The 53,709-nt window shown below is 67.8% G+C and carries 59 protein-coding genes, 1 tRNA gene and 2 pseudogenes (2 of these 62 running past the window's edge); 25 read left to right on the top strand and 37 right to left on the bottom strand.

Translation table 11 applies throughout. The annotated features are described in order from the left end of the window. The 3 genes and pseudogenes from J7500_RS00740 to J7500_RS00725 all read left to right on the top strand — a co-directional run. Positions 1-959: pseudogene (locus tag J7500_RS00740) on the top strand (N(4)-(beta-N-acetylglucosaminyl)-L-asparaginase) (it extends 45 nt beyond the left edge of the window). A 461-nt stretch (positions 960-1,420) separates the two neighbouring features. Next, on the top strand, positions 1,421-2,599 hold the full coding sequence (locus J7500_RS00730; protein WP_294059110.1) for an MFS transporter: 1,179 nt from the start codon (positions 1,421-1,423) through the stop codon (positions 2,597-2,599). Between the two features lie 29 nt (positions 2,600-2,628). Continuing rightward, positions 2,629-3,492 (top strand): alpha/beta hydrolase, encoded by an 864-nt coding sequence (locus J7500_RS00725; protein WP_294059108.1) that lies wholly within the window; start codon positions 2,629-2,631, stop codon positions 3,490-3,492. A gap of 3 nt (positions 3,493-3,495) precedes the next feature. Here the strand turns inward: J7500_RS00725 and J7500_RS00720 are convergent, their stop codons facing one another. From J7500_RS00720 to J7500_RS00675, 10 genes and pseudogenes are all read right to left on the bottom strand, one after another. After that, on the bottom strand, positions 3,496-4,185 hold the full coding sequence (locus J7500_RS00720) for a YoaK family protein (RefSeq protein ID WP_294059107.1): 690 nt from the start codon (positions 4,183-4,185) through the stop codon (positions 3,496-3,498). A gap of 13 nt (positions 4,186-4,198) precedes the next feature. Further along, positions 4,199-5,503, bottom strand: coding sequence for an alginate export family protein (locus J7500_RS00715; RefSeq protein WP_294060647.1), 1,305 nt, complete (start codon positions 5,501-5,503; stop codon positions 4,199-4,201). A gap of 7 nt (positions 5,504-5,510) precedes the next feature. After that, entirely contained in the window at positions 5,511-5,921 is a 411-nt protein-coding gene (locus J7500_RS00710) for a DoxX family protein (RefSeq protein WP_294059105.1), read from the bottom strand. Beyond that, positions 5,921-7,771 carry an amidohydrolase gene (locus J7500_RS00705; RefSeq protein WP_294060646.1) on the bottom strand — a complete coding sequence of 617 codons (1,851 nt, stop codon included), beginning with the start codon at positions 7,769-7,771 and terminating at the stop codon, positions 5,921-5,923. Before J7500_RS00705 ends, J7500_RS00710 begins: the two co-directional genes overlap by 1 nt. Before the next feature lie 116 nt (positions 7,772-7,887). Further along, positions 7,888-8,055 (bottom strand): annotated as a pseudogene (locus J7500_RS00700) (DUF1427 family protein); the annotation flags it as partial. 68 nt (positions 8,056-8,123) lie between these two features. Further along, on the bottom strand, positions 8,124-8,786 hold the full coding sequence (locus J7500_RS00695; RefSeq protein ID WP_294059104.1) for a hydrolase: 663 nt from the start codon (positions 8,784-8,786) through the stop codon (positions 8,124-8,126). 99 nt (positions 8,787-8,885) lie between these two features. Then, a complete protein-coding gene (locus J7500_RS00690; RefSeq protein WP_294059102.1) occupies positions 8,886-10,064 on the bottom strand; it encodes an ATP-binding protein in 1,179 nt (392 codons plus the stop codon). Beyond that, complete coding sequence (locus J7500_RS00685) at positions 10,057-10,878, bottom strand: alpha/beta hydrolase (RefSeq protein WP_294059100.1); 822 nt, start codon at positions 10,876-10,878, stop codon at positions 10,057-10,059. The genes J7500_RS00690 and J7500_RS00685 overlap by 8 nt, the downstream gene beginning before the upstream one ends. Positions 10,879-10,964: 86 nt before the next feature. Then, positions 10,965-11,552 (bottom strand): helix-turn-helix domain-containing protein, encoded by a 588-nt coding sequence (locus J7500_RS00680; protein ID WP_294059098.1) that lies wholly within the window; start codon positions 11,550-11,552, stop codon positions 10,965-10,967. 143 nt (positions 11,553-11,695) lie between these two features. Then, the gene (locus J7500_RS00675; protein WP_294059096.1) at positions 11,696-12,517 is read right to left on the bottom strand and encodes an alpha/beta hydrolase; all 822 of its coding nucleotides are present in this window, start codon (positions 12,515-12,517) and stop codon (positions 11,696-11,698) included. 112 nt (positions 12,518-12,629) lie between these two features. Between J7500_RS00675 and J7500_RS00670 the strand changes: the two genes are divergently transcribed. The 6 genes from J7500_RS00670 to J7500_RS00645 all read left to right on the top strand — a co-directional run bounded on the left by J7500_RS00670 (position 12,630) and on the right by J7500_RS00645 (position 20,557). After that, a complete protein-coding gene (locus tag J7500_RS00670; protein WP_294059094.1) occupies positions 12,630-13,286 on the top strand; it encodes a response regulator in 657 nt (218 codons plus the stop codon). 90 nt (positions 13,287-13,376) lie between these two features. Continuing rightward, the gene (locus J7500_RS00665) at positions 13,377-13,742 is read left to right on the top strand and encodes a response regulator (protein ID WP_294059093.1); all 366 of its coding nucleotides are present in this window, start codon (positions 13,377-13,379) and stop codon (positions 13,740-13,742) included. A gap of 396 nt (positions 13,743-14,138) precedes the next feature. After that, positions 14,139-14,732, top strand: coding sequence for a sigma-70 family RNA polymerase sigma factor (locus J7500_RS00660; RefSeq protein ID WP_294059091.1), 594 nt, complete (start codon positions 14,139-14,141; stop codon positions 14,730-14,732). Then, positions 14,710-15,738 carry a FecR domain-containing protein gene (locus J7500_RS00655; RefSeq protein WP_294059090.1) on the top strand — a complete coding sequence of 343 codons (1,029 nt, stop codon included), beginning with the start codon at positions 14,710-14,712 and terminating at the stop codon, positions 15,736-15,738. Before J7500_RS00660 ends, J7500_RS00655 begins: the two co-directional genes overlap by 23 nt. Positions 15,739-15,864: 126 nt before the next feature. Next, complete coding sequence (locus J7500_RS00650; protein ID WP_294059088.1) at positions 15,865-18,372, top strand: TonB-dependent receptor; 2,508 nt, start codon at positions 15,865-15,867, stop codon at positions 18,370-18,372. Between the two features lie 70 nt (positions 18,373-18,442). Next, positions 18,443-20,557, top strand: coding sequence for a phosphocholine-specific phospholipase C (locus J7500_RS00645; protein ID WP_294059086.1), 2,115 nt, complete (start codon positions 18,443-18,445; stop codon positions 20,555-20,557). Positions 20,558-21,152: 595 nt separating this feature from the next. Here the strand turns inward: J7500_RS00645 and J7500_RS00640 are convergent. Together J7500_RS00640 and folK are read right to left on the bottom strand one after the other, a co-directional pair. After that, positions 21,153-21,228 (bottom strand) — tRNA-Lys (locus tag J7500_RS00640). Then, complete coding sequence (gene folK / locus J7500_RS00635) at positions 21,219-21,728, bottom strand: 2-amino-4-hydroxy-6-hydroxymethyldihydropteridine diphosphokinase (RefSeq protein ID WP_294059085.1); 510 nt, start codon at positions 21,726-21,728, stop codon at positions 21,219-21,221. Before folK ends, J7500_RS00640 begins: the two co-directional genes overlap by 10 nt. A gap of 23 nt (positions 21,729-21,751) precedes the next feature. On the opposite strand from folK, the gene J7500_RS00630 reads away from it, so the two are divergent. Together J7500_RS00630 and J7500_RS00625 are read left to right on the top strand one after the other, a co-directional pair. Next, the gene (locus tag J7500_RS00630) at positions 21,752-22,360 is read left to right on the top strand and encodes a uracil-DNA glycosylase (protein ID WP_294059083.1); all 609 of its coding nucleotides are present in this window, start codon (positions 21,752-21,754) and stop codon (positions 22,358-22,360) included. Between the two features lie 47 nt (positions 22,361-22,407). Further along, on the top strand, positions 22,408-22,686 hold the full coding sequence (locus J7500_RS00625) for a hypothetical protein (RefSeq protein WP_294059081.1): 279 nt from the start codon (positions 22,408-22,410) through the stop codon (positions 22,684-22,686). Between the two features lie 4 nt (positions 22,687-22,690). Here the strand turns inward: J7500_RS00625 and J7500_RS00620 are convergent, their stop codons facing one another. From J7500_RS00620 to J7500_RS00600, 5 genes are all read right to left on the bottom strand, one after another. Next, a complete protein-coding gene (locus J7500_RS00620) occupies positions 22,691-23,542 on the bottom strand; it encodes a hypothetical protein (RefSeq protein WP_294059080.1) in 852 nt (283 codons plus the stop codon). Positions 23,543-23,665: 123 nt separating this feature from the next. Beyond that, complete coding sequence (locus J7500_RS00615) at positions 23,666-24,721, bottom strand: ribonucleotide-diphosphate reductase subunit beta (RefSeq protein ID WP_294059078.1); 1,056 nt, start codon at positions 24,719-24,721, stop codon at positions 23,666-23,668. A gap of 4 nt (positions 24,722-24,725) precedes the next feature. Further along, the gene (locus tag J7500_RS00610; protein WP_294059076.1) at positions 24,726-24,956 is read right to left on the bottom strand and encodes a hypothetical protein; all 231 of its coding nucleotides are present in this window, start codon (positions 24,954-24,956) and stop codon (positions 24,726-24,728) included. Next, positions 24,953-25,171, bottom strand: a complete 219-nt coding sequence (locus J7500_RS00605; protein ID WP_294059075.1) for a hypothetical protein — start codon at positions 25,169-25,171, stop codon at positions 24,953-24,955. The genes J7500_RS00610 and J7500_RS00605 overlap by 4 nt, the downstream gene beginning before the upstream one ends. Continuing rightward, positions 25,168-25,506, bottom strand: a complete 339-nt coding sequence (locus J7500_RS00600) for a hypothetical protein (RefSeq protein ID WP_294059073.1) — start codon at positions 25,504-25,506, stop codon at positions 25,168-25,170. The genes J7500_RS00605 and J7500_RS00600 overlap by 4 nt, the downstream gene beginning before the upstream one ends. 71 nt (positions 25,507-25,577) lie before the next feature. On the opposite strand from J7500_RS00600, the gene J7500_RS00595 reads away from it, so the two are divergent. After that, complete coding sequence (locus J7500_RS00595) at positions 25,578-25,850, top strand: DUF2171 domain-containing protein (protein WP_294059072.1); 273 nt, start codon at positions 25,578-25,580, stop codon at positions 25,848-25,850. Positions 25,851-25,960: 110 nt separating this feature from the next. Here the strand turns inward: J7500_RS00595 and J7500_RS00590 are convergent, their stop codons facing one another. Then, the gene (locus J7500_RS00590) at positions 25,961-26,356 is read right to left on the bottom strand and encodes an endonuclease domain-containing protein (protein ID WP_294059071.1); all 396 of its coding nucleotides are present in this window, start codon (positions 26,354-26,356) and stop codon (positions 25,961-25,963) included. A gap of 82 nt (positions 26,357-26,438) precedes the next feature. Further along, entirely contained in the window at positions 26,439-28,358 is a 1,920-nt protein-coding gene (locus J7500_RS00585) for a ribonucleoside-diphosphate reductase subunit alpha (RefSeq protein ID WP_294059069.1), read from the bottom strand. 468 nt (positions 28,359-28,826) lie between these two features. Between J7500_RS00585 and J7500_RS00580 the strand changes: the two genes are divergently transcribed. Further along, the gene (locus tag J7500_RS00580; RefSeq protein WP_294059068.1) at positions 28,827-30,401 is read left to right on the top strand and encodes an amidase; all 1,575 of its coding nucleotides are present in this window, start codon (positions 28,827-28,829) and stop codon (positions 30,399-30,401) included. Here J7500_RS00580 and J7500_RS00575 read toward each other — a convergent pair. Beyond that, the gene (locus J7500_RS00575) at positions 30,398-30,889 is read right to left on the bottom strand and encodes a DUF2721 domain-containing protein (RefSeq protein ID WP_294059066.1); all 492 of its coding nucleotides are present in this window, start codon (positions 30,887-30,889) and stop codon (positions 30,398-30,400) included. The genes J7500_RS00580 and J7500_RS00575 overlap by 4 nt on opposite strands. A gap of 72 nt (positions 30,890-30,961) precedes the next feature. On the opposite strand from J7500_RS00575, the gene J7500_RS00570 reads away from it, so the two are divergent. Together J7500_RS00570 and xth are read left to right on the top strand one after the other, a co-directional pair. Then, positions 30,962-32,107, top strand: a complete 1,146-nt coding sequence (locus J7500_RS00570; protein WP_294059064.1) for a GNAT family N-acetyltransferase — start codon at positions 30,962-30,964, stop codon at positions 32,105-32,107. Further along, positions 32,088-32,957, top strand: coding sequence for an exodeoxyribonuclease III (gene xth, locus J7500_RS00565; protein WP_294059062.1), 870 nt, complete (start codon positions 32,088-32,090; stop codon positions 32,955-32,957). The genes J7500_RS00570 and xth overlap by 20 nt, the downstream gene beginning before the upstream one ends. Here the strand turns inward: xth and J7500_RS00560 are convergent. Further along, entirely contained in the window at positions 32,863-33,543 is a 681-nt protein-coding gene (locus J7500_RS00560; protein WP_294059061.1) for a tRNA (guanosine(46)-N(7))-methyltransferase TrmB, read from the bottom strand. The genes xth and J7500_RS00560 overlap by 95 nt on opposite strands. Before the next feature lie 38 nt (positions 33,544-33,581). Then, a complete protein-coding gene (locus J7500_RS00555; RefSeq protein WP_294059059.1) occupies positions 33,582-34,412 on the bottom strand; it encodes an EAL domain-containing protein in 831 nt (276 codons plus the stop codon). Positions 34,413-34,584: 172 nt separating this feature from the next. Here J7500_RS00555 and J7500_RS00550 point away from each other — a divergent pair, with 172 nt between their 5' ends. Continuing rightward, entirely contained in the window at positions 34,585-35,199 is a 615-nt protein-coding gene (locus J7500_RS00550) for a phosphatase PAP2 family protein (protein ID WP_294059058.1), read from the top strand. Between the two features lie 81 nt (positions 35,200-35,280). Here J7500_RS00550 and metK read toward each other — a convergent pair whose 3' ends face one another. Next, entirely contained in the window at positions 35,281-36,495 is a 1,215-nt protein-coding gene (gene metK / locus J7500_RS00545) for a methionine adenosyltransferase (protein WP_294059057.1), read from the bottom strand. Between the two features lie 73 nt (positions 36,496-36,568). Beyond that, on the bottom strand, positions 36,569-38,149 hold the full coding sequence (gene lnt, locus J7500_RS00540) for an apolipoprotein N-acyltransferase (RefSeq protein ID WP_294059055.1): 1,581 nt from the start codon (positions 38,147-38,149) through the stop codon (positions 36,569-36,571). A gap of 166 nt (positions 38,150-38,315) precedes the next feature. Here lnt and J7500_RS00535 point away from each other — a divergent pair, with 166 nt between their 5' ends. Both J7500_RS00535 and J7500_RS00530 read left to right on the top strand, forming a co-directional pair. Then, positions 38,316-38,735: a VOC family protein gene (locus J7500_RS00535; RefSeq protein WP_294060644.1), complete on the top strand. Its 420-nt coding sequence runs from the start codon at positions 38,316-38,318 to the stop codon at positions 38,733-38,735. Next, positions 38,735-39,037 (top strand): polyhydroxyalkanoic acid system family protein, encoded by a 303-nt coding sequence (locus J7500_RS00530; protein ID WP_294059054.1) that lies wholly within the window; start codon positions 38,735-38,737, stop codon positions 39,035-39,037. Before J7500_RS00535 ends, J7500_RS00530 begins: the two co-directional genes overlap by 1 nt. Before the next feature lie 5 nt (positions 39,038-39,042). On the opposite strand, the gene J7500_RS00525 is transcribed toward J7500_RS00530, so the two are convergent. The 6 genes from J7500_RS00525 to J7500_RS00500 all read right to left on the bottom strand — a co-directional run bounded on the left by J7500_RS00525 (position 39,043) and on the right by J7500_RS00500 (position 42,865). Further along, positions 39,043-39,723 carry an ATP12 family chaperone protein gene (locus tag J7500_RS00525; protein ID WP_294059052.1) on the bottom strand — a complete coding sequence of 227 codons (681 nt, stop codon included), beginning with the start codon at positions 39,721-39,723 and terminating at the stop codon, positions 39,043-39,045. Further along, on the bottom strand, positions 39,720-39,941 hold the full coding sequence (locus J7500_RS00520; protein ID WP_294059050.1) for a hypothetical protein: 222 nt from the start codon (positions 39,939-39,941) through the stop codon (positions 39,720-39,722). Before J7500_RS00520 ends, J7500_RS00525 begins: the two co-directional genes overlap by 4 nt. Continuing rightward, positions 39,938-40,597, bottom strand: a complete 660-nt coding sequence (locus J7500_RS00515) for an HAD-IA family hydrolase (protein WP_294059049.1) — start codon at positions 40,595-40,597, stop codon at positions 39,938-39,940. The genes J7500_RS00520 and J7500_RS00515 overlap by 4 nt, the downstream gene beginning before the upstream one ends. Continuing rightward, entirely contained in the window at positions 40,594-41,691 is a 1,098-nt protein-coding gene (locus tag J7500_RS00510; protein WP_294059047.1) for an RluA family pseudouridine synthase, read from the bottom strand. The genes J7500_RS00515 and J7500_RS00510 overlap by 4 nt, the downstream gene beginning before the upstream one ends. Continuing rightward, a complete protein-coding gene (gene crcB / locus J7500_RS00505) occupies positions 41,688-42,077 on the bottom strand; it encodes a fluoride efflux transporter CrcB (protein ID WP_294059046.1) in 390 nt (129 codons plus the stop codon). The genes J7500_RS00510 and crcB overlap by 4 nt, the downstream gene beginning before the upstream one ends. Before the next feature lie 68 nt (positions 42,078-42,145). Beyond that, entirely contained in the window at positions 42,146-42,865 is a 720-nt protein-coding gene (locus J7500_RS00500) for a hypothetical protein (RefSeq protein ID WP_294059044.1), read from the bottom strand. A 122-nt stretch (positions 42,866-42,987) separates the two neighbouring features. On the opposite strand from J7500_RS00500, the gene J7500_RS00495 reads away from it, so the two are divergent. Beyond that, on the top strand, positions 42,988-43,215 hold the full coding sequence (locus J7500_RS00495; RefSeq protein ID WP_294059043.1) for a hypothetical protein: 228 nt from the start codon (positions 42,988-42,990) through the stop codon (positions 43,213-43,215). Between the two features lie 58 nt (positions 43,216-43,273). On the opposite strand, the gene J7500_RS00490 is transcribed toward J7500_RS00495, so the two are convergent. Continuing rightward, entirely contained in the window at positions 43,274-43,732 is a 459-nt protein-coding gene (locus tag J7500_RS00490; protein WP_294059041.1) for a glycine zipper 2TM domain-containing protein, read from the bottom strand. A gap of 113 nt (positions 43,733-43,845) precedes the next feature. Continuing rightward, on the bottom strand, positions 43,846-44,670 hold the full coding sequence (locus J7500_RS00485) for a class I mannose-6-phosphate isomerase (protein ID WP_294059040.1): 825 nt from the start codon (positions 44,668-44,670) through the stop codon (positions 43,846-43,848). A 121-nt stretch (positions 44,671-44,791) separates the two neighbouring features. Between J7500_RS00485 and J7500_RS00480 the strand changes: the two genes are divergently transcribed. The 3 genes from J7500_RS00480 (at position 44,792) to J7500_RS00470 (ending at position 47,800) form a co-directional block, all read left to right on the top strand. Then, on the top strand, positions 44,792-45,598 hold the full coding sequence (locus J7500_RS00480) for an outer membrane protein assembly factor BamD (RefSeq protein ID WP_294059038.1): 807 nt from the start codon (positions 44,792-44,794) through the stop codon (positions 45,596-45,598). A gap of 58 nt (positions 45,599-45,656) precedes the next feature. Further along, positions 45,657-47,318 (top strand): DNA repair protein RecN, encoded by a 1,662-nt coding sequence (recN, locus tag J7500_RS00475; RefSeq protein WP_294059036.1) that lies wholly within the window; start codon positions 45,657-45,659, stop codon positions 47,316-47,318. Positions 47,319-47,455: 137 nt separating this feature from the next. After that, complete coding sequence (locus J7500_RS00470) at positions 47,456-47,800, top strand: hypothetical protein (protein ID WP_294059034.1); 345 nt, start codon at positions 47,456-47,458, stop codon at positions 47,798-47,800. Positions 47,801-47,862: 62 nt separating this feature from the next. On the opposite strand, the gene J7500_RS00465 is transcribed toward J7500_RS00470, so the two are convergent. After that, on the bottom strand, positions 47,863-48,810 hold the full coding sequence (locus J7500_RS00465; protein WP_294059032.1) for a cell wall hydrolase: 948 nt from the start codon (positions 48,808-48,810) through the stop codon (positions 47,863-47,865). Positions 48,811-48,937: 127 nt separating this feature from the next. Beyond that, positions 48,938-50,077 carry a tRNA guanosine(34) transglycosylase Tgt gene (gene tgt, locus J7500_RS00460; protein ID WP_294059031.1) on the bottom strand — a complete coding sequence of 380 codons (1,140 nt, stop codon included), beginning with the start codon at positions 50,075-50,077 and terminating at the stop codon, positions 48,938-48,940. A gap of 41 nt (positions 50,078-50,118) precedes the next feature. Between tgt and J7500_RS00455 the strand changes: the two genes are divergently transcribed. Next, positions 50,119-50,739, top strand: coding sequence for a cupin domain-containing protein (locus J7500_RS00455; RefSeq protein WP_294059029.1), 621 nt, complete (start codon positions 50,119-50,121; stop codon positions 50,737-50,739). A gap of 11 nt (positions 50,740-50,750) precedes the next feature. Further along, positions 50,751-50,915: a hypothetical protein gene (locus J7500_RS00450; RefSeq protein WP_294059028.1), complete on the top strand. Its 165-nt coding sequence runs from the start codon at positions 50,751-50,753 to the stop codon at positions 50,913-50,915. Positions 50,916-50,926: 11 nt separating this feature from the next. On the opposite strand, the gene J7500_RS00445 is transcribed toward J7500_RS00450, so the two are convergent. Genes J7500_RS00445 through J7500_RS00435 form a run of 3 tightly spaced genes read right to left on the bottom strand, consistent with a single transcriptional unit; the run spans position 50,927 to position 53,281 of the window. Beyond that, complete coding sequence (locus J7500_RS00445; protein ID WP_294059026.1) at positions 50,927-51,151, bottom strand: hypothetical protein; 225 nt, start codon at positions 51,149-51,151, stop codon at positions 50,927-50,929. Next, positions 51,148-52,593, bottom strand: coding sequence for a radical SAM protein (locus tag J7500_RS00440; protein ID WP_294059025.1), 1,446 nt, complete (start codon positions 52,591-52,593; stop codon positions 51,148-51,150). The genes J7500_RS00445 and J7500_RS00440 overlap by 4 nt, the downstream gene beginning before the upstream one ends. After that, positions 52,538-53,281, bottom strand: a complete 744-nt coding sequence (locus J7500_RS00435) for a prolipoprotein diacylglyceryl transferase family protein (RefSeq protein ID WP_294059023.1) — start codon at positions 53,279-53,281, stop codon at positions 52,538-52,540. The genes J7500_RS00440 and J7500_RS00435 overlap by 56 nt, the downstream gene beginning before the upstream one ends. Positions 53,282-53,382: 101 nt before the next feature. Between J7500_RS00435 and J7500_RS00430 the strand changes: the two genes are divergently transcribed. Then, on the top strand, positions 53,383-53,709 hold the 5' portion of the coding sequence (locus J7500_RS00430; RefSeq protein ID WP_294059022.1) for a DUF808 domain-containing protein. Its footprint extends 609 nt past the window's final position; only the first 327 of its 936 coding nucleotides appear in the window; its start codon is at positions 53,383-53,385; its stop codon lies off the right edge, out of view.

Here is a 53,709-nt window from a genome sequence, read left to right as displayed (position 1 = left end):
TCGGCGGCTCTGGCCGGGCCGGCGCGCGCGCTAGCGCAGGAGGCGGATCCGGTCGCGGTGGTCTCCACCTGGGATTTTGGCGCTGCGGCCAATGCGGCGGCGCTGGCGCGGCTCAATGCCGGAGGCTCGCTGCTCGACGCGGTGGAGGCCGGCGGCTGGGTGCCCGAGGCGGACCCCGCCAACCATTCGGTGGGCTTCGGCGGCTATCCCGATCGCGATGGCCATGTGACGCTCGATGCGATCATCATGGACGACATTGGGCACATGGGTGCGGTCGCCGCGCTCGAGGATATAACCCATGCCGTGTCGGTCGCGCGGCTGGTGATGGAGAAGACGCCGCACACCATGCTCGTCGGCGAGGGCGCGCGCCGCTTCGCGCTCGACCAGGGGCTGAAACGCGAGAAGCTGCTCACGCCCGAGGCCGAGAAGGCGTGGCGCGAATGGCTCAAGACCGCCCAGTACCGCCCAATCGCCAATATCGAGAACCGCCGTCCGGGCGGGCGCGGGTCCGTGCTCGACCACGACACGATCGGCATCCTCGCGCGCGGGCGTGACGGCCGGATGGCGGGCGCCTGCACCACATCGGGCATGGCGTTCAAGATGCGGGGCCGCTCGGCGATTCGCCGCTCGCTGGCTCGGGCCTCTATGTCGAGCGCGGCGTCGGCAGCGCGACCGCGACCGGCGTCGGCGAGGAAGTGATGCGTATCGTCGGCACTGCGCGGGTGGTTGGATCGATGCGCGCCGGCATGTCGCCCCAAGCGGCCTGCCGCGAAGCGGTCGAGCATATCGCCCGGCTGCGCGGCGACGCTCTGAAGGGCGTGCAGGTCGGCTTCCTTGCGCTCGGGCGGGACGGCCACGTCGGCGCCTTCGCCCTGCTTCCCGGGTTCACTTACGCGGTGACACGTTACTCGGGGAAGACGGAGATATTCCCCGCAGAGTACCGCGCCGGGCAGGGTTGAGCGCCAACGGTTGTCGAGGGACCAAGCTGAGGTCCCCATGGAATCGCAGACGCGAGTGCGCCCTCAACGCGGACGTTCGGCCAGGTCACCAAGACACTGGGAGCTGCCGTTCGTTCAGCTTGTTGCCCTGGCCATCGAATAGCTTGGTTTGCGGCAAGCGGTTCAAGGCTTCGGGAATGACCGTATCGGGTCTTGCGCCATCTTTCGTGTTTACGCGGGCGCGCTGAGCGACGATCTTCGGCTCCCTTGCGACCACACCGGAGCGGCCGCGCGCCTTCCTTACTCATCTGGCCTTGCCGACTGGCCCCGAACGACGGGGGAAATCGAGGGCGGCGGAATGATCCCGAACCCAGAGATGGCGCGGGCTAACCTATCGGATGTGTATCGCGGCGTTTCTCACTGTCCCATAGCCCCGCTGCCCCAGCGAGCGGGCCGGAACGAATGGTCGTGAGGAAGATCGGATGAACGCCATTGCCCAATTGCCCAGCGATACAGGGGCGCCGGCGATCGGCCGCGGGCTGGTCTTCGCGATGGCGGTCGCGGCCGGGCTCGCAGTCGCTAACATCTATTACAACCAGCCGATGCTCGGGATCATCGAGCAGGAGCTGCCGGGGAGAATCGCCGGGCTGGTGCCCACCGCGACGCAGCTCGGCTATGCGATCGGGCTGTTTGCCCTGGTGCCGCTCGGCGATCTGGTCGAGCGCCGTAAGCTGGTGGTGAGCCAGTTCCTCGTGCTGGCGGTCGCGCTGGTCGGCGCCGCAATTGCGCCGTCGCCCGTGCTGCTTCTGCTTGCCTCGTTCCTGTTGGGGATCGCCTCGACCGTCGCGCAGCAGATCGTGCCCTTCGCGGCGCATCTCGCGCCCGCCGAGCGGCGCGGCGCGATCGTGGGGACGGTGACGTCGGGCGTGCTGTGCGGCATCCTGCTCAGCCGCACGCTCGCGGGTTTCGTCGCGGCGCATGCCGGGTGGCGCGCGATGTTCTGGCTGGGCGTTCCGCTCGCGCTCGCTGCAGCCGCGATCATGGGCGCCACGCTGCCGCGCAGCCGTCCGTATGGCGGGCGCAGCTATGGCCGGCTGGTGTTGTCGCTGGCGGGACTGTGGCGCGAGTTCGGTGCGCTGCGCGTCGCGGCGGTGACGCAGGCGCTGGTGTTCGGTGCCTTCACCGCTTTCTGGTCGATCCTCGCGCTGCAGCTCGAGGAGCCGCGCTTCGGCCTGGGGCCGGAAGTCGCGGGGCTGTTCGGCATCATCGGCGCGATCGGCGTCGTCGCCGCGCCGCTCGCCGGCCGCTTCGCCGACAGAAACGGCCCGCACAAGGCGATCCTGGCGGGGACGCTACTGACGCTCGGCTCGTGGGTCGTGTTCGGGGTGTGGCAGTCGATCGGAGGGCTGATCGTGGGGTGCATCCTGCTCGATTTCGCTGCGCAGAGCGTGCTCGTCTCCAACCAGCATGTGATCTACGCGCTGCGCCCCGAGGCGCGCTCGCGGATCAACACGATCTTCATGGGCTCGATGTTCCTCGGCGGCGCGGGCGGCGCGGCGGCCTCGAGTGCGGCGTGGAGCGCGGGCGGCTGGGTGGCCGTGTCGGTGCTCGGCGGGCTGCTGGCGCTGCTCGCATCGCTGCTACAGCTACTTCGTCGCTGACACACCTCTCGATCCAATCAGGAAGAATCATGGTCGCTCCAGCCAACCACACCGTCCACGCCAACGGCATCCGCCAGAATTACATCGATGCGGGGGAGGGCGCGCCGGTCGTGCTGCTGCACGGCTTTCCCGAGACCAACTTCGCCTGGCGGTTCCAGGTCCCGGTGCTCGGCGCGCATTACCGCATCATCGCCCCCGACCTGCGCGGCTATGGCGAAACCGACAAGCCGGCATCGGGCTATGACAAGCGCACCATGGCGGCCGATCTCGCCGCCTTGCTCGACACGCTGGGGATCGAGCGGATCGCTCTGGTGGGCCATGACCGCGGCGCGCGCGTCGCGACGCGCTTCGCCAAGGACTATCCCGAGCGGGTCGATCGCCTCGTCGTGATGGACAATGTCCCGACGAGAATCGTCGCGCGCGAGCTCGATGCGCGGATCGCCAAGGCCTATTGGTTCTTCCTCTTCCACCTCGTCCCCGACCTTCCCGAGACGCTGATCGCGGGCAAGGAGGAGCCGTGGCTGCGCTGGTTCTTCTCCGACTGGACCTATGACCCGGCAACGATCTCGGGCGAGGCGTTCGCGACCTATGTCCGCGCCTATCAGGCGCCCGGGGCGGTCCGCGGCGCGATGGCCGACTATCGCGCCAATGCCGAGGACATCGCGCAGGACCTGGCCGATGCCGAGGTGAAGATCGCCTGCCCGACGCTGGCGCTGTGGGGTGCCGACTTCGCGGCGGTGGGCAAGATGTTCGACATGCCCAGGGTCTGGGCCGAGATGGCGAACGACCTGCGCACGGCGGCGATCGAGCGCTGTGGCCATCTCCCGCACGAGGAGCGCCCCGAAGCGGTCAACGCGCTGCTGCTCGACTTCCTCCAGGGATGGCGCGGCTGAGCCTCAGGCCAGCGGCGCGGCAGCGGCGGGGTGGCGCGCGACGATCAGCGTCCCGGCAAGGACGAGCAGCGCCGCCAGCGCGAGCGGCGCGAACAGGCCCCAGTGGAGCAGCATCAGCGCGCCCAGCGCGGCGCCCAGGAAGATCGCGACCACCGCTCCCACGCGCCGCGTCCAATTGGTGTTGCTGCCGCCGGCGAGCGCCGAATCCGCGGCGAGGCCGGTCAGCGTGAGCGTGAGCACGGTGGTGGTCAGGTCGGGTACCTTGAGCTGGCGGATCGTGCCGTTGCGGAAGCCCATCGCGACCGCAGTCGCCGCGATGATCGCGTAATAATCGAGATCGTGCCCGGCATTGGCGCCGCGCCACAGCGCGACGAGGGCTGCCACTCCGAGCAGCAGTGCCTCGATGATCGCGGAAACCAGCAGCCAGTTACGCAGCGGCTCGCCCGCAAGCGCGCGGCCGATGCGCCCGGCCAGGAAGGCCCCCAGCAGGAAGGTCGCGATCGCCGCGGCGAATGCCATCGCCGCAAAGCCCGGCGCGCCCGCGGCGGCGAAGCCCAGGAACACGATGTTGCCGGTCATGTTGGCGGTGAACACCTTGTCGAGTCCCAGTACGCTCGCCGCATCGACCAGTCCGGTGGTGACCGAGAGGAGGAGCAGCAGGGGGGCGAGGGGAACGGGACGGGGCGCAGCCATGAACGGGCTCCTTTCAGAAACGGAATTCGGACTCGAAGCCCAGCATCGCGATCGTTCGGTGGGGACCGGTTTCGCGGATGAAGGCGCCGGGCGCAAAGGCGGATAAAGAGGCCGAGAGTTCGAGCTCGGGTGTGGCCTGCCACGAGAGCACCGCCTCGGCCTGCTTGCCGATGAAACGCGCGGCAGCCCCGTCGCCGGTGCGGATCAGGTTGCCGGGGACGTCGTAGATGCCGTCGCCGCGGCTGAAGCGCCAATAGGCCATGGCGGCGAGGCTCGCGCTCCAGTCCTTGGCGAGGGCGGCGGAGATTTGCGGGTTGGCGCTGATGATGTTGTACGGGCCGATCGGTGACAGCTCGCCGAAATATTTGCCCTTGGGGAAGAGCGCGTTGAAGGTGCCGAGGCGCTTGTCGTGTGGATTCTTGTCGCCGCTGGCGATGCTGATGCGCAGCGTGGCGTCGGGCTCGATCGGGCCGGGAAAGCGGCGGCCGATTTCGGTCGCGAGCGTCCACGCGCCGATCGTCCCGCCGGCGAAGCGTCCCCTCTGGGCGACTCCCTCGACATTCCAGTGCGTGCCGCCATGCTCGCCGAACCAGCGCGCGCCGAAGCTGTGGCGCAGCTCGCGCCCCTGCCGGCCGCCCCAATCTGCGGCCCGGTTGCGATAGCCGAGATAATAGAGCTCGAGCCCCGAGGTGGTCAGATAGGCGCCCCACAGCTGCTTGGTGCGCGAGCGGCGGTCGTCGAAGCTGTCCGGGCCGGGCGCCACCGGCTGCGCGGCGAGCAGGCTGAGCGAGGCGCTCCCGCTCCGCACGATCGCGCGCCACCCGTCAAAGGCCAGCGGCACGTTGGGGCCATAACGCGTGCCCACCAGCCGCTCCGAGCCGAGGGGCATCATCTGCCGCCCGGCACGCAGCGTCAGGCTGGCGCCCTTGGCGGTCAGCGTTGTCTCGGCGAAGGCCTGGAGGAGATCGACGCGCGTTTGGTCGACCGGGCCCTCGATCCCCGTCGCATAGGCCGCGATAGGCTGGACGAAGACGCGCGTCTTCGCGACATGCAGGTCGGCATAAGGCAGCGCGCGCACCCAGGTCGCCTGGTCGTCGGACAGGTCGCCCCAGAGGTTGCCGCGATAGGCCTCGCTGCGCACGCGCAGCTCGACGCCGGTGGTGAGATAGGCCTCGTCGCCGAGCGGGATATATTTGAAGCGCTCGGTCCAGGCGCCGGTGCGCTGCGCCGGGTCGGCGAGCTGCGACCAGTCCTCGTCATAGCGCACCTTGCCCTGCGCAAGCGCCGTCGCGGGCAGCAGCAGCGCTGCGCAGAGCAGGGCCGCCTTAGGCGCCACGCCGGCGCGCCTGATCGACCAAGGCCGCCAGTACGAAGCCGCCGACGAGTCCGAGATGCTCGAAGAAGGCGTTGGTCGCCATGAAGCGCTCGTGCCCCGCCATCGTCCAGAAGGGATTGGCGGTGAAGGCGGCGAGCAGAGTGAACACGCCGAGCATCCCCGCGCCCAGCCACAGCAGGCGCCCCCACAGGATCAGCGCCGCCCCGAGCAGCTCGACCGCGACGGTGAGCGCGGCCCAGAATGCGGGCGGGGTCATGCCGAAATGCGCCTGCTCGGCCACCGCGCCCGGCCAGTCGGCGAGCTTGACCGCCCCGCCGAGCAGATAGGCGCTCACCAGCAACAGGCGGGCGAGGAACCAGCTCGGTGTGCGATCGAGGATCGCGTCGACGAAGCGCGGCATCAGACCGCCCAGCAACCGCAGCCCATCGCGCCCCAGAAGCTCTGGGGCTCGGCGGCGGGAACGTTGGCGCCGAGCGCTGCGGCGTGGTTGTGGCCATGGACCTGACATGACGAGGCGCAGCCGCACGTCGAGGCGAGCTTGGCCTCGGCCTTATGGTCGCGGTGATAGCCGCCGAAGGTCGCGACGGGAGACCAGTCGGGCATCGGCTTTGGTAGGGCGGGGGCGAGCGGTCCGTAATCGCCCTCGCCATGCACCACCTTGCCGCCGAGCAAGGTCAGCACCGCGCGCAGATGCGGGATCTCGCTCTCCGCCACGCTGAAATAGTCGCCCGAGAGCACCGCGAGATCGGCGAGCTGGCCGACCTTGATCTGGCCCTTCTTGCCTTCCTCGTTCGAGAACCAGGTATTCTCGTGCGTCCACATGCGTAGCGCCTTTTCGCGGCTCATGCGGTTTGCGCCCGGATAGAGAGTGAGCCCGCCGACAGTGCGGCCGGTCACCAGCCAGTTGAGCGACACCCAGGGATTGTAGCTCGCGACGCGGGTTGCGTCGGTGCCTGCGCCCACCGGCACGCCCGCGGCGAGCATGCGCGCGATCGGCGGGGTGCGCTCGGCCGCGCGGGCGCCGTAGCGCGCGACGAAATCCTCGCCCTGATAGGCCATGCGGTGCTGCACCGCGATCCCGCCGCCCAAGGCCGCGATGCGATCGATGTTGCGGTCGCCGATCGTCTCGCAATGGTCGAAGAACCAGTGGATTCCCCCGAGCGGGACGTCGCGATTGACCTTCTCGAACACGTCGAGCGCGCGGCCGATCGTCTGGTCATAGGTGGCGTGGAGCCGCCACGGCCAGCGATGCTCGGCGAGCAGGCGGATCACCGGCTCGAGATCGGCTTCCATGTTGGGCGCCATGTCGGGCCGCGGCGCGCGGAAATCCTCGAAGTCGGCCGCCGAATAGACCAGCATCTCGCCCGCGCCGTTGTGGCGATAGCTGTCGTCGCCCTGCCCGGGCGTGACCTGCTTCACCCAGCCCGCGAAGTCGGCGAGCTCCTCCTTGGGCTTCTGCGTGAAGAGGTTGTAGCTGATGCGGACGGTGAGCTGGTCCTCGCGGTGGAGCTGTTCGATGATCGCATAATCGTCGGGATAATTCTGGAAGCCGCCGCCGGCATCGATCACGCCGGTCACGCCGAGCGAGTTCATCTCGCGCATGAAATGGCGCGTTGAGTTGAGCTGATATTCGGGGGGCAGCTTGGGGCCCTTGGCGAGCGTCGCATAGAGGATCGTTGCGTTGGGCTGGGCGAGCAGCAGCCCGGTGGGGTTGCCCGCCGCGTCGCGCACGATCTCGCCGCCCGGCGGGTTCGGCGTGTCCCTGGTGTAGCCCACGACGCGCAGCGCGGCCGCGTTGAGCAAGGCACGGTCATAGAGGTGCAGGATGAAGACGGGAGTATCGGGCGCTGCGGCGTTGAGTTCGTCGAGCGTCGGCAGGCGCTTCTCGGCGAACTGGTGCTCGGTGAAGCCGCCGACCACGCGCACCCATTGCGGCGCCGGCGTCCGCTCGACCTGGCGGCGGAGCATTGCCATCGCGTCGGCGAGCGTGGGTACGCCGTCCCAGCGCAGCTCCATATTGTAGTTCAGCCCGCCGCGGATGATGTGCATGTGGCTGTCGATCAGCCCGGGGATCACGCGGCGGCGGCCGGCATCGATCACCACCGCATCGGGCGCCGCGGCGCGGACCTCGGCTTCGCTGCCCACGGCGAGGAACCGGCCGTCGCGGATCGCGATCGCCTGTGCCTCGGGATTCTCGCGGTCGAGCGTGGTGACCTTGGCATTGACGAGGATGATGTCGGCAGAAGGCATGGGGTGGCTCCGGGTGGGCAGCGAATAGGTGAGCGCCAGCGCGGTCCCGCCGGCGAGGAGATCACGTCGGCCTACCTTGCTCACGAGTCATGTTCCCGCGGGAGAACGGCGGCACTGTGACCGGATACCAGCCGCACCGCGACGGGCGTGAGCTGCTCGCCGATCAAGATGCCGAGCAAACCGATCAACGCGATCGCTGGCGGCGCGGGCGAGCGCACGCCGAGCAGGCTGTAGATCCCGCCGACGAGCAGGCCGGCCGCGAGCGAGAGGAGGTAGGGCTTCACGAGCGCTCTCCGTCAGAACGAGGCGGAGCAGGCCGGCTCGCGAACACGCGCCGGCCTGCTCGCACAGATCAGACCGTCTGGCCTTCCTGCGCGCCGAACATGGTCTTGGCATAAGTGATGCCCAGGCCATAGGCGCCGGCATAATGCTTGGCGACGCCGGTGGTCGCGTCATAGGTCTCGCCGCGCGCCCAGTCGCGCTGCAGCTCGAGCAGATACTGGACCGAGGTCATTGGGATCGTGCCGGCCTGGACCATCCGCGCCACCGCGCGCTCATGCGCCTCGGTGGAGACGTCGCCGCAGGCGTCGGTGATGACATAGACCTCGAAGCCCTGCTCGATCGCCGAGATCGCCGGGCCGACGATGCACACGCTGGTCCACAGGCCGGCGAGCACGATGCGGCGCTTGCCGAGGCGATTGACCTCGGCGATCACCGCCGCGTCTTCCCAGCTGTTCATGGTGGTGCGGTCGATCAGCGCCTGGCCGGGGAAGGGATCGGTCACCTCGGAGAACATCGGGCCCGAGAAGCTCTTCTCCGCGACCGTGGTGAGGATGGCGGGGACCCCGAACACCTTGGCGGCATTGGCGACGAGCGCGGCATTGGTGCGCAGCGCCACTGCGTCGATCGAATGCGTGGCAAACGCCATCTGCGACTGGAAGTCGATCATGATCAGCGTGTGGTCGTCGGGGTTGAGCAGGGTCTTGCCGGGGGCCGGCGTGGCGGTGAGGGTCATGGTTGCGCTCCTTGTAATGGCGAAGCGCGCTCTGCCCGCCGGGGCTCGACGGGTCTTGTATTCCTCCGCCGCCACTTGGACGGAAATGCCGTAGCGGCTTTACGCGGCCGAATCCTTGGCCGGGATCGAGAAGGCGAAGATCGAGCCCGCCGATGCCTTGGAGCGCAGCTCGAACGTGCCGCCATGCACCTCGACGATCGAGCGGCAGATGCGCAGCCCCAGCCCCAGGCCATTGGCCTTGGTGGTGAAGAAGCCGTCGAACAGCCGGTCGCGGTCGGCCGCGGCGATGCCCGGGCCGCTATCCTCCACCTCGACCCACACGCCGTCGCTGCGCTGGCGCGTGCGCACCCACAAGACGCGGCTCCAGCATTGCGCGTCGGCCATCGCCTGCGCCGCATTGAGCGCGAGGTTGACTACCACCTGCTGGATCTGCACGCGATCGATCGCGACCGCCGGAAGATCGGCGCCGAGATCGAGCCGTACCGTAACTTGGCGGCTGGTCATCTCGTGCCGCAGGAATTCCATCGTCTCCTCGACCAAGGCGTTGAGATCGGCGCGCGTGCGGCTCTGCGGTTTGCTGATCGCCATCGAGCGCAGTCGCGACACGACTTCGTTCGCCTGGCGGCTGCCGATCACGATGTTGTCCAGGCAGGCGCGGGCCTGTTCGAGATCGGGCTCCGGGCGATCGATCCAGCGCTTCGCCGCCTCGGCGAAGGTTGTGACGCCGGCGAGCGGCTGGCGTACCTCGTGCGCGACCGATGCGGTGAGTTCGCCCAGGATCGAGAGCCGGCCGGCGTGCGCCATCTCGCCGTGCAGCCGGTGCAACGCCGCCTCGGCGCGCACCTGCGATCCGATGTCGACCAGCCCGACATGGAGCCGGTCGCCGCCCGTATCCTCCTCGCGCCAGCTGGTGAAGATCACGGGGATCTCCTCGCCATCGGCCCGGCGAAGGCGCGTCTCGGCGCGGAAGCTCGGAAGGCCGGTGAGTTCCGCGAACAGCGCGCGTGCGAACACCCCCGCCTGTGCGAAGGGCCACAGCGTGCGCAGGCCGATCGGGAACGGCGTGTCACACAAGGCCAGCAGCTCGCTCGCGCGGCGATTGGCGGCGACCAGCGTCGCGCCGGCAAGCAATTGCCGCAGCACTTCGGGCTGGCTCAATTGCGCGAGCGTCGGCTCGCTCTCGAGCGCGTCCAGCACGCGCCGCGCGCCGGCCACGTCGATTTCGCACAGCGACAGGTCCATCGCCTCGACCAGCCGGTCGCGGGCGGGTTCACCCATTGAGGAAGCCGAGCAGATCGGCGTTGAGCCGCTCCTTGTGCGTGAACAACAGCCCGTGCGGCGCGCCCTCGTAAATCTCCAACCGGGCATTGGGGAACAGCGCGATCGCCTGGCGCGCGGTGGCGTCGAACGGCACGAATGCGTCGAGCTCGCCATGGACGATCAGCACCGGCACGTCGAAGCCGGCGATGTCCTCGCGATAATCGGTCTCGGCGCAGGCGGTCACCGAATCATGGCTCGCCTTGAGCGAGGCCATCAGCGCGAGCTGCTGGACGTGCATCAGGCTTCCCTCCGAGATGTCCGCGCCGTCGCGATCCGCGCCGAAGAACAGCCGCGCGAAGCCGCGGACGAACTCGGCGCGATCGGCGAGCAGCCCGCTGCGAACATTGTCGAAGACAATCTGGGGGACGCCGCTGGGATAATCCTCGCTCTGGCCGAGCTTGGGCGTGGTGGCGCCGATCAGCACCACGCTGCGCACCCGATCCGATCCGTGGCGCCCGACATAGCGCGTCACCTCCCCGCCACCCATGGCATAGCCGACCAGAGTCACGTCGCGCAGGTCGAGATGCTCGATCAGCTCGGCGAGATCGTCCGAGAAGCTGTCATGGTCATAGCCGTCCCAGGGCTGGTCCGAGCGGCCGAAGCCGCGGCGATCGTGCGCGATCACGCGATATCCCTGTGACGCCAGGAACATCATCTGGTTTTCCCACATGTCCGAATTGAGCGGCCAGCCATGGGCGAACACCACCGGGCGTCCCTTGCCCCAATCCTTGTAATAAAGGCGCGTGCCATCGCGCACCTGAAACATCGCCATTCGACCCGTCCGTTGTTCTGTGTTTGGCGCCCGCTAGCGCAAAAGCGCCACGAAAGGACAGCCCCAGGCGCTCGCTTCGTCGCGAGTCAGGCCGGCTCGCGCCGGGCCCGTCGCCACGCCAGCGGCGTTTCGCCGACCAGCTTGCGGAACAGCCGCGTGAGGTGCGCTTGGTCGGTGAGCCCGCAGGCGCAGGCGATCTGGCTCAGGCTGTCGCTCGTGCGCAGCATCAGCGTCTGGGCGTGCCGGATGCGGCGACGGATCAGGAAGGCGTGCGGTGTCTCGCCGACGCTCACCTTGAATGCGCGATTGAAATGGCCCGAGCTCAATTTGCAGACCGCAGCGAGGCTCTCGATCGCGACCGGCGCGTCGAGCGCACCGTCGATATGTTCGATCACGCGTTTGAGCTGCCAGGCGGCTAGACCGCCCTTGACTGCCGCGCCGCCATGATGCGGGGGCAGCGCGGGCAGGAGCCCGCCTTCCGATAGCGTGGCCGGCTCGGGTGCCTGGAACAGGGCCGCCATGCGCTCGAGATAGAGGCGTGTGCGGCCCGGATCATGGTCCAGCGCGCGCCGTGCGTTGTCGAGCAGGCCGATCAGTTCGCCCGAACCGGGAAACGCGCTCCAGGCGAAGGGCGCCGCAGCGGCGGGGAACGCGCGGGAATAGGGGGACAGCATAGGAACTCCGAGCGAAATACTCCTCGGACTATGCGGCGGTGCGTGCGGCCCGGCCATCGAACGGCCGATCACTCTGCCGAGGCCTTGGTTTGACCCCGCCATACGATGGTTTGCCCCGGATGCCGGGCACCCGGGGCAATCGCTCAGCTTTGCAGGAAAGCGAGTAGGTCCGCATTGTAGCGGTCCTGGTGCGTCGCGGTCAGCGCGTGGGGGGCGCCAGCATAGACCTTCAGCTCAGCGTGCGGCATCAGCTTCTTGGCCGCGGCACCGGTGGGTGCCAGCGGGACGACCTGGTCGTCATCGCCGTGGATGATTAGCGTCGGCAGCGTGATCTCCGCCATCTCGGCGCGGAAATCGGTCTCCGAAAAGGCGCCGACGCAATCATAGGTGCCCTTGATCCCGCTGGTGAGCGCGATCTGCAGCGTCTGCGTCATCACGCCCCGGGACACCGCGCCAGGGACCTTGTTGGTGCCGAAGAAGAGCGGATTGAAGTCGTCGAGGAATTGCGCGCGGTCCTTGACGAGCGCGGCGCGCATGCCGTCGAACACGTCCATCGGCACGCCTTCGGGATTGTCCGTGGCCTTGCCGAAGAACGGCGTCACCGAGCCCGTCAGACACAGTTTGGCGACGCGCGCTCCCCGATATTTCGAAATATAGCGGACGACATCGCCGCCCCCCATCGAGAAGCCTACCAACGTCACGTCCTGCACATCGGCGGTCTCGAGGATCAGCGCTATGTCGTCGGCGAACGTGTCGTAGTCATAGCCGGTCCAGGTCTGGTCCGAGCGACCGAATCCGCGGCGGTCATGGGCGATCACGCGGTAGCCGTTGGATGCCAGGAACAGCATCTGCTGCTCCCACATGTCTGCGCTCAGCGGCCAGCCATGGCTGAAGAAGACTACCGGCCCGGTGCCCCAGTCCTTGTAATAGATGCGCGTGCCGTCCTTGGCGGTAACGAAAGCCATTTGATCCTCCAGGTCGATGCGCGACCAAGGGGCCGCGCGTGCCGCCGAGCTAGGCGCCGAACCGCACCGCGGATTGTAGGATTGCGCGGATTTTTGCGTTATCGCGACGCGCATGCGGACCTCCCTCGCCCTCGATAATCGTATTTCCGACCAGCCCCCCGTCGTCGTGATCGTCGACGACGACCCGCTAATCCGCGGCGCGATGGACAGTCTGTTCCGCTCGGTGGGCATGGAGACGCGTTGCCATGGCTCGGCGCTCGACGCTTTGGCCGGCGCGCTGCCCGATGCGGTGTGCTGCTTCGTTGTCGACGTGCGGATGCCACAGGTGGGCGGCTTCGAATTCCACTCCCGGCTGGCAGAGCGCGACCCCGACGTGCCCATCGTGTTCGTCACCGGGCACGGCGACATTCCGATGACGGTGAAGGCGATGAAAGCCGGCGCTGTGGACTTCCTCGCCAAGCCCTTTCGCGACCAGGATCTGCTCGACGCGGTCAACGTCGCGCTGGAACGGTCGCGCGAAACCCGCGCCGCGAAGCGTGTCACTGCCGAGGCGCGGGCGCGCTATGACAGCCTCACCCCGCGCGAGCGCGAAGTGATGGCGGGAGTCACGCGAGGACTGCTCAACAAGCAAGTCGCGGGCGAGCTCGGCCTCGCCGAGATCACGGTCAAGCTGCACCGATCGAGCCTGATGAAGAAGCTCGGCGTCCGCACCGTTCCCGATCTGGTGCGGCTGGCAGAATCGTTGGGCGCATCGGCCCACGAATCGTGACCCTAAACGCCCGTATGTCTCGCTCTCCCGGACGGGTTATCCTATGCGAGACCCTCGGCTCCCGCTCGGGTGTCGAACGAGAGGGTTCGGGTGCCGGCTAGGAATATCGCGGTCGTCGACGATGAGGCGCTGGTCGGCTCGGCAACCGCCAGCCTGCTGCGTTCGTACGGCTACCATGCCATGACCTTCGACTGCGCGCATGATTTCCTCGCGCGTGCGGATCGCAGCTTCGACTGCTTGGTGAGCGACGTCCAGATGCCGGCCATGTCGGGGCTCGACCTGTACCGGCAGCTTCGGGCGGAGGGCGCCTCGGTGCCGGTGGTGCTGATGACTGCCTATCCTACCGCATCGGTCAGGAGCTTCGTCGCCGAAAGCGACGTGATCGCGTTGCTTGAAAAGCCGCTGGTGAGTGAGGACCTGATCGCCGCGATCGAGCGCGCGCTCGACGCTAAGTAGGGCGCGCTCGCGCGACTGAGGGGGCGTACCAAGCCGCGGCTGGCATCTCGGGCCCGATTATTGGTCCAGAGTTCATCGCTCTCCGTGCAAAAAAAGAGCGACCGACAGGCGAGCAGGGCGCGCGCTCAAGCGTGAGCGTCACTCCGCCCGGTGCGACCCGGGTCAGCGAATTTGGCCGGCCGCACTTTTACGGATGCTTGCCCGCCGCGCAGACCGGCGACCAAATCGCCGTGGTCGACCCAAGACCGCGATCTTGGCCAGCACCTTGCGCACTCCAGGCCAACGGAGAGATGGATGTAATCAGTGCGTCATAGAAAGCGTCTTAGGCCTCGCTATCCGCATCCCTCATCGACTTGGCGGGCAGCGATTTCATGGGGCTTTGAGCGGCCACGCCGGATGGACGATGAGCACGACATCATCTCGGATTGGCTTGCGCGGGAGATCGTTCCCCTCGAGCGTGCCGTCCATGGCTGGCTTTCGCGCCGATGGGGACATGTCGTCGATGCCGAAGACGTGATCCAGGAAGCCTATTGCCGCGTCGCGAGCCTGGCATCCATTGATCATATCGAGAATCCGAAATCCTATTTCTTCCGGACTGCGCACGCGGTTGTGTCGGAGAAGATGCGGCGGGCAGGAATCATTAGTTTCAGCTCGATGACCCAAATCGAATGGTCGAACGTCATGGATGACGAGCCTTTGGCGGATCGTATCGTGGCAGCGGACCAGGAACTCAGGCGCGTGAACGGATTGCTCTCGCAACTTTCCGACACCTGCCGCCGCGCGATCGAGATGCGGCGCATCGAGGGCCTGTCGCGGAAAGAGACCGCCGAACGACTGGGAGTGACCGAGAACGACGTGAAGAACCATCTTGTCCGCGGCCTGCGGAAAGTCATGAAAGCGATCGCAGACGAGGATGCGTGCACGGGCGGCGACGAACCCGAGGCGGTCGAGCACAAGGCGGCAGTGATTGGCAAGCACCGGTCCCACTAACAATATCGCCGATCGGGCGGCCGAGTGGGCGGTGGAAGCGGCATATGGCGATATGTCGCCGGAGGCCCGCGCCGCGCTCGAAGCCTGGCTCGTCGCGGATACGCGGCATCGCGGCGCTTATATGCGCGCCCGCGCCTGGCTGAGGGCTTCTGAGATTGCCGTCGTGGAGGAGCAGGCGGCTCCGGCGGGGCAGTCGCGTGCCTCGAACATGGCCGCGTTCGATGTGGCGCCCTCCCGTCCGCTCCGCCGTGGCGTGGTCCGGTGGGGCGGCAGGGCGCTGGCGGGCGGCGTCGCGCTTGCCGCGTCGATGGCGGCGCTGGTGGCAGTCGGCGTGCCGCTGCCGCCGCCTTTCGGCGCGACCGAGGTCGCCGAGGCTGCCCGCGTGGTCAAGCTCAAGGACGGGTCGGTCGCGACGCTCGGCCGGGGTGCTGAGATCGCCGTGGCGCTGTCAGGCGACGTTCGGCGAGTCACGCTGCTGCGCGGAGAAGCCCAGTTCAAGGTCGCTAAGGACAAGGCGCGGCCGTTCGTGGTGCGCTCGGGCGACGTCTATGCCCAGGCGACGGGGACGCTCTACTCGGTCACGCGCGTGGGCGAGACCGGCGGGATGGTGAAAGTCGCAGAAGGCAGCGTACTGGTCTGGCCGCGCGATGAGCGCGACCAGGCGGTGCTCCTGCATCCCGGCGGCTCGCTGACGCTCGATCCCGGCCCGCGGCGGATGCCGGCGCCGGCGCGCGCGACGACGCCGGCGGTTTCCCGTTCGCGCCCGCTTCCGCCGCCTGAGCTGGCGCAGATTTCGCTCGACGATGTGCCGGTGAAGACGGGCGTCGCGCGCTTCAACAGCCTCAACAGCACCAAGATCGTGATCGCCGATCCGACAATTGCGGATATCCGGATCGTCGGATTGTATCGGGCCGACGATCCCGAGCAATTCGCTCAAGCCGTGGCCGCGATATCGGATGGGGTTGTCGTGCATGATGCCGGGAAGATTGTAGTAAAACTGAAGTAAAATAGTCCAAAAATATTAATTTATTACGGAATGATCCGTCGACGGATGTCCCTCGTCATTTGGTGAGATGGAACCAAAGAGGGGGTAATCCTAATGCGCGCTTTCCTTTTGCATTCGGCAATTTCCGTGTCCGCGATCGCGGTGGCATTCTGCGTACCGTCGGTCGCTCAAGCCCAGGACCAGGCGCGGAGCTTCGATGTCGCCGAACAGCCGGCATCGAGCGGCGTTCGCGAATTCGCCCGTCAGGCCGGAATCCAGGTCACGCTCGCCGGGCGCGATGCGGAAGGCCGCAAGACCAACCGGGTCCAAGGCGATCTCGACACTCGGGAAGCTCTGGACCGGCTGCTGGCCGGAAGCGGCCTGACCGTGGTCTCCTTCGACGGCAAGGCGGCGATATTGGGAAACGCGCAAGCGGACTCGGACATCGTCGTTACCGGGGGCGCAGTCACCTTCGCCAATAACAACGTGACTCGGCCCATGATCGAGCGTCAGTCGGTGCTCAGCAGCGTGAACGACGTGCTGAACGAGCTTCCCGGCGTGCTGGTGACCGAAGCCGACGCATTCGGCTCCTCGGACGCGGCGACCGCGATCAGCATCCGTGGCTTCGATACGCTGCACATCGGCGCCACCATCGACGGCATCCCGAACGGCGGGTCGCGCTATGGCGGCGGTTCGAAGGCCAACCGCTATCTCGACGTGCTGGATCTCGAGACCGTCAACGTGTCGCAGGGCACCGCGGACGTTTCTTCGCCCTCCAATGAGGCGCTGGCGGGAACGATCAACTACATCAGCTCCGATCCGCTCGGCGACCCTCGGCTGCGCGTCGTGCTGGCGGGTGGGGACTGGGACGCACGCCAGGCCTATGTCCGTTTCGACACGGGCGAGATCGCGCCCGGCACCCGCGCCTGGGTAAGCGGGCTGAGCTCCAGCGTCCATGACTGGATCGACGGATCGGGGCAGACCACGCGCTCGCACATCGCGGCCAAGATCACCAGCCAACTCTCGCGTGTCGATCTGACCGGCTATGTCTCGTTCGACGACGCGAACGAGTCCGAATATGGCGGCAGCAGCCCCGCCAACTTCGCCAAGAACCCGCTCGTCGATACGCTGATCGGCAATTGGGTGGGCATTCCCTATTTCGATCAATATTATCGCTCGGGCTCGCGCGCGCTGCGCAAGAACCTGTTCGGCTATCTCAAGGCGCATACTGAGATGGGCGAGGTGAACCTGACCCTGACGGGCTATGGCCACCGCATGACCGGGCGCGGCGACTATGTTCCGCCCTATCTGGTCGACGTCACCAACGACGGCGTCGGCGCGCCGAACAGCGAGTATCTGGGCGGCAAGACCGTCTATAGCGCCGGCAATCTGGGCAATATCTATTTCGTGATGCCGAACGGCGCCACGGCAACCAAGACGCCGGGCTGCGTAGCTCCCGCCGGCCTGCCGGCGGACTATGCGCCGAGTTGCTATCCGGCGAACGCGGTGCCGGTGCAATCCTATCGCCACACGCACTATGATTACTCCCGCCTCGGCGCGCTGGTCAGCCTCGATTGGCGGCATGATTTCGGCGGGTTCACCAATGTCGTCCGCGCCGGCACGTGGTTCGAGCATGGCCGCACCAACACGGTGCGCGACTGGCACAAGCTCACCGATGCCCGGGTCAGCTATGCCTTCGACGGCCAGCCCTATTGGGTGCAGTACGACATCGACGACGGTGCCGAGGAGTTCATGTACTATGTCGAGGACGTGCTGACCTATGGCAGGCTCAGCGGGCGCATCGGCGTGAAGCAGTTCTTCATCGACCAGCAGCGCCAGGAGCGGACGAACACCAAGCTCCATACCGACATGTACAAACAGTCCGATCCGCTGCTGTCGTTCGGCCTGACCTACGCGACCCCGATCGAGGGTCTGGAACTGTTCGGCGGATATTCGAAGAATTTTGCAGGGCTGCAGCGCAACCTGCTCGGCGGCGACCAGCGCCTGCTGGACCTGACCGAGCCGGAGACCGCCCGGAACGTCGAACTCGGTGCGCGCTACGGTGGCCGCAATTTGCAGGGCTCGCTTACCCTCTATGATGTCAACTTCGAGAACCGCATCATCCTGGTACCCTCGACCTTCATTACGGGCATCGATTACCTCAACCAGGTGAGCGGGCTTTATCTAAACGTCGGCGGCATCAAGAGCCGCGGCGTCGAGGCAGCGCTCGCTTATCATTTCCCGGGCGGTTTCTCGCTGTCGGGCTCCTATTCGTACAACCGGTCCAAATATCTCGGCAGCGGCAATCCCGCGCAGGACAAGGCGATGGGCGTCACACCGGGCGTGCAGGTCGCCAATTCGCCCAAGACGATGTTCAACATAGCAGCGGACTGGCATCGCAACGGCTGGAAGCTGGGCGTCGCCTCCAAATATGTCGGCAATTCCTTCATCGACGTCGCCGCGACGAGCGAGGCCAAGCATTATGTCGTGACCAACGGCTATGTCGGTTTGGATCTGGGCGGGATCGATGGCTTGCTCAAGGGCATGGGCATCACGATCACCGTCAACAATCTGACCGACGAGCGCTATCTCACCGGCACGGGCCGCCTCGGTACACCACGTACCGTGACGGCGGCGCTGACGCTCGACTTCTAGGACGAGGCCGCTCCCGCCAGCAGGGCGGGGCGGCCTTTCCAATCGAACAGCCGGTTGGCAGGAATACATTATGACCGACATCGGACGCCGCACGTTGCTCAAGGCGGGAATGGGCGCGGGGGTGGCAGCCTTTCCTGCGGCGATCGCCCGCGCGCTCGCGATCCCGCCCGACATCCGCTCGGGCACGATCCGCGACGTCGAGCATGTCGTGATCCTGATGCAGGAAAATCGCGGCTTCGATCATTATTTCGGCACGCTGCGCGGCGTGCGCGGCTTTGGCGACCGCTTCCCGATCCCGCTCGCGCCGGCATTGTCGAGCGGGCCGGAGCGCACCGTCTGGCAGCAGCTCGACGGCAAGGCCGAAGGCGGGCCGCGGCTGATCGAGCCCTATCACCTCGCCACGAAGCGTGACTGGACCCTGGCGCGCATGATCGGCACGCCGCACGGCTGGCCCGACGCGCAGCCGGCCTGGGACCATGGCCGCATGGCGCATTGGCCCGAGGCCAAGACCGAGCGTGCGCTCGGCCATTTCCGGCGCGAGGACATGCCGTTCCAGTTCGCGCTCGCCGACGCGTTCACGATCTGCGACGCCTATCATTGCGCGATCCAGTCGGGCACCAACCCCAACCGCCTGTTCCTGTGGACCGGCACCAACGATCCCCTCGGCCGCGCCGGCGGTCCCGCGATCAACAACTCGCACGACCGTTTCCCCGAGCAGGGCGGGGCGGCCGAACCCTATCGCTGGACCACGTATGTCGAGCGGCTGCACGCCGCGGGTGTGGACTGGCGCCTCTATCAGGACATGGCCGACAATTTCACCGACAACCCTCTGGTCGGCTTCGCGCCCTTCCGCGCCGCGGAGAAGGGCGAGGCGGGAAGCGACCCGGCGTTGCGCGAGCGTGCGCTTACCACGCGGGCGCTCGACGGGCTGCGTGCCGACGTGCTCGCCGGCCGGCTGCCGCAGGTCTCCTATGTGATCGCCCCCGCGTCGGCTTCCGAGCACCCGGGGCCGTCGAGCCCGGCGCAGGGCGCGGCCTATACCGCCGAGGTGCTCGACGCGCTCACCGCCGATCCGGCGGTCTGGGCGCGCACCGTGCTGCTCATCATGTTCGACGAGAATGACGGCTTTTTCGACCATGTGCCGCCGCCTGCGCCGCCCTCGCGCGATCCGCTCGCCCCCGGCGGCCTTGCCGGTGCCTCGACGGTCAGCACTATCGGCGAATATCATGAGGCGGAGAACAAGGCCGATGCGCGGCCCGACCTCGTGCAGTTCCATGGCCGCCCGTACGGCCTCGGCCCGCGCGTGCCCCTCTATGTCGTCTCGCCGTGGAGCCGCGGCGGCTGGGTCAACAGCCAGGTGTTCGACCATACCTCGGTGATCCGCTTCCTCGAGCGGCGCTTCGGCGTGGTCGAGCCCAACATCTCGCCCTGGCGCCGCGCGGTGTGCGGCGACCTCACTTCGGCCTTCGATTTCGCGCATCCCAATGCGACCGTGCCGTCGGGCTTGCCCGACCCCCGGCCGGAGGCGGTGCGCGCGGCGACGATCAGGGACCGTCCCGACCCCAAGGCGCCGCTCGCCGCCGAAGCACGCTGGCAGGAGCCCGGCACGCGCCCCTCGCGGCCCTTGCCCTATCGCCTCGAGGTGACCGAGGCGCGCGGTACCGGCGAGATCCGGCTCACCTTTCACGCGGTCGGCGCGGGTGCGGTATTCCATGTCTATGACCGGCTGGCGCTCGAGCGCATTCCACGGCGCTACACGGTCGAGGCGGGCAAGCAGTTGACCGGCGCCTGGCGGACGGTGGGCGACGCGGGCGCTTATGATCTTTGGGTCCTCGGTCCTAACGGCTTTCATCGCCATTTCGCCGGAACCGCTCGGGATCGTGCGATCGCCGGCGGAATCCACTGGGAGTTCGACCGCGATGGGCGCTTGCTCGCCTTCGAGACCGAGCGCGGCGACGAACTGCTCGTGACTCCCAACGCTTATCGTGACGCGCACCCCGCATGGCGAAGTGGCCCCGGCCAGCGTCATCATCGCTGGCGGCTGGAGCAGACCATGGGTCGGTACGACCTCTCCGTGACGAGCCCCGAAGCCGATGGCTTTTTCAGGCGTATCGCCGGGCGACTGGAGACGGGGCGCGCTTCCTGTTCCGATCCGGCTGGAGTCCTTGCTGGCCCTCCCGCCTGAAGGCGAAACCTCCGCAGGACCCCTCCCGCGGGTCCGGACCGCGCGTATCGCTAAAGGGGAAGGGCCGCTCTACGTCCCAATTTTGGTGATTAAGATCGACCAAGAGGTTTGCCGAAACCGGCCGTGAATTTGGGGTTTGGCGTTCGGATCACCCAGTGCTCAGCTGGCGGTGACAGCTGACCGCCACTTCGTCTGCCAGGAACCGCAGAAGCGCCCGATGGCCTGCTCGACGCCTTGAAGTGAACTGCTCGAGTCGAGGTCGGTCGATAGGGTGAGCTTCCCCTTCGCCGTTCTGGGCGGAGTTCCTTGCGCGAGCACCGAGATCGGCAATCTGTGCCGATTGCAGCCTATTTCTGACCAGACGCTGTCTACTAGGGGCCGGAGACCGTTTATCTGCGACGTCTACCAGAACAACCACAGACATCCAGCACGCCGCGCTCGGCGCATTCTCCTGGATGAACTCACGGCGTGGCTCAGCCAGTTCACCCATTGGGGGATCGGGCATTCTGTTGGAGAGGCCGCTTCGACCCTGACCGGCCCAAATCTAACTGGAATTGGCCCAGACTAGCTGGCGCCACAGGAATCGCAGAGGTGGTGGTGGGTCCGCCGGGATTCGAACCCGGGACCTCTCGATTAAAAGTCGCTTGCTCTACCGACTGAGCTACGGACCCACGCGCCCGCCCCTAGGCGCGGGCGTCGGGCGGGTCAACCGGGCGCGGAGCTGGCGGACGGTCAGCCCGCTCACCGGATCGCGCCAGTGCGGCGCCACGCGCACCAGCGGGTCGAGCACGAAGCGCCGCGCGCGGAACAGCTGGTGCGGAACGGTCAGCCCCGGGCTGGCCCAGGCGCCTTCGGACCATAGCAGCAGGTCGAGGTCGATTACCCGCGCCGCCCAGCTCTGCCCGCGCCGCCGGCCGAAGCTTTGCTCGATCGCCTTGAGGCGGCGGAGCAGCCTGGCGGGGTCCTCGTCAGTCTCAAGAATCGCGGCGGCATTGACGAATCGGCGTTTGGACGGGCCGAGCGGCGCGGTGGCGATCAGCGGCGAGACCCCGATGAGCCGCGCCGGCGCGCGGCCGAGCTCGGCGAGCGCGGCGGCCACTTCGGCGCGCGGGCCCCCGTGCCGCCCCGGCCGGTTCGAGCCGAGCCCGATCGCATAGCTTGTCCTTGCCACGCCGCTGCGCCTATCGCGCCGCAATGCCCGCGCCAAGCCTCGAACCCGACCGCGACTGCCCGCATTGCCCGCGACTGGCGGCGCTGCGCACCACGCTGCGCGCCGAGCAGCCCGATTGGTGGAATGCGCCGGTGCCCGCGCTCGGCCCTGCCGATGCCTGGCTCGCGATCGTCGGGCTCGCGCCGGGCAGGCTCGGCGCCAATCGCACCGGCCGCGCCTTCACCGGCGACGCCTCGGGCGACCTGCTCTTCGCCACGCTGGAGAAGCTGGGCCTGTCCGAGGCAGGTGAGCCGCACGGCGTGGTGATCCTCAACGCGGTGCGCTGCCTGCCGCCGGGCAACAAGCCCGACCCGGCCGAGGTCCACGCCTGCCGGCCCTATCTCGCGGGCCAGCTCCGCGCGCCGGTGGTGGTGGCGCTGGGCCAGATCGCGCACCAGTCGGCGGTTAAGGCGATGGGCGGCAAGCTCCCCAAGGCGCGCTTCGCGCATCTCGCCGAGCATCGCATGCCCGACGGGCGCATGCTGATCGATAGCTATCACTGTTCGCGCTACAATCAGAACACCGGGCGGCTCACCCCGGCGATGTTCGAGGCGGTGTTCGCGCGGGCGCTTGCGCTGCGCCAGGCTCGCTGAACCGCGCCGAATCTGCTATGACGGCGGGCGCGAAAAGGAGACTGCCCGTGCGGATGTTCGTGCTTGCGCTCGCCCTGCTGCCCGCCGCTGCCAATGCCGGCGCGCCCGATCCCAAGCCGCGCGTCCAGCCCGCGGCTCCCGTGCTCTCGCTCTCGGGCAGGGTGTGCCATAACGCAGGCGCCGAGAAGGCGTCGCCCGACGCCAAAGTCGTGAAGCCGCGCAGGCTCGCGGAGGAGCCGGCGGCGGAGGCCTATTACACCGTGCTGCGGCTCGAGAACGGCTGCGACAAGCCCGTGCTGGTGCGCGAGCGCCGCCAGGCCAGGTAGCGCGTCAGGCGCCTCGCCACGCCGCGAGTAGCGCCGGGAGGTCGACTCCCAGCGCGGCCCAGCGCGCGTCGGCGTCGGCGAAGGCCTCGGCCGGGGCGGTGCCGCCCTGCTCGTGATAGGGCCATTGCACTTCGCCGGCATCAATCGCGACTTCGGCGGCCTCCCCCGCGCCGACGCTACGCAGCGCCTCGATCATTTCGTCCCAGTGATGCGGCGAGCTGATCTCGGCGAAATAGGCCGCGAAGCCGCCCGCTCCGATCAGTGCGTCGAGTTCGTGCAGGCGTTGCGTAGCGGTCTCGGGCCAGTCGTTGACGGGCTCGGGCTCGAGCCCGGCGGGGAGCTCGGGCAAGGACGTCACGAGCGGCGTTGCCGCGGATTCGATCTCGGGTTCCGGCTCTTCCTCCGGCTCGTCGTCGGCGAACGCGAGCGGGTCGGCGCGCACCGGCGCGTGGGCGGCGAGTTCGGGCCCCAGGCTGGCGAAACCCACGTCGGACTCGGGCTCGTCATATTCCTCTTCCTCGTCGTCGGCATGGCCCGCGGCGAGAGGGGAGACGGGCAGGGGTGCGGCTGGCTCGCCTTCTTCGGCCCACGCATCGTCATCCTCGATCTCGGGCGCATGCGCGGGCGAGAGGCCCAGCGGCACGGGCATCGGCGCGGGCGCGAGCACCGGCACCGGATCGGCGTCGATCGGCGGATGATAGACCAGCCCGTCGCCCGCGCGCCGCGTGCGGCCCGACGCGGGCTCGGCGGCGGCGCCGGTGCGGGCAAAGCGCGCGAACAGGTTCGATTGGCGCCCGAAGATCAACAGCAGCGCGCATGCCGAAAGCGCCACCACCGCGAAGCTCATAGCAAACATGGGCCTTCCCCCATTGCACGGCACTCCCCCGCGCCGCGTGGGGAAGGATGCGCGAGGGAAGTTTCCGGAAGGTGAAGATGGAGCGCGGGGATCAGCACATGCCGATCCCCTGCGCGACCCGCCTTACTCCGCCGCGATCCCAGCCTTGGAGAACATATCCCCCTCGCCGGTGCCGTCCTCGTTCGCCACGGGGCCGACCTTCGCCTTCTGGCGCTTGTCGAACGAATCCCACACTTCATTCCAATTTCCGCGGGTCGCCGCCTTCGAATACTCCGTCGCGCGGGTCTCGAAGAAGTTGGCGTGCTCGACGCCGTTGAGCAGCGGGGCGAGCCAGGGGAGGGGGTGCTCGTCGATCATGTAGATCGGCTTGAAGCCCAGCTGCCCCAGCCGCCAGTCGGCGATGTAGCGGATGTACTTCTTGATCTCCTTGGGCGTCATGCCGGGCACCGGGCCCTGCTCGAACGCCAGGTCGATGAAGGCGTCCTCGAGCCGCACGGTGGTCTGGCACACGTCCATGATGTCGTCGCGCACCGCCTTGGTGAGGCACTGGCGCTCCTTGACGAAGGCGTGGAACAGCCGGGTGATGCCCTCGCAGTGGAGGCTCTCGTCACGCACCGACCAGCTGACGATCTGCCCCATGCCCTTCATCTTGTTGAAGCGCGGGAAGTTCATCAGCATCGCGAAGCTGGCGAAGAGCTGCAGCCCTTCGGTGAAGCCGCCGAACATCGCCAGCGTCTTGGCGATGTCCTCGTCGGTATCGACGCCGAACTTCTGCAGATAGTCGTGCTTGTCCTTCATCTCGGCATATTCGAGGAACATGCCATACTCGGTCTCGGGCATGCCGATCGTGTCGAGCAGATGGCTGTATGCCGCGATGTGCACCGTCTCCATGTTGGAGAAGGCGGCGAGCATCATCTTGATCTCGGTCGGCTTGAACACGCGGCCGTATTTCTCGTGGTAGCAGTCCTGCACCTCGACATCGGCCTGGGTGAAGAAGCGGAAGATCTGGGTGAGCAGGTTGCGCTCGTGATCGGTGAGCTTCTGCGCCCAGTCGCGGCAATCCTCTCCAAGCGGCACTTCCTCCGGCAGCCAGTGCACCTGCTGCTGGCGCTTCCAGAATTCGAAGGCCCAGGGATATTCGAAGGGCTTGTAGGTCTTGCGGGCTTCGAGAAGAGGCATGGGGTTACTCCGAGACGAATGTTGTGAGTAGGAAGGCAGCGCCGCCGAACATCGCGACGCCAGCGATGCGGTAGAGGAGGAAAGTGCCGGGGCCAGGTTCTGCGGGCGGTGCGCCGATCAGGCTGTGCTTCCAGAGAGTATATTGGGCCGCGCGCCTGGGAGCGAGCAGCAGGAAAGCGCCTTGCGTGGCGAGCAGCGCTACCCCTGCATAGGCAATGAGGGCAATGTAGCTCATGCCGCCCCCACAATCGTAGCGACGGCCGCGAAACCGCCAAGGAATAGGCCGAGCGCGGTGAGCATCATGCCGGCGATGCGCAGCGCATAGGTCGTCGCCTCCACCTCGGGCAGGCCGAGCGCGCGGCGCGCCACGGCGGGGCGCACCAGCGTCGTCAGGCCGATCAGGCCCGAGGCTCCGGCCACGCCGGCCATCAAGGCGAACTGCCGCGTCATTCGTGGTCGATCACCGTCGTCCGCGCGCGGGGACCGTCGCGATAGATGGTGCGCGTGCGATAGACGGTCCGCGATCCGCGGTTCGCGCCGACGCCGAACACCACGATGCCCAGGAAATAGCCGAAGTCGTACCAGCCGCCGTTGTTGGGCACGGCGTAGATCGCGATGTCGGGCACGAAGAGCGACAGCACCCAGGCGACGGGGAAGATGAAGCCGTGCCATAGGCCGAACAGGAAGCCGGGCGCGGCGGGCACCACGGCGGTGGCGGCCTGTTTGGCGCAGCCGGCGAGCAGCGCCAGGGCAGTGATCGCAAGCGCGGTGCGGAGCAGCTTCATACCATCCTCCCGTCTGCATCGTTTCGCTCGCGCGCGCGTTGTCCCCACGACCCCCAAGCAGGAGAGCGAGCATGGCCGACACGAGTGCAATCCGCGAGCATATGGAAATCATCGGCGCCGACGGCGTGCACATCGGCACCGTCGATCACGTCGAGGGCGACCGGATCAAGCTGACGAAGAAGGATTCGGGTGCGCAGATCGAAGGCGCCGAGGGGCATGGCGACCATCACCATTACATCCCGGCCGGGCTCGTCGCCGCGGTGGAAGGCGACCAGGTCCGCCTCAGCGCCAACGCCGACGTCGCGATCACCTTCGAGGAAGAGGAAAGCGGCGCGCCGCTGTGAGCTAATTCCCTCTCCCATTGGGAGAGGGGAGCGCACAACCTCCCTCTCCCCTTGTGGGAGAGGGAAGGGGCCCGCGCCGAAGGCGTGGGAAGGGTGAGGGGGCTGCCCGATCACAAGCAGTTTCCTCGCATCTCTTCCGGGAGATTGCGCGCGATCTCCGCAACCACGCCTTCGACGTTCGTCATCACGTCGTTGTTCCAGAAGCGAATCACGCGATAGCCTTCGCCGTTCAGGAAACCCGTGCGGATTTCGTCATGGGCCTGGCGCTCGGCATGCGTGGCGTCGTCCACCTCGACGATCAGCCGGGCGGAATGCGAGCAGAAGTCCGCGTGATAGGGCCCCATAGGAACCTGCCAGCGGAATTTCGCATCCGGAAGTGCCTGGCGCAATGCTGCCCTGAGGACGCGTTCGACCGGCCCGGCGTTCCGGCGCAGTTCGCGCGAGCGGAAAACGGTGGTCGCAGGAAGCAGCTGGCGTTTGGTGAGGCCGTCGGCATTCCCCCTCACCCTCCCACGCCGCTCCGCAGCGCGGGCCCCTCCCTCTCCCACAAGGGGAGAGGGATTTTCCGGGCGATCTAGGTTCGCCATCTCACTGGCACGCCAGACATTCGTCATAGTCCGTGCTCTCGCCGAGGTTGAACTGCGGCTTCTCGATCGTGTTGTCGGCCTCCACGCCGCCGGCGAAGCCCGCGCGCTGCACCGACTTGGAGCGGAGATAATAGAGCGACTTGATGCCGAGTTCCCAGGCGCGGAAGTGGAGCATCAGCAGGTCCCACTTCTCGACGTCGGCCGGGATGAACAGGTTCAGCGAGGCCGACTGGTCGATATAGGGCGTGCGGTCCGCCGCGAGCTCGAGCAGCCAGCGCTGGTCGATCTCGAAGCTGGTCTTGTAGCAGTCCTTCTCTTCCTGGGTCAGGAAGTCGAGGTGCTGCACCGAGCCGCCCTGCTCGAGGATCGAGTTCCACACCGCGTCCGAGTTCTTGCTCTTCTCGATGAGCAGCTTCTCGAGATACGGGTTCTTGACCGAGAACGATCCCGACAGCGTCTTGTGGGTGTAGATGTTCGCGGGGATCGGCTCGATGCAGGCGCTGGTGCCGCCGCAGATGATCGAGATCGACGCAGTCGGCGCGATCGCCATCTTGCAGCTGAAGCGCTCCATCACGCCCATCTCGGCCGCGTCCGGGCACGCGCCGCGCTCGACCGCGAGCGCCATTGAGGCCTGGTCGACCTGCGCCTTGATGTGCTTGAAGATGCGGAGATTCCAGCTCTTCGCCATCGCGCCCTCGAAGGGCAGGCCGCGCGCCTGGAGGAAGCTGTGGAAGCCCATCACGCCCAGGCCCACCGAACGCTCGCGGGCGGCCGAATAGGCGGCCTTCTCCATGCCCGGCTCGGCGCGGTCGATATAATCCTGCAGGACGTTGTCGAGGAAGCGCATGACGTCCTCGATGAAGCCCTTCTCATCCTTCCACTCGTCCCAGGTTTCCATGTTGAGCGACGAGAGGCAGCAGACCGCTGTGCGCTCGTTGCCCAGATGGTCCTTGCCGGTCGGCAGGGTGATCTCGGAGCAGAGGTTCGAGGTCGAGACCTTGAGGCCCAGATCGCGGTGATGCTTGGGCATGTTGTTGTTCACATGGTCGGCGAACACGATGTAGGGCTCGCCGGTCGCGAGGCGGGTCTCGACCAGCTTCTGGAACAGCGCGCGCGCGTTGACCGATCCGCGCACCGAGCCGTCCTTGGGGCTCTTGAGCTCCCACTCGCCGCCGCTGCGCACCGCTTCCATGAAGGCATCGGGGATCAGCACGCCGTGGTGCAGGTTGAGTGCCTTGCGGTTGAAGTCGCCCGAGGGTTTGCGGATCTCGAGGAACTCTTCGATCTCGGGGTGCGAGATGTCGAGGTAGCAGGCGGCCGAGCCGCGGCGCAGGCTACCCTGCGAGATGGCGAGCGTGAGCGAGTCCATCACGCGCACGAAGGGGATGATGCCGCTGGTCTTGCCGTTGAGGCCGACCGGCTCGCCGATGCCGCGGACATTGCCCCAATAGGTGCCGATGCCGCCGCCCCGCGAGGCGAGCCAGACATTCTCGTTCCAGGTGTCGACGATGCCGTTGAGGCTGTCAGGCACCGAGTTGAGGAAGCACGAGATCGGCAGGCCGCGGCCGGTGCCGCCGTTCGAGAGAACGGGCGTCGCGGGCATGAACCACAGCTTCGAGATATAATCATAGAGCCGCTGCGCGTGCGCCTGATCGTCGGCATAGGCCGAGGCGACGCGCACGAACAGGTCCTGATAGGTTTCGCCGGGGAGCAGATAGCGGTCCTTGAGCGTCTCCTTGCCGAAATCGGTGAGCAGCGCGTCGCGGCTGTGATCGACTTCGAGCGTGTAGAGCTGCGGTGCGACGGCGCGCGAATCCTTCTCGGCCGCGGGCTTGCGCGGCTTGGCGCCGGCCTTGGCAGGAGCGGCGACGGCTTCGGTGACGGTCTCGTTCACGCTGTTCTCGGTGTCCCTGAATTCCATGACTAAAGCCCCTCACTTCACCTCTGGCGGCGCCCCTTAGGGCACGCGCGCAATCGACTCGGGGGCAGGATCCTATGGTAGCTCTTGCTACCAACGGACGCGAGAACAAAAAGTGTCCATCGCGTCGGATCCAAGGCACAGCAACGCCCCTTCCGCATATGGCTATGCGGCGCCGGCGATACCAGTGCTAGAGACTGCCCCTCAGTCCAACCACAACAGATTGTGCTAAACCGAGTCCGGGCACAAGGGGCAAATTTGCCTTACCGGGGAACGTTCGTCGCTGAAATGTCGCGCTTGGCAGCCGATGCAGCGCAGCGACGCATGGTCAATCCTCGCGTCCCGGAAAGGCAAGAGAACGAAGCTGGAACCCAAAAAAAATTAGCGTGGAGGAATCGGCTGAACACAATCTCTTGTGGTGCGCCGCTTCCACGCAATAGTCTGTCGCCCTCGGCGAATGGGGGACGGCATATGAAGCGGACGGGGCTGCTGGCTTTGGCGCTGGCGACGGGCATGGCGGGGCAGGCGCACGGCCAGGCCGCGCCGCAGGTCGAGGAAGTCTCGATCGAGCAGCTCCGCACGAGCATGGCGACGCGCCAGGTGAGCGCCGAGGCACTGACTCGCGCCTATCTCGCGCGGATCGAGGCCATGGATCGCGCCGGGCCGGAGCTGCGCTCGGTGATCGCGATCAGCCCCGATGCGATCGATCAGGCGCGGGCGAGCGACAGGCGCCAGCTGACGCGTCGCACGCCCGGGTTGCTCGAAGGCATTCCGGTGCTGATCAAGGACAATATCGAGACGCGCGAGTTGCCGACCACCGCCGGCAGCCTCGCGCTCGCCGCCAACGACACCAAGCGCGACGCGCCGCTGGTCGCGCGGCTGCGCGAAGAGGGCGCGATCATCCTCGGCAAGACCAACCTGTCCGAATGGGCCAACATCCGCTCGAACAGCTCGATGAGCGGGTGGAGCGCCGTCGGCGGGCTGGTGCGGAATCCCTATGCGCTCGATCGCTCGGCGTGCGGATCGTCGAGCGGGTCGGGCGCCGCGGTGGCCGCGAGCTTGGCCGCAGTGGCGGTGGGCACCGAGACCGACGGGTCGGTGGTCTGCCCCGCGTCGATGAACGGGCTGGTCGGATTGAAGCCCACGGTCGGGCTGGTCAGCCGCACTCATGTCGTGCCGATCAGCCACAGTCAGGACACGCCGGGACCGATGGGGCGCAGCGTGCGCGACGTGGCGCTGCTCTTCTCGGCGATGATCGGCAGCGACCCCGCCGACCCGGCGACCAGCGACGCCGACAAATATCGCCGCAACTACGCCGAGGGGCTGCGCGCCGACGCGCTGCGGGGCAAGAGGATCGGCTATTGGCGGCCCGAGATGGACGCGGACCTGGGCGCGGTCTTCGACGCCGCGCTAGACCGGCTACGCGGCGCGGGTGCGATTTTGGTCGAGGTCAAGATGCCCAAGCTCGAGGGGCTGGGCGACGCGGAGCTGGCAGTGCTCAAGACCGAGCTCAAGGCCGATCTCGACGCCTATCTGGCGACCACTCCGGCGGCGGTGAAGACGCGCACGCTCGAGCAGGTGATCGCCTTCAACACCAGCCACAAGGCCGCCGAAATGCCCTTCTTCGGGCAGGAGATCTTCGTCGATGCCGCGAAGACCAAGGGGTTGGATGATCCCGACTACAAGGCGGCGCGCGCCAAGTCGCTGCGGCTCGCGAAGCAGGGGCTCGACGAGATGATGAAGGCGGCCGGCGCCGAGCTGCTGGTCACGCCGACCTATGGCACGCCCTGGCTCAGCGATCCGGTGCACGGCGACCAGTTCACCGGCCCCTCGGCGAGCGAGCTGCCCGCGGTCTCGGGCTATCCGCACCTCACCGTGCCGATGGGGCTGGCCGACGGGCTTCCCGCCGGCCTCTCGTTCATTGGCGCGCCCTGGTCGGACGGGCTGCTGCTCCGGGCGGGCTATGCCTATGAACAGGCGGCGAAGGCGCGGGTGGCGCCCAAATATCTGCCCACGGTAGCCGTGGACCTGGGGCCGCGCAGCTAGGTCCGCCAGCGCCGCCTGCGGTGGACCTCGAGCCGGTCGAGCTCCAGCAATTCCTCGCGGACATGGATCGCGCCCAGCGACATGCGGACCTCGACCAGGAAGTAGATCAGGCTGGCCATCAGCAGCACCATCGACAGCACGAACAGCCCCGCGACCACCGCACCGATGTGGAAGGCCATCAGGCGCGAGACGAACATCAGCGCGACGACGACGCAGATCGCCAACGCGCTGGAGACGGTGAGGAAGATCGCGGTGTTGATCACCGAGATGCGTCGGTCGATCAGCCGCAGCTCCATCACGTGGCGATCGTGCTCGGGGCCGGTCGACTTGGGGTGGAGCTGCTCGAGCTTGCGCGCGCGGTCGACGATGCGCGCGAGCCGGCCGACCATAACGTTCAGGATCGCGCCGATGCCGGCAAGCAGGAACACGGGCGCGATCGCGCTCTGGATCGTGTCGGCGACGGTCGAGAGATAGGGGCCCATTTCCATTTCGGCTTTATGAGAGGGAAGCGGCGCGCCCGTCAAACCTGTTGGTAACGCTCGCGCAGTAAAACCGCGCGCATGACCAAGCCGATGCCGCTCGACGAATTCACGCGCCTGCCTCCGTCGCTCGCGGTGTCATGCCTCGACGGACTGGCGGCGGGAATCGACGCGGTGGCGGCACGCGCCGCGCCTTCGCATCGCTTCCTGCGCTACGGCTGGTTCGCGGCCGCGCTCAAGGCCTATGGCGGCGCCGCGCGCACGCTGATCGTCCACCGCGAGGGTGAGGCCGTGGCGGCGCTGCCCGTGGTGACCTCGGGCCCCTCGGCGCTGGGGCTGGTCTCGGTACCCGGATGCTATTGGCCCTTCCGCAGCTTCCCGGTTCGTCAGGATGCCGGGGTAGAGGCCGTCGAGGCGCTGCTTGCCCGCCTCGGCAAGGATGCGCGGGCGCTGCGGCTCGGACCCGTCTACGACGGTGACCCCGCGCTCGATCTCGTTAAGGCCGCGGCGTGCGCGCGCGGCTGGGCGATGCTCGATCGTTTCGTGGCCGACAGCTACCTCCTCGACATGGCCGGACTCCGCGCCGAGGCGACCTGGCCGCGCAACTCGACGCTCCGCAAGAACCGCTTCCACGAGAAGCACCTCGGGAGCCACGGCGCGCTCGACTGGGCCTTCGTATCGGGTAGCGGCTGGGATGATGCAGCCTTCGACGCGCTCGCCGAGGTCGAGGAAAGGAGCTGGATCGCGGCGCGCACCGACGGCTCCGACGCCAAGTTCACCCCCGGAGGGCACGGCAGCTTCTGGCGCGCCGCCGCGGCGGACCCGGCGATCGCCGATATGATGTGGGCAGCGGTACTGCGCATTGAAGGAAGCCCCGCGGCCTTCTCGTTCGATCTCAACGCCGGCGCGCTCAAATACGCCATCGCGAACAGCTATGATCCCGCCTTTGCCAAGCATTCGCCGGGCAAGCTGCTCTATTACCGCAACCTCGTCCGCGCGCTCGACGACGGCATCACGCGGGTCGACTGGGGCGCGGGTGACAGCGGCTACAAGCGCGTGATCGGCGCCGAGCGGGGGCCCGCGATCCGCGACTGGATCTTCGTCCGTCCGGGCGCGGCGGCCGCAGTGGCGCGGCTGCTCGGGCCGCTCTGGCGCCGCAGCGGCCGTCGCGAGGGAACCGCAGAGGCCTCCCAGGCACTCTCGCCCGATGCGGATAGCGACCTATAACGTCAACGGCGTCAACGGACGGCTGCCGGTGCTGCTGCGCTGGCTCGAGGAGACCCGGCCCGATGCGGTCTGCCTCCAGGAGTTGAAGGCCCCGGACGAGAAATTCCCCCAGGCCGCGATCGAGGCCGCCGGCTATGGCGCGGTCTGGCACGGCCAGAAGAGCTGGAACGGCGTCGCGATCCTCGCACGCGGCTGCACGCCGGTCGAGACGCGGCGTGGGCTGGCCGGCGACCCCGACGACAGCCACAGCCGCTATATCGAGGCCGCGGTGCACGGCGTGCTGATCGGCGGGCTCTACCTGCCCAACGGCAATCCCAGGCCCGGCCCCAAGTTCGACTATAAGCTGCGCTGGTTCGACCGGCTCATCGACCATGCCGCCGGCCTGATCGCGATGGACGCGCCGGTGGTGCTCGTGGGCGACTACAACGTCATGCCCACCGACCTCGACGTCTACAAGCCCGAGCGCTGGCTCGACGACGCTCTGTTCGCGCCCGAGGTGCGCGCCGCTTTTGCCCGGCTGCTCGACCAGGGCTGGACCGACGCGCTGCGCACCCTCCACCCGGGCGAGAAAATCTACACCTTCTGGGACTATTTCCGGAACGCCTTTGTCCGCGACGCCGGGCTGCGCATCGATCACCTGCTTCTCAACGCCCCCGCGGCGAAGCGCCTGCGCGGGGCGGAGGTCGACCGCTTCGTGCGCGGCTGGGAAAAGACCAGCGACCATGCGCCGGTGTGGGTAGAGTTGGACTTGGGGCCTAGACCCGCAGATACCGGAAGTACCACACCTCGTGCCCCTGCCGCCGCGCCTTGCGCTCGTAGCGGGTCTCGGGCCAGTCGGCAGGGCGAGTGAGGAAGTCGGCGGCGCTCTTAGCCTGCCACTCGAAGTCGCGGCGCTGGTCCATCACCATCATCGACCAACGGCAATAAGTCGGATCGTCGGTGCCCAGCCGGAACTCGCAGCCCGGCTTGAGCTTGGCCGCGATCAGGTCGAGCGGCCCGTGGTTCATCATCCGCCGCTTGGCGTGGCGCGCCTTGGGCCAGGGATCGGGGTGGAGCAGATAGACGCGATCGAGGCTGGCGTCGGGCAGTCGCTCGACCACGTCGAGCGCGTCGCCCATGTGCAGGCGCACGTTCGCCAGGGCGCCGTCGCGGATATGGTTGAGCGCGCCTACCACGCCGTTGAGAAAAGGCTCGCAGCCGATGAAGCCGTGATCGGGGCGCATCGCCGCCTGCCCGGCGAGATGCTCGCCGCCGCCGAAGCCGATCTCGAGCTCGAGCGGGCGGTCGTCGCCGAACAGCGTCCGCGCATCTAGCGGCCCGCTATCGGGTACGCTCACCTTGGGCAGCATTTCCTCGACGAGCGCTGCCTGGCCTGCACGCAGCTTGTGGCCCTTGGCGCGGCCGTAGAGACGGCGGATGGTGGTGGGATCGGTCACAGCGCGCCTCCTAGCGGACCGCGCCGAGGGTGCAAGCCTCAGGCCGCGCGAAGCGTGGGGCCTTGCGGCGGCACCGTGCGCAGATTGCGTGGCGCCCCGGGAAGGCGCGGCTCGGCCACGGTGCTGCGCACGTCGAGATGCGGCGGCAGATCGGCGATCAGCGCAGGCGCGCGCCCGGCGAGCTTGCGCATGTCGAGCGCCTCGCTCTGGAAATGGGTGACGCCGATCGTGTGGAGCGCGGCGAGGTCGGCTCCGCGCTCGATGCCCGGGGCAATCGGCGTAGCGCCGAAACTGCGCGGCGCGCGCAGCACGCTCTCGACCACACGGAACCGCGGCAGGTTGCGGGCAATGTCCCGAGTCATTGCCGGATCGAGCTTGACGAAGCGCGGTTTGGCTTCGGCGAGCAGCCGGACGCCGAGCGGCCCGGCCGAATAGCTGTCGAGCGCGATCGCGATGCCGCGCGCGCGGCAAGCCTTGGCGAGTTCCAGCGCCTGGTCGGCATGGCCGCGCTCGTCGGCGCTGATCTCGGCGATCAACCGCCCCGGCGCGACACCGTGGGCGAGCGCAGTGCAGAAGAGATGCGCGGCGGTCTGGTCGGCGTCGCCGGCGGCGCGCACCGGCAGCGCGAGCATCGCGCCGCCCTCGATCAGCCCCGCCGCCACCGCCATGGCAAGGGCGAGCTCGATGCCACGCCGCGCGAGCGCGGGCCGCTCGTCGACCGGCAGTCCGCCGAGCAGCGCGCCGAAGGCGCGACCCTGCGCGCCGGAGATCACGGCCTGGCAGGCGACGACCCGTCCCGAATCCACGTTCACGATCGGCTGGAAGCCGATGTGGAGCGGAAGATACTGGGCAGTCGTCTCGGGGCGCATCGTTGTTCCTTTCGATGCGCCAACTAGATGTTAACCATGACTTTTCGGAACTAAGGTCGGTGCCCGATTGGATTCTCCCGCACCGGGAATCTACCGAGGCCGAAATCCGGATTCGGCGGATTTGCGCGAGTCGTCAGCGAACCTTTGCGGCCGGCCGCGGGTTTGATCGGCCATGTCGAAAAAGAAGAAGCTTCCCGAGGGCGCGCATCGGGCGAGCGTGATCGAGCGCATCGACGTGCGAATCGCACAGCAGGTGGGGCGGCTGCGTGACGCAATGCCGGTACGCGTTGCCGCGCGCATCGCTGCGCTGGCGGATCAGCCGCCGCTGTTCGCCGCTTCCGCCGCCACGCTCGCCGCGGGGCTGGTGCTGCGCCGCCCGCGGCTGGCGCGCACCGGCGCCCGGATGCTCGCGAGCGAATATGCCGCGACGCTGATCAAGAGCGCGCTCAAGCACCGGATCGACCGTACGCGCCCGCACAAGATGCTGCGCGACGGCCGCTATGCTTTCCGCGAGGCGCAGGGGGAGGAAAGCGACGGCAGCTGGTCGTCCTTCCCCTCCGGCCACACCGCGGGCGCAGTGGCGAGCGGCCGCGCGATCGCGCGCGAGACGCCTGCCGCGGGTCCGGTCACCGCAGCCGCAGCAGCGGGCGTCGCGCTGGTCCAGCTTCCCGACGCCAAGCATTTCGCGAGCGACGTCGTGGCAGGCGCGGCGATCGGCTGGGCGGCCGAAGCGCTGGTCGAAGCCGCGGCGCGTATCCTCATCGCTGCAGGCCGCTCGCCGGACTGAGCGACGCGCAAACTGCTCCAGAACGAGGAAGGGCGGAGCCTCGCGGCCCCGCCCTCCTGCTTTTTACCGAATAGGATTCGCTCAGGCAGCCAGCGCGGCCTTGAGGTCCTCGACCAGGTCGGTGCGCTCCCAGGGGAAGAAATCACCCTCGGGCTTGCGGCCGAAATGGCCATAGGCCGCGGTCTTGCCGTAGATCGGCTTGTTGAGGCTCAGGTGCGTGCGGATGCCGCGCGGAGTCAGGCCGCCCAGCTTCTCGATGCCCTGGATCGCCGCCTCGATCTTGTCGTCGCCCACCGTGCCGGTGCCGTGCGTATCGACATAGAGCGACAGCGGCTTGGACACGCCGATCGCGTACGCCAGCTGGATCGTGCAGCGCTTGGCGAGGCCAGCCGCGACGATGTTCTTGGCGAGATAGCGGGTGATGTATGCCGCCGAACGGTCGACCTTGGTCGGGTCCTTGCCCGAGAAGGCACCGCCGCCGTGCGGGCTCGCGCCGCCATAGGTGTCGACGATGATCTTGCGGCCGGTCAGGCCGGCGTCGCCGTCGGGGCCGCCGATCTCGAACGAGCCCGTCGGGTTGATGTGATATTCGGTGCCGTTCGACAGCAGCTCGGCCGGCAGGATGTCCGCGACCACCGACTTCACGTAATTGTGAAGCTCGGCTTCCTTGTCGCCCGTGTCATAGCCCGGCGCATGCTGAGTCGAGACAACGATCGCGGTCGCGGCGACCGGCTTGCCGTTCTCGAAGCGCAGCGTGACCTGGCTCTTGGCGTCGGGCTCGAGGAAGGGCGCCGCGCCCGAATGGCGGTCGGCGGCCATGCGCTCGAGGATCTTGTGGCTGTAGTCGAGCGTCGCCGGCATCAGGTCCGGGGTCTCGTCGCAGGCGAAGCCGAACATGATGCCCTGGTCGCCGGCGCCTTCGTCCTTGTTGCCCGCGGCGTCCACGCCCTGCGCGATGTGCGCCGACTGCGGGTGCAGGTTGTTCTCGAAACGCAGCGTCTCCCAGTGGAAGCCCGACTGCTCATAGCCGATGCACTTCACGGTCTCGCGGACCGTCTTCTCGACTTCGTCCTGCACGCCCGGGGCCCAGTTGCCGGCCTCGTCCATGATGCCCTTGCCGCGGATCTCGCCGGCGAGGACCACGAGCTGGGTGGTGGTGAGCGTCTCGCAGGCGATGCGCGCCTCCGGGTCCTTCGACAGGAACAGGTCGACGATGGCGTCGGAAATCTGGTCGGCGACCTTGTCGGGATGGCCTTCCGAGACCGATTCGGACGTGAAGAGATAGTTGGAACGCATGGAAATCCTCTTGTCAGGGAAGGAGAGCCGGGCCGTTGCCATGCCCATATAAAGCTTTCCTTATATGACGCCCCTAGCGGGCGAAGCGTCGGTTGGCAATCGCCAACACGAGCAACAGTCCCGCCACGAGAAAGGCCAGCCAGTTGCCGAGCCGCGCAAAGAGCGTCGGCGGCAGCGGCCGGGGAAGCGGCAGGTCGAGCGCGCCGGCCCGGCCGTGCGGGATCGATCCGAGAATGCGTCCGCGCGCGTCTATCACCGCCGAGATGCCGGTCGGCGTGGAGCGCAGGATCGGCAGCCCTTCCTCGATCGCACGCATCCGCGCCTGCGCCAGATGCTGCGGCGGGCCCCAGCGGCCGAACCAGGCGTCGTTCGAGGGATTGAAGAGGAAGTCCGGGCGATTGGCCCGGTCCACCGTCTGGCCCGAGAAGATGATCTCGTAGCAGACCTGCACGCCCGCCTTGCCGAAGCCGCCGACGTCGAGCGTGCCGGGGCCGGGGCCGGGCACGAAGTCGACGTCGCCCATCACCAGCCGCGCGAGACCGAGCGGTGCCAGGATCGTGCGCATCGGCAGATATTCGCCGTAGGGCACGAGATGCGCCTTGTCGTAGCGGGGCCCGAGCGTGCCGCTGCTGTCGAGCGTCCACACCGAATTCCCCGCGCCGACGAGCTTCCACTGGAGCAGCGGCGCGTTGGGATCGACTTTGGGATCGCGCGGCGGCTTATCGGCGAAGAGCAGTGCATTGCCGCTCACCAGCGCCTTGTCGGCCGGTCCCAGCACCGCGGCGATGCGCGCGCGCGTGAGGCGCGAGTCGCCGTTGAAATAATATTGGCCGGGATAGCCGTCCTCGAGCAGCTGGTTGACCATGCCCTCGGGCCAGACCAGCAGGCGGGGGGAGGGACCCGGCGTGCCGCTCAGCGCGATCAGCTTGGCGAGCGTGCGCTCGGGATAGTCGGGCGCGCCGACATTCTCCTGCCCGATATTGGGCTGGACCACGACCACCTTGCGCGCATCCGATGCCGGCGGTTCGGGCGAAAGCGCGATGTTGATGAGCGCGAGCGCGACCACTGCGGCGCTCGCCAGAAGCGGCAGGAAATCGCGCCGCGCGGCGAGGAAGAGCGTGCCCGCCACCAGCACCACCGTCCCCGACAGCGCATAGGTCCCGATCCAGCTGCCTAGCTGCGCCACCGGCGTCGTGAGCCAAACCGCGCTCAGCGGGTTCCACGGATAGCCGGTGAACAGCACGCCGCGCAGATATTCGGTGACGATCCACGCGGCCGATGCGGCGAGGACATAGCCCAGGTCCGCGTCGCGCCGCCTGCCGTGATGGGCGAAGCGCCAGGCGAGCCCCATTGCCATCGCAGGATAGACGGCCAGGTACAGCGCCAGCAGCACCACGGCGAAATAGCCGAGCACCGGCGGCATCCGGTCCTGATAGTCGAAGGCGTGCTGGATCCAGTTGTTGCCGACGGTGAAATGGCCGACCCCGAACACCCAGCCGCGCAGCAGCGCCGAACGCAGCGTCGGCGCCGCATGGATGATCCACAGCAGCACTGCGATGCAGGCGAGCGTCACCGGCCACCAGTCGAGGGGGGCGAAGCCGATGGCGGAGACGAGGCCGGCGATCAGGGCGACGAGCAGCGGAGGAAGAGGCATCGCCCGGGGACTTAACCGATCCGTGCGCGCTAGGGGAGGGGCCGCGAACCACGCCGTCATCCCCGCGAAGGCGGGGACCCAGAGTCGCGCAGTCGTCGCTTGCCGCTCCTGGGTCCCCGCCTGGGCGGGGATGACGCGGAAGGCAAGAATGGGCTATCGGCCGGCAATGACGCTGCGTCCCTTCCACCTCGCCTTCCCGGTCCACGACCTGGCCGCGGCGCGCGCCTTCTATGGCGGCGTGCTCGGCTGTCCGGAGGGGCGCTCGTCGGAGAGCTGGATCGATTTCGATCTGTTCGGCCATCAGATCGTCGCGCATCTGGATCCGGCGGCGAAGCCGGTGGCGGTGGCGAACCAGGTCGACGGCCATGACGTGCCGGTGCCGCATTTCGGCGTGGTCCTGACCATGGCCGACTGGCAGGCGCTCGCCGCGCGCGTCGAGGCTGCCGGCGTGCCCTTCGGAATCGCCCCGCACATCCGTTTCAAGGGTCAGCCCGGCGAGCAGGCGACGATGTTCTTTCGCGATCCCAGTGGCAACGCGCTCGAGTTCAAGGCGTTTGCCGATGATGCAATGTTGTTCGCCCGCTGATGGCTGATCCGATCTCTCTCGACGTGCCCCACAAGCTGGGCCGCGAAGCCGCCCGTCAGCGCATCGCCGGCGGCATCGGCAAGCTCACCGACATGTTCCCCGGCGGCGGGCATCTCGAGCAGCGCTGGGACGGCGACACGCTCCACTTCACCGTCACTGCGATGGGCCAGCAAGTGGCGAGCCGCCTCGACGTGTTCGACGATAAGGTCCATGCCGAGGTCCATCTGCCGCCGATGCTCGCGCTGTTCGCCGGCAAGGTCCGCGACAAGCTGGCGGAGAAGGCGACCAAGCTGCTGAAATAGGTGCCCTAGAGCAGGCTGAGGAAGCGCATCCCGGCGTCGAAATCGGCCCGGCGCGTCGCGCGGACCTGCCCGGCGAGCTCGTCCTCGCCCCATTGCTCGGTCTGCCAGTCCTCGTCGATATGCGCCGCGCGCCACACCGACTCGGCATCGGTACCGCCTTCGAGCAGCGCGAGCGCCGCGACCAGCGATCCGCTGACCGTCACCACCGGAGTCATTCCGGCGAGGCGGAACGGGTCGAGCGCGGCAACCGCCTCGTGCAGCCGCAGCGTGGTGGCGGGGGGCTGCGGGTGGTGCATCACGCCGCGGGCCGGCTCGAAATGCACGTCGTAGCGCGTGCGCGCCCAGTCGAGCAGCGGGTCCCACGCGGCTTCCTGCCGCTCGATCAGCTCATTGGGAGATTCGGCACGATAATAGAGGAGGTCGGTCTCGCCATAGGCGCCGAGCCCAGCCGCGAAAGCCTCGGGATCGGGCGCGATCCGGTCGATCGCCGCATTGGCCAGGCCGGTGAGCTGCATCGTGCGCGGATCGACTTCCTCGCCGACGCGCCGCCATTCCTCCGCAATCGCTTCGGCCAGCGCGGCCGTCGGCACTTCCAGCGGGGCGCGGCCGGGCGTGCGCACCGGCTTGCCGTCGAGCGCGATCCCGTTCCCGGGCGTTACCGTCACCTCTGTCCAGAATCGCTTCACGGCTGTTCCGGCGTCCTCCAGCGGCGGGCGAGCGCGCGCGGGACCACGGCCATGAAATAGAGCGACGCCAGCAGCAGCGCGCCGCCCAGTACGCTATGGCCCGTGGTCTGCGCGCGTCCCGCGATCAGCAGTCCCAGCACCGCGCCGGCCACTGCCGCGAGGTTCGCGCCCATGATGATGTAATAGCGCTTGCGCGCCAAACGTTCCGCCTCGGTCATAGACCCTCCAGGTGAGGGGCAAGCGCACGCGCATGATCGGCGACGTGCGCGGCACCGGCCTCCAGCAGGTCATGCCGGGTGTGATAGCCCCATGCAACACCTACGGCATGGACGCCCGCGGCGCAGGCCATCGCCATGTCGAAGCTGGTGTCGCCGATCATCGCGGTCGTGTCGGGCGCCGCGCCGGCTTCGGCGATCGCCGCCGTTACCATCGAGGGGTGCGGCTTGGAGGGGTGGCGGTCGGCGGTCTGGAGCGTGACGAAGCGCTGGCGCAGCCCATGCTGCTCGAGCACGCGCAGCAGCCCGCGGTCGGACTTTCCCGTGGCGACGCCGAGCAGCCAGCCGGCGTCGTCGAGCGCGGCGATCGTCTCGGCGATGCCGTCGTAGAGCGGCTCGTCCTCGATCTTGCCCTCGCTGCGCAGCGCGAAATAGGCGCGCTTGTAATCCTCGGCGAGCAGGCGGTGGAACGCGTCGTCGGCTTCGGGCAATAGCTGCGCCACTGCTTCGACCAGGCTGAGCCCGACGATCCGCCGGATCGATTCGCGGCCGGGCGGCTCGAGCTTCTGGCCGATGAAGCAATGCTCCATTGCCAGGCAGATGCTCGCCTGGCTGTCGACCAGCGTCCCGTCGCAGTCGAAGATTGCGAGGCGGTTCATTTCTTCGCGCCTCTGCTCCTCCGCTCGCCGCGGCGCTCCTTGCGCACGGTCTTGGCATGGGCACGGGCCTGGGTCTTCTTCTGCTCGCGCGTAAGCGGGGGGCGATCGTCGAGCGCGTCGGTGTTGCCTAGCGCCATGTCGAAGCCCAGCGTCGTCATCGACGTCTCGAAATGGTCGGGCAGCTCGGCAGTCACGTCGATCTTGCCGCCGTCGGGATGATCGATGCGGATGCGTCGCGCATGCAGGTGCATCTTCCGGCTGATGCCGCCGGTTAGGAACGCTTCCTGCCCACCATATTTGCCGTCGCCCACGATTGGGTGGCCGATCGCCGCCATATGGACGCGCAACTGGTGGGTGCGGCCGGTGAGCGGCTGGAGCTCGACCCAGGCAGTGCGGTTCCCCGCTTGCTCGATCACGCGGTAGCGCGTGCGGCTGGGCTGGCCCTCCTTCTCGTCGACCTGCATCTTCTCGCCGCCGGTTCCCGGCTGCTTTCCGATCGGCAGCTCGATCAGTCCGTCCTCGATGTTCGGCACGCCGACGACCAGCGCCCAATAGAGCTTCTTGGCGCTGCGGCCGGAGAAATGCTTGGAGAAGAAGGCCGCTGCGCGCGCCGAACGGGCGAGCAGCAGCGCGCCCGAGGTGTCCTTGTCGAGCCGGTGGACGAGCTTGGGCCGCGACTCCGCCTCGAACTGCAGTGCGTCGAGCAGCCCGTCGACATGCTCGGTGGTCTTGGTGCCGCCCTGCGTCGCCAGGCCGGGGGGCTTGTTGAGCACGATCGCCTGCGCGTCCTTGTGGATCACCAGCTCGCGCGCGAAGGCGATCTGGTCATCGCTCAGCTTCGGGCGGACGATGCGGGGTTTGGCGGGGCCGGATGCCTTGGCGGGCTCGGCCGGGGGCACGCGGATCGTCTGCCCCGCGGTGACGCGATCCCCCGGATCGGCACGCGCTCCGTCGATGCGAAGCTGGCCGGTGCGGGCCCAGCGCGAGACGGCGTTGAAGCTGGTGTCGGGCAGGTTGCGCTTGAACCAGCGGTCGAGCCGGATGCCGTCGTCGTCGACGCCGACCACGAACTGGCGGACTTCGTTCTCGCTCATGCGACTGCCCTCGCGATTGCTCGTGCGACCATCAGGCCCAGAGTGAGCGCCGAGATGGCGCCGATCACCGATGCGACCGCATAGCCGATCGCGCTGGCCCAGTCGCCGCGCTCGATCAGCACCATCGCGTCGAGCGAGAAGGTCGAGAAAGTGGTGTAGCCCCCGAGCACGCCCACGCCCAGCAGCAGCCGCCACTGCTCGCCACCCTGGCCGAAGCGCGCGAGCAGGCCCGCGAGCACGCCCATCGCGAACCCGCCGGTCACGTTGACCACCAGCGTTCCCCAGGGATAGCCCGGGCCGATCAGGGCGAGCGTCGCGCGGCTGACGAGGTGGCGCGCGGCGGAACCGAAGGCGCCGCCGAACATGACGAGAAGCAGAGAAGGCATGGCTTGCCGGTAGCGCGGAATGGCCGCGAGGGAAACCGTGTCGATCCGAACGCGATCCGGTGGTCGAGTCAGGTCCCGTTGTTGGCAATCAAGTCGACGTCGGTGCCGCCGTCGTCGCGCGCGGCGAGGAAGACGACATATGCGCCATCGTCGCGCTTGCGCGTGCCGCCCAGCACATGCGTCTCGCCGTCCAGCTGGTGCTCGGCGGTGTAACCCGCACGGACGGCGCGCGTGTAATACCAGTCGACCAGCGTGGCGAGCGGCTGGGGCGCGGAGAAGCTGACGACGCGCAGCGCGCACCCGCTGCCCTGCGCGCCGCCGGCTTCGGTGACGCGCGCCTGGGGGAAGAGCGGCAGGTCGGCGGGAAGGCGCTGCGCCCATGTCGCCGAATATTGCAGCGTGCCGGCGCAGGCGGCGGCGCGGCGGTCCTTCTGATGCGCCGCGAGGCCGCCGAGCGTCACCGCATTGCGCCCGCTGCCTTGGGCGGCGGGCACCGGCGCCGGAGCGTGCAGCAACTTGCCGAGCTCGACCTTGCCGTTGTTGGCTGCGACGGTGTCCGCCGGCAGCGCGCCCGAATAGGGCTGGGCCGGCGGGCGGATCGCATCGCTGTTGGCACGCACACCTAGCGCGGGATCGACCATGATCGGATCGTTGAGTGCGCTGGCGACCGCCGGATCGACGGCGTTGCCCAGTTCCTCGTCGCTCAGTTGATCGCCAGTGCGGCTCCCGCACCCGGCGAGTGCGAGCGGCAGGAAGACGAACAGGAAGAAGCCGAGGCTGCGGAGCATCCCAGCACCGTGGCACGACACGGTTAAGGAAGCGTTGGAACTAGCCCGAGCGGCGCTGCGTTCGTGGAGTGTTGCTACTGTTTTATCTTGCCAACACACCAAGGCGGCGGCATGGTAGGCGGATGCTGAACCTCGTCTCGATCCTGATCGGCCTATGCGCGCTGCTGCTGGCGCTCGTAGGGATAATCCCGTTCCCACTGGTCCCGATGCTCAACTGGATCGCCTTTCCGATCGCGCTGGTCGGGGCTGCGCTCGGGGTGATGTCGCGGCACAGCTCCGGCCGTAACCTCAACATTCTGGTCATGGTGATCAGCGGGCTGCGCCTGTTCCTCACCGGCGGCCTGATCTAGGCAAAAAGGGCCCGGCGATCGCACGCCGAGCCCTTCCTCGCCTGCGTGGGCGAAGGCCTTAGCGGCAGCGCACCTGGCCGCGATCGACCGCGGCGCCGAGCGAGGCGCCGGCGGCTGCGCCGAGCAGCGTGCCGATCGTGTCCGAACGGCCATAGGACAGCGAGTTGCCGAGCAGCGCGCCGATGCCCGCGCCGAGAAGCAGGCCGGTGGTGCCATCGGTGCGACGGCAGTAATAGCGGCCGTTGCGCCCGCGGTAGATGCGGTCGTTCCGCGACAGGCGACGCTCGCGATAGAAGCGGCCGTCTCGGTAATAGTCATCGGCGAAATAGCTCCGCTGGCCACGGGGCAGGCGGTTGTAGTCGTAGTTGCGATAGCGACGCCAATCGCGGTCGACGCGCCGGTGCTGCGCGGGCGGTGCATAGGCTGTGGCGGACATTGCCGGGGCGGCGGAGGCAGCCGTCACCGGCACGGCGGGAAGCGCCACCGCGGCGAGGGTGGCAGCCAAAAGAATTCGCATTGGTCATGCTCCTGTAATTGCAGGTGCAATCGTAACGTGCCGTGCGGACCGGGGGTTGCCTGAACCGGAAACTACGCCGAGTTCATCCCTCCGCAATCCGCTACGTGCCTGCGTCAAATCCGCTGCGTACCTGGATAGGCGAAGAGCAGGTCGCTGCCCGCTTCGGCATGCAATTCGACCTCGCCGGAGACAGTGACACACTCGCCTGCGCGGAAGGCAACGCCGTCCACCACGCCTTCGCCCGCCACCGGCACCAGCCAGCCGGTCACGCCGTCGGGAAGCGAGAACTTGCGGCGTCCGCCCTCCCAGCGCTCGAGCACGAACTTGGGGCCTTCGACCAGGATGGCGCGGTCGTCCGCCACCTTGCCGGGCATGGGATGCGGAACGAAGGGGCGCGGATCCGCGACCGCGATGCCGTCGTCGAGGTGCAACTCGCGCGGCCGGCCATAGTCGTAAAGACGATAGGTGGTCTCGCTGTTCTGCTGAACCTCGATCAGCGTGATCCCCGCGCCGATCGCATGTACCGTACCCGAGGCCGAATAGAAGAAGTCGCCCGCCTTCACCGGCTTCCAGTCGAGCAAGTCCTCGATCGAGCCGTCGAGCGCGGCGGCGCGCAGCGTCTCACGGTCGACCGACGCCTTGGTGCCGAGCGCGATCGTCGAATCGGGCTCCGCGTCGAGAATCACCCAGCATTCGTCCTTGCCGCGCGGGAGCCCGCGGGCGTGCGCCTGCTCGTCGTCGGGGTGAACCTGGACCGAGAGCTTCTCCGACGTGAACAGATATTTGATCAGCAGGTCGGGCTCGGCGTTGCCGGGCGTCTGGAACCAGATCTCGCCGATCGGATCCCCGTCGCGTGCCGGATCGGGGAAGCCCGGCCATAGCTTGTGGCGTCCCCAGGGCTTTTCGACGCGATGGGTGGCAAGAAGCGTTGCAGTCACTTGTTCCTCCGGCAGATCGGCTGTCGAACGCGCCAACGACCTAGGTAGCATCCCGATCCGCCGCAATGGCGCCGCGAAAAGGATTGTTTGCGGCCATCGGGCTCGGCTAAGACGTGCGCCCATGCGTATTCCCTTGCCCCGCACGCTCGCCCTCGCGCTCCTCCCCGTGCTCGCCCTTTCCGTCACCGGCTGCGCCAAGCGCGGCGGCAACAAAGATCTGCCCTATGTCGCACGCGATGTGGGCACGCTCTACACTGCGGCGAAGGACCGGCTCGACCGGCACCAGTACAAGCTCGCCGCGGCGCTGTTCGATGAAGTCGAACGCCAGCACCCCTATTCAGTGTGGGCGCGGCGCGCGCAGCTGATGGGCGCGTTCAGCTATTATCTCAACGGCGACTATACCGAATCGATCGCGTCTGCGCAGCGTTTCCTGGCGGTGCACCCGGGCAACCGTGACGCCCCCTATGCTTATTATCTGGTCGGCATCAGCTATTACGAGCAGATCGCCGACGTCACGCGCGACCAGAAGATCACCCAGCAGGCGCTCGATTCGCTGGGCGAGCTCACCCGCCGCTATCCGAACAGCCGCTATGCCGCCGATGCTCGGCTGAAGATCGACCTCGTCCGCGACCATCTCGCCGGCAAGGAGATGGAGATCGGCCGCTTCTACGAAGGTCGTGGCCAGTGGCTCGCCGCCGCGAATCGCTTCCGCGCCGTGGTCGACCAGTACCAGACCACCACGCACGTGCCCGAGGCGCTGATGCGGCTGACCGAGACCTATCTCGCGCTCGGCCTGCCGACGGAGGCGAACAAATCGGCGGCCGTGCTCGGTGCGAACTATGCCGGCACGGACTGGTACAAGCGCGCCTATGAACTGATGCAGGACAATCGCGACAAGCTCGCCAAGGCCCAGATTCCCGCGGGTTGAGGGCGAGCCGGTGCTCGCGGCTTCCGTTCTTCGTTCGTTCCTGCAATAAGGGAAGCGCATGCTGACTGCGCTTTCCATCCGCGACGTGGTGCTGATCGAGGCGCTGGACCTCGAATTCGGCGCCGGGCTGGGCGTGCTGACCGGAGAGACGGGGGCAGGCAAGTCGATCCTGCTCGACGCGCTCGGGCTCGCGCTGGGCGCACGCGCGGAGAGCGGGCTGGTGCGCCAGGGAGCGGCGCAGGCGGTGGTGACCGCCAGCTTCGAATCGCCTGTGCCGGATAGCGGCATCGCCAATCTGATGGCGCAGAACGGGCTTGAGCTCGAGCCCGGCGAGCCGTTGCTTATCCGCCGGATCGTCAAATCGGACGGGGGAAGCCGGGCTTTCGTTAACGACCAGCCGGCATCTGCGGGGCTGTTGCGGGAGCTGGCGCCGCACCTCGTAGAGATCCACGGCCAGCATGACGATCGCGGGTTGCTCAATCCGCGTGGCCATCGGGCATTGCTTGATGCCTTCGGCAAACTGGACTCGGGGCCCGTCGCGATCGCGCACCGTGCGTGGCGCGAGGCCGAGGACGCGCTGGCCGTTGCGCGCGCCGAGCAGCAGGAGGCCGAGCGCGACCGCGAATGGCTGGAACATGCCGTCGCCGAGCTGCGCGCGCTCGCGCCCGAGGAAGGTGAGGAGGAACAGCTCGCCGAGCGGCGCGCAGTGATGCAGCGCGGCGAGAAGATCGCGAGCGAGCTCTCGGGCATCGCCGAGCTGCTCGACGGATCGGACGGCGGGCTCAGCCGGCTGCGCCAGGCCGCACGCATCCTCGAACGAATCGCCGGCGATCACGAGGCGCTGGCCGAGGCCCTGGCGGCGATCGATCGCGCCATCATCGAAAGCGCGACCGCACAGGATCGCGTCGATGCCGCCGCCGAGGCGCTGGCTTATGATCCCGCCGCGCTCGAGGCCGACGAGGTGCGACTGTTCGAGCTGCGCGGCGTCGCCCGCAAGCACCGCGTTCAGTCCGACGAACTGCCGGCGCTGCTGGAGGAACTGGGCGGCCGACTCGACCGCGTCGAGAGCGGCGGGGCGGGGATCGCGCGGCTCGAGCAGGCAGTGGAAGAGGCGCACCGTACCTATCGCGAGGCCGCCCGCGCGCTCTCCGGCGCACGCAGTGCCGCCGCCGCGCGGCTCGATGCCGCGGTGGAGACCGAGCTCAAGCCGCTCAAGCTCGATGCTGCGCGTTTCCGCACCACGGTCGAACCGGTCGACCAGAGCCAATGGTCGGCGCAGGGCATGGACCGAGTCGAGTTCCAGGTCTCGACCAATCCCGGCGCGCCCTTCGCGCCGCTGATCAAGATCGCCTCGGGCGGCGAGCTTTCGCGCTTCATCCTGGCGCTCAAGGTGGCGTTGGCTGAGGAAGGCGGGGCGCGCACCTTGATCTTCGACGAGATCGACCGCGGCGTCGGCGGCGCAGTGGCGAGCGCGATCGGCGAGCGGCTCGCGCGGCTAGCGGGCGACGCGCAGCTGCTGGTAGTGACGCACAGCCCGCAAGTGGCGGCGCGCGGCAACCGGCATCTGCTGATCGCCAAGAGCCATGATGGCGTCGTCACGCGTACCGGCGTCACCCCGCTCGACGCCGATCAGCGCCGCGAAGAGATCGCCCGCATGCTTTCGGGCGCCGAAATCACTCCGGAGGCGCGCGCCCAGGCCGAGCGGCTACTCGCAGCCTGATCGTTTTCCGGCCGGTCGTTTCGGATGTGCGACAAATTGCGACAGAAAACCTGGGATCGCGACACATAGCCGCGACAGCCGAGTTTCATACCGTTCCTCGACCGCAGCCGCGGTCCAGTTTTGAAGAGGAGTGTCGTATGAAGAAGTTCACCCTGCTCGTCGCCGGCCTTGGCATTGCCGCCGCTGCGGTCCCCGTTGCCGCGAGCGCCGCGCCGGCCCCCGCCGCGCAGGCCTGGCACAACATCAACGGCCGCCAGGCAAACCTCGAAGCCCGCATCAACCAGGGCATCCGTTCGGGCGCGCTCAGCCGGGCCGAGGCGACGCGGCTTCGCAACGACTTCCGCGCGCTGGAGCGGCTCGAGGCCCAGTATCGCCGCTCGCGCCCCGGCCTGACGCTGGCCGAGCGCCGTGACCTCGACCGCCGCTTCGACGCACTGTCGGCGCGAATCCGGGTCCAGAAGCACGACCGCAACCGCCGCTGATCGATAGCGGCTCGCAAGCAGGACGGGCTCCGCCGCAAGGCGGGGCCCGTTTGCTTATGGGCTCAGCGTAGCGGCTTGCCGCTGTCCTTCCATTTGTCGAGGATCTGGGAGTCGGGGTCGTAGGCCGAGGCATAGGCCGTCGTCGGGGTGCCGCTTTCGGCATAGGCGGGGCGTACCGCTTCCACGCGGGCGGAGGGCGCAGACGCCGGCGACGGTGTGGCGACCGGCGGTATCACTGGGGCCGCCGCGACGGCGATGCGCGGGCCCGGCGTCGGCTCGTCGCCGCGGTACGCCTGCCAGAAAGCAGCCGCGGTGCCCCAGCCGCCCTTCCAGCGGTGGAAGAGATGCGCGCCGAATGCGCCGGTCATTACCAGGCTGCGGTTCCAGGCCGGCGTGACGGCATAGGTGTGATAATGCGTCGCCAGCCCCACCGGCGCGAAGACGCTGCCGGCCAAGGCAGCGGCGGCGACGCGGCTCGCGCGGTCCCATGCGGTGCGCGAGGGTACCCGCGCCATTGCGCCGTCGCAGGCGAAACTGAACTGGCAGCCGCGCTTCTCCGATCCCTGGAACACCACGCCGCATACCGTCGCCGGGAAGGCAGGATGGCGGACGCGGTTGAGCACGACTTGCGCGACGGCGCGCTGGCCGTCGTCGGGCTCGTTGGCGGCTTCATAATAGATCGCCGAAGTGAGGCACTGGAGTGCACGCGCATGGTCCAGCGCCGTACCGGCGAGGTGGAAGGGAGCAGCGGGCTGGATCGAGGCATCGAGCGGAGTCACCGCGGGTGCAGGAAGGTCAGGCAGTATGGCCGTGCCGGTGGCCCCGGCAGCGGGCGCGGCTTCGTCGGGGACGGCGGTGTAATAGGCAGCGCCGGGGAAATGATCCTCGGCCTCATAGCCCGTGGCGGTCGGCGCAGGATCGACCGCAGGCTGCGGCCCCAGCGCCTGGGCCGAGAAGCCCGCACCTGCGAGCGAGGCGAGCGTCGCGGCGATCAACCCCCGTGCCTGCATTCGCGTGAACCGCCGCCAGAACAATGCCGCCCCCAAACCTCAGGAAGGCAGCCCATATATCCCAAAGGCCGCTAAGCTGCGCCCCCCGATTCCGCGCCGTCCCTCCGCGGAACGGAAGTTGGTTAATTCAACCTTTGGCCGCGTAGCGCGCGCGGAAGTCGTCGGCGAAGGTCTTGAGCCGTCCCTCGCCGATCGCCGAACGCAGGTCCGCCATCAGCGCCTGGTAGAACCAGAGATTGTGCTCGGTCATCAGCATCGCGCCCAGTATCTCGCCCGCGCGGACGAGGTGGTGGAGATAGGCGCGGCTCCAGTTGCTGCATGTCGGGCACGCGCATTCGGGGTCGAGCGGCCCCTGGTCCTCCGCATGCCTGGCATTGCGGATGTTGACCGGTCCCGTCCGCGTGAAGGCCTGTCCGGTGCGCCCGGAGCGGGTGGGAAGCACGCAATCGAACATGTCAATCCCGCGCTCGACCGCGCCGACGATATCGTCGGGCTTGCCCACGCCCATCAGGTAGCGGGGCTTGGCCTCGTCGAGCTGGCCCGGCGCATAATCGAGCACGCCGAACATGGCCTCCTGCCCCTCGCCCACCGCGAGCCCGCCGACCGCATAGCCGTCGAAGCCGATATGCTTGAGCGCGTCGGCCGAGGCTTTCCGCAGTCCCTCGTCCAGCGCACCCTGCTGGATGCCGAACAGCGCCGCCCGCTCGGCATGCTCGCCGCCGGCATCAAAGCCTTCGCGGCTGCGCTTGGCCCAGCGCATCGATCGTTCCATCGCCGCAGCCTGCACGTCGCGCGTCGAGGTGGTGGGTACCAGCTCGTCAAACGCCATGACGATGTCCGAGCCGAGCAGCCGCTGGATCTCCATCGAGCGTTCGGGACTGAGCATGTGGCGCGTGCCGTCGAGGTGCGACTTGAAGACGATGCCTTCCTCGCTGCGCTTGGTGAGCTCGGACAGGCTCATCACCTGATAGCCGCCCGAATCGGTGAGGATCGGCCGGTCCCAGCCCATGAACTTGTGCAGTCCGCCCAGCCGGTGGACGCGCTCCGCGCCCGGGCGGAGCATCAGGTGGTAGGTGTTGCCCAGGATGATGTCGGCGCCCGCGGCGCGCACGTCGGCGGGCTTCACGGCCTTGACCGTGGCGGCAGTGCCTACCGGCATGAAGGCGGGGGTGCGGATCTCGCCGCGCTGCATCGCGATCGTGCCGAGGCGGGCCTTGCCGTTGTTGGCCTGGATGGTGAACTGGAAACGAGGTGCTGACGTTGACATGGGGCATTGCCCTTGCAGCTTCGCAGGCGAGGAGTCGAGGGATGGCGGACGAACGGACCGAAGCGCTACGCGAGATGGCGAGCCACCGCGGCCTGCGGCTGGTGTCGTCGCGACGGCGCAAGCCGGGCGGGGATCTCGGGAAATACGGGCTGAGGCAGCCGGACGGGACGCCGGTGTTCGGCATGGAAGGCAAGACGCTCACCGCTTCGGCCGACGAAGTGGAGGCTTATCTGCGCGACGCGGTGCGCGCGACCTGGGGCAAGTCGGCCGGATCGGCAAAGCCGCGACCGAAAGCCAAAGTGAAGCCCGCACCCGCCCTAAAGCCCAAGCCGCGGCCCAAGCTCAAGGTGGAGAATTTGCTGAAGGCGCTCCCCGCCGCGAAGCGCGCCGAAGCCTTTACCGAGATCCTCGCCAAACCCGGCGTGCGGATCGAGCGGATCGTCTCGCGCGGGCAGGCGACCCCCGACGATGCGCCGATGGTGCAGGACAGCGACGAATGGGTGGTGCTGCTCGAAGGCGCGGCGGGCATCCGTGTCGAGGATTCGCAGGAGGCCGTGCTCGGACCCGGCGACCACCTGTGGATCGGCCGCGGCCAGAAGCATTGGGTGACATGGACCGCGAAGGACCGCCCGAGTGTTTGGCTGGCAGTGCATCTCGATTGAGGAGCTTTTGCATGGCCGGCGAACCCATGAACCCCGGCGACCAAGCCGAACCCGGCACGCCGGGCACGGGCGAGAACCTCTGCCCGCGTTGCGGCGGATCGGGCAGGCTCGACGGAGGTGAATGCCCCGAATGCGGCGGCACCGGCAAGGTGATCCAAGGCATCGGCGGCGGCTGAGCCGCGGCAGCCTAAGCTTCGGGGACCTTCTTGCGCGAAAGCGAACGCCCCCAGCGGAACGCGCCAAAGCCGAGTGCGAAGGGAATGCCGCCGACCAGCAGGGGCAGCATCAAGGTTGACGGGTCCCGCAAGGCTTCGTCGAACACCGCCGCGACCACCGCCAGCGAGCAGAGCCCACTGCACGTCATGACGAGGAGGCCCATCGCGATGAGCACCCCACCGAAAAGCTGCTTCATTCCCGCCCCCTTGCCCGCGCGAGCACCGCTGCCCCCTCGGCGCCGGACCGGTAGAAGCTGTTGTAGGTGTCGAACGGAATGATCTGCCCCTCCGGCGTCACGAAGTGCACGCAGCTGCGCTTCACTGTCGCGAGATCGAAATTGTAGCGATCCAGGAATTGCAGAATGACCACGCGGAAGCTGTTCGCATACCCCAGTTCCTCCGGCACCAGCGCGTGCGGCAGGCAGCACAGGACCTCGGCCAGCTTCTCCTCCGTATTGCATTGCGAGGTGGCGAGGCTGAGCAGCCCCACCACTGCGTCGCGCAGTGCAGGATAGGCTTCGTAGCTGATCGTGTTCGGCCCCTGCAGGATCAGCTCGCGCGGCAGGAGCGAAGTGATCGGCGTCACGTTGCGGCCGTCGCGCAGCCCATAGCCGATGCAGATCTGGTCGGGATTGCAGGGCAGCGGAATCATGTCCTCGATGCCGAACACGCCCGCCTTTGCGACTTCGCGGCGGATCTGGGTCGTCAGCGTGCGGTTCGCCTTGGCATCGAACCCTTGGTTGCGGCCGGCGTCCTGCACGGGCTGGAAGGTGACTCCGCGGACGCAGGCCCAGCCGAGCGCATGGTCGACGATCGCGGCGACCTCATGGTCGTTCACGCGGCGCTTCACCACCGCGACGAGGGTGGTGGACAGGCCGACGCGCTCGAGCGCCTCCAGTGCCGCCTGTCGGATACGCGACAGCCGCGCGCCGCGCAGATTCACCAGCGCGTCATCGTCCAGGCTGTCGAACTGGAGATAGACCTCGAGCCGCGGGGCGTAGCTGGCGAGCCGCTCGACGAAGCCAGGGTCCTGCGCGATCCGCAAGCCATTGGTGTTGATCATCACATGGCGGATCGGCCGGCGCTTCACGGCGTCCAGAATTTCGAAGAATTGCGGATGCAGCGTCGGCTCGCCTCCTGAGAGCTGGACGAGGTCGGGCTCGCCTTCGCTTTCCACTAGTGCGTCGAGCATCGTCTCGATCACCGCTAGCGGCAAATGGCCGCCGTGCATGTCCTCGGCATCGGCGAAGCACACCGGACAGGCGAGATTGCAGGCCGCGTTTATCTCCACGATCGCAAGGCAGCTGTGCTGCTCATGGTCGGGGCACAGACCGCAATCGAACGGGCAGCCGGCCTCGGTTCGCGTCTGGGTGCGAAGCGGACGATCGCCCGGCTTGAGCCAGTCCTTCTGGGAGTGCCAATAGGCGAGATCGTCGCTGATCAGCGTCTTCTGCACGCCGTGCGCGCGGCAGCGCTTGAGATAGAAGACGCAGCCGTCCTCGACGATCACCTTGGCCGGGACGAGCTCGAGGCAAGTCTCGCACAGGCTCGTCGTCTGGCCATGAAAGATATAGGGCGCCGCCTTACGTTCGGGCGACAGCGGCAGGGAGGCGGTCGCGAGCGATCCAGAGGAGGGCATAGGCGCTGAGTCCGATCATCACGAAGTGGAAGACGTTGAACGGGCCGACCAGCGGGGGATAGGGCTTGAGGAACTCCCAGGCAAATCGCTGGACGGCATAGGCCAGAACAAAGGCATGGAAGCCGTGCCGCACCGCCCAGGCGCGCTGCTTCGCCAACGCACGCCAATAAACCGCGAGGAACAGGCCGATCGCAAGCGATTCATAAATCTGCACCGGATGGCGGGACACGCCGTCGCCCAGATCGACACCCCATGGCAGGTTGGTAGGAACGCCATAGGTCTGGTCGCTGAGGCCGGCGAACAAACATCCCCAGCGACCGACGATGATCCCCAGCGACAGCGGGATGACGAAGGGGCCGCCGGTCGATCCGCGCACGCCGCGCACCCATTTCCACAGCTCGACCGCGCCGATTGCGCCGGCCAGCGCCCCAGCGATAGAGTGGGACAATATGGGACGCGCATCGCGCAGCGTGTTGAGCGCGCCCAGCAGCCAGGCGCCGGCCGCGGCGCCCATGCCAAGGCTGAGGAAATATCCGGGCGCAGTCTGACGGGCCAAGCCTTCGACGCTGCTCCTCCGGTGCAGATAGACCCAGCGCGCGCCGGCCGCGGCCACGAGCCAGGCCGCGAGATCGCCGAGATAATGATGCCAAGCGGCGGTCGGGACGTGGAGCACGCGGGTCGATACCATATTCTGCTCTGTGGCAACCAGTCGGCCGGCCGGCCGATTCACCCGTGCGCGCCGTGGCAAACCCGGCTAGCTGGGCGCAGCGAATCCAACGGGGGAGCAACATGCCGAGCGGACTTGTCGCATTGCTGGACGATGTGGCGGCGCTCGCCAAGCTGGCGGCGGCGTCGGTCGACGACGTCTCGGCGGCGGCGGGGCGGGCGAGCGTGAAGGCCGCGGGCGTGGTGATCGACGACACGGCGGTCACGCCGCGCTACGTCACGGGCCTGTCGCCCGATCGCGAGCTGCCGATCATCTGGAAGATCGCGGTCGGATCGCTGCGCAACAAGCTGCTCTTCATCTTGCCCGGCGCGCTGGCGCTCAGCGCCTTCGCGCCCTGGATGATCACGCCGATCTTGATGATTGGCGGCGCCTATCTCTGCTTCGAGGCG

It is taken from the genome of Sphingomonas sp. (assembly GCF_017744835.1).
Taxonomy (GTDB): domain Bacteria; phylum Pseudomonadota; class Alphaproteobacteria; order Sphingomonadales; family Sphingomonadaceae; genus Sphingomonas.
This window is presented reverse-complemented; position numbering and strand designations above follow the sequence as displayed.

What these genes read in the sequence shown, in the direction of transcription:
- J7500_RS00730 (WP_294059110.1), top strand. Translation starts at nt 1,421, where the DNA reads ATGAACGCCATTGCCCAATTGCCCAGCGATACAGGGGCGCCGGCGATC.
- J7500_RS00725 (WP_294059108.1), top strand. Translation starts at nt 2,629, where the DNA reads ATGGTCGCTCCAGCCAACCACACCGTCCACGCCAACGGCATCCGCCAG.
- J7500_RS00720 (WP_294059107.1), bottom strand. Translation starts at nt 4,185, where the DNA reads ATGGCTGCGCCCCGTCCCGTTCCCCTCGCCCCCCTGCTGCTCCTCCTC.
- J7500_RS00710 (WP_294059105.1), bottom strand. Translation starts at nt 5,921, where the DNA reads ATGCCGCGCTTCGTCGACGCGATCCTCGATCGCACACCGAGCTGGTTC.
- J7500_RS00705 (WP_294060646.1), bottom strand. Translation starts at nt 7,771, where the DNA reads ATGCCTTCTGCCGACATCATCCTCGTCAATGCCAAGGTCACCACGCTC.
- J7500_RS00695 (WP_294059104.1), bottom strand. Translation starts at nt 8,786, where the DNA reads ATGACCCTCACCGCCACGCCGGCCCCCGGCAAGACCCTGCTCAACCCC.
- J7500_RS00690 (WP_294059102.1), bottom strand. Translation starts at nt 10,064, where the DNA reads ATGGGTGAACCCGCCCGCGACCGGCTGGTCGAGGCGATGGACCTGTCG.
- J7500_RS00685 (WP_294059100.1), bottom strand. Translation starts at nt 10,878, where the DNA reads ATGGCGATGTTTCAGGTGCGCGATGGCACGCGCCTTTATTACAAGGAT.
- J7500_RS00680 (WP_294059098.1), bottom strand. Translation starts at nt 11,552, where the DNA reads ATGCTGTCCCCCTATTCCCGCGCGTTCCCCGCCGCTGCGGCGCCCTTC.
- J7500_RS00675 (WP_294059096.1), bottom strand. Translation starts at nt 12,517, where the DNA reads ATGGCTTTCGTTACCGCCAAGGACGGCACGCGCATCTATTACAAGGAC.
- J7500_RS00670 (WP_294059094.1), top strand. Translation starts at nt 12,630, where the DNA reads ATGCGGACCTCCCTCGCCCTCGATAATCGTATTTCCGACCAGCCCCCC.
- J7500_RS00660 (WP_294059091.1), top strand. Translation starts at nt 14,139, where the DNA reads ATGGACGATGAGCACGACATCATCTCGGATTGGCTTGCGCGGGAGATC.
- J7500_RS00645 (WP_294059086.1), top strand. Translation starts at nt 18,443, where the DNA reads ATGACCGACATCGGACGCCGCACGTTGCTCAAGGCGGGAATGGGCGCG.
- J7500_RS00630 (WP_294059083.1), top strand. Translation starts at nt 21,752, where the DNA reads ATGCCCGCGCCAAGCCTCGAACCCGACCGCGACTGCCCGCATTGCCCG.
- J7500_RS00620 (WP_294059080.1), bottom strand. Translation starts at nt 23,542, where the DNA reads ATGTTTGCTATGAGCTTCGCGGTGGTGGCGCTTTCGGCATGCGCGCTG.
- J7500_RS00615 (WP_294059078.1), bottom strand. Translation starts at nt 24,721, where the DNA reads ATGCCTCTTCTCGAAGCCCGCAAGACCTACAAGCCCTTCGAATATCCC.
- J7500_RS00610 (WP_294059076.1), bottom strand. Translation starts at nt 24,956, where the DNA reads ATGAGCTACATTGCCCTCATTGCCTATGCAGGGGTAGCGCTGCTCGCC.
- J7500_RS00605 (WP_294059075.1), bottom strand. Translation starts at nt 25,171, where the DNA reads ATGACGCGGCAGTTCGCCTTGATGGCCGGCGTGGCCGGAGCCTCGGGC.
- J7500_RS00600 (WP_294059073.1), bottom strand. Translation starts at nt 25,506, where the DNA reads ATGAAGCTGCTCCGCACCGCGCTTGCGATCACTGCCCTGGCGCTGCTC.
- J7500_RS00595 (WP_294059072.1), top strand. Translation starts at nt 25,578, where the DNA reads ATGGCCGACACGAGTGCAATCCGCGAGCATATGGAAATCATCGGCGCC.
- J7500_RS00585 (WP_294059069.1), bottom strand. Translation starts at nt 28,358, where the DNA reads ATGGAATTCAGGGACACCGAGAACAGCGTGAACGAGACCGTCACCGAA.
- J7500_RS00580 (WP_294059068.1), top strand. Translation starts at nt 28,827, where the DNA reads ATGAAGCGGACGGGGCTGCTGGCTTTGGCGCTGGCGACGGGCATGGCG.
- J7500_RS00575 (WP_294059066.1), bottom strand. Translation starts at nt 30,889, where the DNA reads ATGGAAATGGGCCCCTATCTCTCGACCGTCGCCGACACGATCCAGAGC.
- J7500_RS00570 (WP_294059064.1), top strand. Translation starts at nt 30,962, where the DNA reads ATGACCAAGCCGATGCCGCTCGACGAATTCACGCGCCTGCCTCCGTCG.
- xth (WP_294059062.1), top strand. Translation starts at nt 32,088, where the DNA reads ATGCGGATAGCGACCTATAACGTCAACGGCGTCAACGGACGGCTGCCG.
- J7500_RS00555 (WP_294059059.1), bottom strand. Translation starts at nt 34,412, where the DNA reads ATGCGCCCCGAGACGACTGCCCAGTATCTTCCGCTCCACATCGGCTTC.
- J7500_RS00550 (WP_294059058.1), top strand. Translation starts at nt 34,585, where the DNA reads ATGTCGAAAAAGAAGAAGCTTCCCGAGGGCGCGCATCGGGCGAGCGTG.
- metK (WP_294059057.1), bottom strand. Translation starts at nt 36,495, where the DNA reads ATGCGTTCCAACTATCTCTTCACGTCCGAATCGGTCTCGGAAGGCCAT.
- lnt (WP_294059055.1), bottom strand. Translation starts at nt 38,149, where the DNA reads ATGCCTCTTCCTCCGCTGCTCGTCGCCCTGATCGCCGGCCTCGTCTCC.
- J7500_RS00535 (WP_294060644.1), top strand. Translation starts at nt 38,316, where the DNA reads ATGACGCTGCGTCCCTTCCACCTCGCCTTCCCGGTCCACGACCTGGCC.
- J7500_RS00530 (WP_294059054.1), top strand. Translation starts at nt 38,735, where the DNA reads ATGGCTGATCCGATCTCTCTCGACGTGCCCCACAAGCTGGGCCGCGAA.
- J7500_RS00520 (WP_294059050.1), bottom strand. Translation starts at nt 39,941, where the DNA reads ATGACCGAGGCGGAACGTTTGGCGCGCAAGCGCTATTACATCATCATG.
- J7500_RS00515 (WP_294059049.1), bottom strand. Translation starts at nt 40,597, where the DNA reads ATGAACCGCCTCGCAATCTTCGACTGCGACGGGACGCTGGTCGACAGC.
- J7500_RS00510 (WP_294059047.1), bottom strand. Translation starts at nt 41,691, where the DNA reads ATGAGCGAGAACGAAGTCCGCCAGTTCGTGGTCGGCGTCGACGACGAC.
- crcB (WP_294059046.1), bottom strand. Translation starts at nt 42,077, where the DNA reads ATGCCTTCTCTGCTTCTCGTCATGTTCGGCGGCGCCTTCGGTTCCGCC.
- J7500_RS00500 (WP_294059044.1), bottom strand. Translation starts at nt 42,865, where the DNA reads ATGCTCCGCAGCCTCGGCTTCTTCCTGTTCGTCTTCCTGCCGCTCGCA.
- J7500_RS00495 (WP_294059043.1), top strand. Translation starts at nt 42,988, where the DNA reads ATGCTGAACCTCGTCTCGATCCTGATCGGCCTATGCGCGCTGCTGCTG.
- J7500_RS00490 (WP_294059041.1), bottom strand. Translation starts at nt 43,732, where the DNA reads ATGCGAATTCTTTTGGCTGCCACCCTCGCCGCGGTGGCGCTTCCCGCC.
- J7500_RS00480 (WP_294059038.1), top strand. Translation starts at nt 44,792, where the DNA reads ATGCGTATTCCCTTGCCCCGCACGCTCGCCCTCGCGCTCCTCCCCGTG.
- recN (WP_294059036.1), top strand. Translation starts at nt 45,657, where the DNA reads ATGCTGACTGCGCTTTCCATCCGCGACGTGGTGCTGATCGAGGCGCTG.
- J7500_RS00470 (WP_294059034.1), top strand. Translation starts at nt 47,456, where the DNA reads ATGAAGAAGTTCACCCTGCTCGTCGCCGGCCTTGGCATTGCCGCCGCT.
- J7500_RS00465 (WP_294059032.1), bottom strand. Translation starts at nt 48,810, where the DNA reads ATGCAGGCACGGGGGTTGATCGCCGCGACGCTCGCCTCGCTCGCAGGT.
- tgt (WP_294059031.1), bottom strand. Translation starts at nt 50,077, where the DNA reads ATGTCAACGTCAGCACCTCGTTTCCAGTTCACCATCCAGGCCAACAAC.
- J7500_RS00455 (WP_294059029.1), top strand. Translation starts at nt 50,119, where the DNA reads ATGGCGGACGAACGGACCGAAGCGCTACGCGAGATGGCGAGCCACCGC.
- J7500_RS00450 (WP_294059028.1), top strand. Translation starts at nt 50,751, where the DNA reads ATGGCCGGCGAACCCATGAACCCCGGCGACCAAGCCGAACCCGGCACG.
- J7500_RS00445 (WP_294059026.1), bottom strand. Translation starts at nt 51,151, where the DNA reads ATGAAGCAGCTTTTCGGTGGGGTGCTCATCGCGATGGGCCTCCTCGTC.
- J7500_RS00440 (WP_294059025.1), bottom strand. Translation starts at nt 52,593, where the DNA reads ATGCCCTCCTCTGGATCGCTCGCGACCGCCTCCCTGCCGCTGTCGCCC.
- J7500_RS00435 (WP_294059023.1), bottom strand. Translation starts at nt 53,281, where the DNA reads ATGGTATCGACCCGCGTGCTCCACGTCCCGACCGCCGCTTGGCATCAT.